The following is a 57,671-nucleotide window of genomic DNA, read 5'->3' on the forward strand; positions in this document are numbered from 1 at the left end:
CAAAAAAATCATATTATATTTAAATCATCAAATAAAAAGATGTTTGGTTGTACCAATAGTTATATCCATAATCAACCAAAGAAAATCTAACTAAATAATTGGAAAAGCAATAATATTATTAATTCATCGAGTACAAGACTATGCCAAAAAAATTTGAAAACTTTGATAACCCAAGACAGAAAGCTATTGAAGGAATGAAGAATAGTATTTCTACAGACGTATGGAACAAGAATCTGAACTTTCTGAACAAATTAAGAGCAGAAATTTCAAATCATCCTGTTTCGAGACATCCTGCCATTCAACTTTTAAATGACGGTGTAATTGACAAAGAGGCATTAAAACATATTCATCTCGAATATCGACATGCCATTGTTCAGGTATTTACTGATGCTTTGCTGATGGCACAATTCCAAACTAAACAATTAGAACCACGCTTATTATCGGGTTCAAAAATGTTTCCACGGTTTTTATTAAACCTGAATATTCTGGATGAATTTGGTTTCCGACCTGGTCTGGATCAGGAAGGCTATTATTCTGGTAACCCTGAATACGCGCATTATCCATTGTTCGAAGAGGTTCTCAATGACTTCGAATTGAGCCAGTCTGAACGCAATGACTATCAACCTTCGCTAATCGCTCAACGTGTGCGTAACTATCTGGAGAACTCGTTTAACAGCTATCAAGCCGTTTCTGCTTTGCTTGCTGTGGCAGAAGAAGAAGTGATTTTATTCAGTCCTGCTTTACGTCAAGCGACCAAAGCGGTTGGTTTTGATGTCGATAGCGGCTACTACTATGTTCATGGTGTTTCACATGATGCGACCGCCGAGGCGGCTGATGATGACCATGAAGATGATTTGTGGTTTGTTCTGGCACAAGCCTGCGTTGAGTCTGAATATGATTCAATCCGTCAAATCTGTCTTGAATACTGTGATTTATGGGAACAGTTCTGGGATGAACAAATTGCATACTACGGAAGCTTCAAAAAACTGGCCTAACTTTCTCAGGAAAAGCCATTTCTAATTCTGGAAATGGCTTCCTTTATTTTTATTCAATTTCAAATATTTATGTTATTAAAGTTCAATCACAAGATAAGAAAAAGCCGTTTTTAAAATAAACCTCGATAAATTACGATATAATTCAACTTTATTTCCCTCTCCATGCCCTGCGATGTTCTCACAATTCGATATCAATTTAGTGGTTCTGCTTGTCTTATTAGGTTGCGGTATCTTTAGCCAAAACACGGCAGTCACGGTGGCAGCCGCTTGCCTGATCTTGGTCAAACTGACACCTTTAAACCAGTTTTTTCCTTATATTCAGAATCATGGTTTAAATATCGGTATCATTATCCTCACTATTGGCGTACTCGCTCCGATTGCAAGTGGCAAGATCAGTGGTGAAAGCATCCTTAAATCATTTATCAGTATTAAATCATTGGCAGCAATTGCCGTTGGCTTATTGGTTGCATGGCTAGGAGGTCGCGGAGTCAAGTTGATGAGTAATCAGCCTGATGTCGTCGCAGGACTTCTGATCGGTACTGTTGCAGGTGTTGCCTTATTGAGAGGTGTTCCCGTCGGCCCACTGATTGCCGCAGGTATTTTATCTCTGCTGATTGGGAAGTCTTAGAACATTTATGATCTGCTTAATCGCCTCATAAAAATAAAGGTAGCCGATTGCTACCTTTATTTTTTAAATCAACTTCAATTAATTTTCGTAATACACGGCACGCATCTTGGAAAACTTTTCAAGCTGCTTGATGAAACCTTCAAAATAGTTCTTCTCTTTATCCTCTACCCGATAGCCCGCATACAAAGTACGTCTTAGGCCTTCTGGTGCTACACAGTCTAGACGACGGCTTACCACCCAGCCTTTTTGCTCATATTCATTCACAACCCAATCTGGTAAAGCTGCAATACCACGCCCACTTGCCACCAGTTGAATCAGCATTTGAGTCAGATCCGTGGTACGAATATGCTTCGGATATACATTCGCAGGAATAAACAGATGCGCCATAATGTCTAAACGATGCTTATCGACAGGATAAGTGATCAGGGTTTCTTCAGCCAAATCCTGAACTGAAACCTGCTCAGCACGAACTAAAGGATGCGTACTAGAAAGCACTAAACGTGATTCATATTTAAAGATTGGAAAATATTCAATTCCCTTCAAGGCAATTGGATCGGCTGTGATCAATAAATCAAACTCGGAATTTTGCAACAGCTCATGTGGATTAGACTCAAAACCAGCGGCAAAATCCAAATCTACATCCGGATATTGATGACGATATTGATTCAACAACGGCATCAGCCAGTCAAAACAGCTATGGCATTCCGAAGAGAAAATAATTCGTCCCGTCTGACCATGCACGATACGGGTAATATCAGTCTGTGCAATCTGAACTTGCGGCAATACATCATCTGCCAGTTTAAGCAAACGCTCTCCGACATTGGAAAAGCTGACAGGGCGACTACGGCGATTCACCACTTCTACCCCATACCAATGATCAAGTTCTTTTAATTGATGAGAAATTGCAGACGGTGTCAGGCATAAATCAGTTGCCGCAGCGACCAATGAACCATGTTCTCTTAACGCAAGTAATGTTTTTAAATGACGGAGTTCTAGCACAGCAACATCCAAAATTGAATTTATTTCATCTTAGCATAAAATTGATTAGTAAGTCTCAACATGAATTTAATTTCAATCATTTCCTATGCAATGAAATTTTCTAATTTAAACAATGTATATTTTTTAACAAAATTAATAATCCTAATCTCAAGGAAAAAATTTATATGAAACCCCTCATCCTAACCTTCTCCCTAAGGGAGAAGGAACTTTGAACAGTAATTTCTTGCCAATTATTGATTATTTTTCGAATTTTGAAAAAACTCTATTCAACCTTAAATAATGAAACAAGGAAATATACTTTTAGGCTTTAAAAATTTTCAGCTTGAACTGAGAATATTTCAGTTAATTCAAACGTTTTACTCATTTAAAACTTTTACAATATAAAATTATTTTTATAGACCATGTCGCCTATGACCCGTCAAAGTCAAAAGACGCTTGAACGCCAAAAACTCAGCTTACCCGAAGGACATGACAAGTTACTGCTGCACTCATGCTGTGCGCCATGTTCGGGGGAAGTCATGGAAACCTTGATTGAGTCAGGTATTGACTTTTCGATCTTTTTTTATAATCCCAATATTCATCCGGTAAAGGAATATCTGATTCGTAAAGAAGAAAATATCCGTTTTGCCGAGAAGCATAATATTCCGTTTATCGACTGTGATTACGATACCGACAACTGGTTTGCACGCGCTAAAGGCATGGAAAATGAACCTGAAAAAGGCATTCGTTGCACCATGTGTTTTGATATGCGTTTTGAACGGACTGCCCTCTACGCCTATGAACATGGTTTTAGTCTGATCAGTAGTTCGCTCGGGATTTCCCGTTGGAAAAACATGCAGCAAATTAATGATTGTGGGCTACGTGCTGCCGCGCATTATCCAGATATTCAATATTGGGATTATAACTGGCGTAAACACGGTGGCGCAGTACGTATGCTGGAAATCAGTAAACGTGAAGAGTTTTATCAACAAGAATATTGTGGTTGTGTCTATTCACTCAGAGATACCAATCGCTGGCGTATGAGCAATGGTCGTGACCGAATTCAACTGGGTGTGAAATTTTATAGCAATGCGATGGATGATGAGTCTAATCAATAAAAATGAAATCGAAATAAAAAGGCTAATTCTCGTGAATTAGCCTTTTCACATCTTAATTTACAGCAACACTGATAATGCTATAGAACTGATTGCTCGGCTTTTGTTTCACATCCACCGTTTCACTCACTTCAATCAAATACTCAGCAGCTTTTGGAAATAACAGCTCAGCACTGCCATCCGCCGCCGTTTTCAAGCTGATTCCTTGCTTATCGGTCGTACCTTTGGCACGAATCACCACCTCGGCATTTGCTAAGGCTTTATTGGCTTTCGATACTTTAATTTTTACTGCCTGATTGGCCTTTAACTCGTTTGGATGCGTTAAAAACTCAACCTGAATCGGTGCTGTACTTGCTTGAACGGGAGTATGTTTTTCTTTACTTACATACGTCAATAACGTCCATTCTCGCGTGATTTCTACTGGGCTAATTTTTTTAGCTTTTAAATCCGCAGGAATCACAAAATCACGCTCAGTTTTTGCAGGTGCTTTATCAGCAGGCATATCAAAGAACATTTTCCATTCTTTTTGATCTTGTACGTATTTCAATGGATAAGATGCCTTAGTTTGGATCAGATAAGTGCCCGCTTCTGGCAATTTCAAATCAAATACTGTCGCTGAACCAAGTTTGGAATCAGCTTGAATGCTGGTTTTGGTCTTATTCGGCGCAGTGATCTCAAACTTTGCATCTTTCAACGCATATTCACTGTTTAAGGCTTCTTCTGCATAACCAGAAATAATCGCCACTTGTGTTTGCTCAGTTGTATAGGCAATTGGTGCAACATACGGTTCATGTGCAGCGCTATAGCCAGAAACAAGTAGCAATGAACTGATTAATAATTTTTTCACTTTTCCACCCTGAAAGTTGTCATCTAAATATGTATGTTTTGCATTATACATAAATGAAAATAATTATCATTACATAATATCTTTTTTGACCTGAACTTATGCAGAGAATGAGATAAAAATTATGTGCTGTTTCACTTTTCTGAATGCGACTCGAATATAATACGGCGGTACTTTTAGACTCGAGATATTATGTCTTCGCCAAGCTCTCCCTTGCACACATCTCCCTCACACAATTATTCCCTATTTCTGGTTATTTTTTCATTGGCTGTCGGTAGTTTCTGTATTGGAACAACTGAATTCGTCGCTATGGGTCTGATTCAGGAAATCGCCACGGACTTAAATGTCAGTGTTCCTCATGCCGGCTATTTCATTAGTGCTTATGCGCTTGGGGTCATGGTTGGTGCACCGATTATTGCCATCCTCGGCGCAAAAGTTCCGCGTAAAACGTTATTGCTATGCCTGATGCTTTTTTATGGGTTAGCCAATGCAGCGACAGCTTTTGCCACAACACCAGAAACCATGCTGGTATCCCGCTTTATTGCAGGTTTTCCACATGGCGCTTACTTTGGTGTAGCGGCGCTGGTTGCTGCTGAACTGGCAGGCAAACAACGTCGTGCTACTGCAATTGCCCAAGTGATGATGGGCTTAACCATTGCGAATGTGATTGGTGTACCCATTGCCACATGGCTCGGTCAGCAATTTGGCTGGAAAGCAGGATTCGAATTTTCTGCAGTAATTGCGTTTATTACCCTGATTGGTGTTGGCTTATTTGTTCCGAATATTCCTCTGCAAAAGAGTGCAAGTATCAAGGCTGAATTGGCAGGTCTAAAAAATATCAATATGTGGCTGACACTTGCGGTTGGCGCAATCGGTTTTGGTGGCATGTTCTCGGTGTATAGCTATGTTTCACCGATTCTGACGGAATATACTCATGCCAATATCAGTGTCGTGCCGATTGCTTTAGCAATTTGGGGCATAGGCATGGTCATTGGTGGTCTGGTTGCAGGTTGGCTGGCCGATAAGAATCTGTTTAAAACCATTATCGGAATTCTGATCAGCTCTGCACTTGCCTTTGTCGCAGCCAGCTTTATGATGTCGAATCTTTATACCGCGATTGCAGCTTTATTCCTGATTGGTTTTACCGTGATTGGTTTAGGCGGTGCCTTACAGACACATCTCATGGATATTGCTGGCGATGCACAAACTCTGGCAGCTTCTCTCAATCATTCAGCATTTAACCTTGCCAATGCTCTGGGTGCATTCTTAGGTGGATGGGTACTCAGTCATAATATGGGCTGGTTAGCACCGATCTGGGTTGGTTTTGTCTTAAGTTTAGGTGGTTTGGCGATTTTATTAATTGCGCTGGCTTATGCCAAATATTCACAGAAAAACGAAACTGCTGCATCTTAACGGCAGTTTCATTTACTCATTTTCATGCATTAAATTTGCAATCTGTCGATCATGCCACTTTGATAACAATAATAAGGCCATGATCGACCCAATCAAGGCAAAAAACATATCTGATTGCGTATCCCACTCATCCCCTTGAGTTCCGAGGAATTCTTCTGCTCCCTGTCCCAATAACAATGCTGCAGCCCATTCGATCAATTCATAGGTCGCACTGATTGCCAACACAATACAAATCACAATAAAGCTCAGCATTTTGCCTTTGGCTAAAATATGATTTCGAATCAATATTTCACGAGCCACTATTGCTGGCACGAAGCCCTGCATAAAATGCCCAATCTTGTCGTAGGGATTACGATCCAAACCAAACCATTGTGCGATTTCGAAACCGAAAGGCACACGCGCATAGCTATACGCCCCACCTACAATCAGCACAATGGCATGACAGAAAATAAGTACGTACAGCAAATGGGTGAGTGGAAAAGTTTTATAAGTGACAAATAATAACGGTATCGCAATCAGCACGGGCGTGACTTCAAGCCACCAAGTGGTACGATCAAAAGGCTGGATCCCTGAAATGACCAATAGAATGGCTAGAATCGCAGTACCCAAGCTTAATAAAGAAATACGCATCATTTTATAAAAGTATTGATCTCATTATTTATATCATCATATAAAAAACCCGCCGAAAGTCCTGCGGGTTTTTGTTATAAAATCGGCAAATTAGATTTTATTTCACGGCATCCGCGACTTCTTTAAGCATGGCTTTCATGCCACCCAAGCCGTTATTCATCAAATACCAGTTACTCGAATCCAGATAGACAATATTGCCATTTTTCGCAGCTTTGGACTCATTAATAATCTTATTATTCAATACGCGCTTTGCACCTTCCTGATTTTCAGTAATTGCTGCACCACGATCAATCACAAATAGATAATCTGGATTTTTCTGGGCAATAAACTCATGCGATACCGCCATACCATGCAATCCCACCTTGATTGAAGGATCGGCTGGTGTAAATCCATACAGGTCATGAATATTACCAAAACGCGAACCTGGGCCATAAGCAGCAATCTTGCTGTTATTCACCAGAATTACCAAAGCCGTTTTACCTTTGGTCTTGTCTTTTAATGCAGCAATATCTTTTTCCAAAGTCTGTAATTGCTGTTCTGCCTCAGGCTTCTTGCCCACCATTTCAGCAATATTCAAGGTTTGCTGTTTAAAAGAATTGAACTGATCGTTGTAATCCACATCGACAAAATAAGTTGGCGCGATCTGCTTGATTTGACCCACCAGATTTTCCATGCGGCCACTCATCAAGATCAGTTCAGGCTGACTGGCTGCAATTTTTTCCAGATTCGGTTCTTTCACTGTCCCTACATCCAGATATTTACCTTCACTGAAATTTTGCAAGACTTTCGGCAACGGCGTTCCTTTTGGCAAGGCAACCACTTTATCGTCCGCGCCCAAAGCATGAATGGTATTTAAAGCACTGGTATCCAGTACAGCAATACGCGATAAATTCGCTGGAATGGTAATCTGCCCTGCCTTGCTGTTAAAACTTAAGGTTTCATGTGTAGCAGTAGTATTACTGTCCTGATTTGCCGAAGGTGTGTTGGAATTACCACATGCAGCCAATGCCACACTCAGCATCATGACTGGCAATGTTTTTTTGAAACGCATAACGAACTCCTAACTAATAAAATACAAACCTAATTTATGTTGCTGAACCTGCTGGATCGGAATATGGAAATCAAAAATATCTTGCAGAATATGTTCATCCATCAACTGTTGTGGATGCCCTTGATACACCAATTCACCTTCTTTCATGGCAATGATGTGATCGGCATAGACGGAAGCAAAGTTAATGTCATGAATCACCACAATGATTGATTTGCCATGATTCTCAGCCAAATCTTTTAAGACCCGCATGATCTGGGAAGAATGCTTCATATCCAGATTATTCAAAGGTTCATCAAGCAAGATATATTCGGTGTCTTGTGCCAGAATCATGGCGATATAAGCGCGTTGTCGCTGCCCACCCGACAATTCACTGATTTGTCGGTGTCTTAAGGCTTCCAGATCCATATAGGCAATTGAGCGATCTATCACCTCACGGTCTTCCTGTGTAAGGCGGCCTTGTGAATAGGGAAAACGACCGAAAGCAACTAGATCCTCAATACTCAGGCGTAACTCGGTGTGGTTAGATTGCTTTAAAATCGCCAGTTTTTTGGCAATGTCGGCACTTTTCATCTGTTGCAAATCTTGCCCATCCAGCAAAACTTGGCCTTGATCTGCTTCAATTAAGCGGCTCATCATCGAAAGTACTGTACTTTTACCTGCACCGTTTGGGCCAATAAACGCCGTAAACTGTCCTTTGGCAATCGTCAGCGAAAGCGCATTTACCACACGCTGCTGTTGATAGCTTTTACTTAAATTCTTAAGCTCTATTGCCATTTTTTATTTTCCTTCAATAAGATCCAGAAGAAATAAATTCCACCGACAAAGTTAATAATCACACTGAGCGTTGTTTTGAAATTCAGTACATGCAGAACCATGAATTGCCCAAGCATCAGACAAAGAATGCTGACCAGAATAATACCAAGCAGTAAGATATGATGTTGATGAGTCTTGAACAGTTCTAAGGTAATGTTGAGAACCAATAATCCGAGGAACATCATTGGTCCAGCTAACGCTGTTGCAGAAGCCAATGCCAATACCACGAGGATCAACAGCAAGCGACTGGTCTTGTCATAATCCAGCCCTAAATTCAGCGCATGATCACGTCCCAGTGCCATCACATCGAGCTTGTGATAATGCTTCAGGCTGTAAAATAAAATCGGTACAATGGTCAGCAAGGACAGCCCCACGGTTTCCATTTTCACGACATTAAAACTGGCAAAACCGGCATAAGCCGCGATCTGAAATTCATCTGGATCTAGCAAAACCTGAAAGAACGTGGTCATATTGTCGAATAAAGTCGAGCAGATCAGACCAACGAGCAGGAGGAAATAGATATTTTGCTGTGCAACTTTCTGGAAAATAAACCGATACAGCAGCAAGGCAAAAGTCACCATTAACAGTAAACTGATCAGATAATCAGTAACAAAGTTCAGTGACAATAACGTACTGGCACCAAAGAAATAGATAATCGCCGTCTTGGAGAGTTCGTATAACTTATCTAATCCTAAAGCCTGTGGTGTCACCACCCGATTATTCACAATAGTATGGAAAACCAAAGTCGAAACACCGACTGCAACACCCGCTACGATAATGGCAGCAACCGTTTTTAAGCGTAAGTTCAAGGCATATTGCCATGCCACACCTAAATTCCAGCCGAGGTACAGTGCAATCGTTGCAATTACCAACACAGCCAAAACAATCAGCTTGGTTTTATGAGGCATAACGATATCTCCTGAGTAGCAACCACAGGAAAATCACGCTTCCTACCACACCCATAATCAGGCTCACAGAGACTTCATAAGGGAAAATCACCACCCTACCAAATACATCACAAATCAGAACCAGCAAAGCACCTAACAATGCTGTATGCGAAAGCGTTCTACGGATATTGTCGCCCAGATACAGACTCACCAGATTCGGTACAATCAATCCAAGAAATGGAATCGCACCCACAGTGACAATCACCACACCGGTAATGACCGAGACCAGTAACAGGCCAATAAAAAGAGTCTGCTTATAATTCAGTCCAAGATTTGTCGCAAAATCCTGCCCTAATCCAGCCAAAACAAAACGATTGGCAAAGATATAAATCAGAATCAGAACGGGCACGCTGAGATAGATCAGCTCATATTGACCATTTAAAATGGTGGAAAAATCCCCTTGCAACCATCCTGCCAAGTTCTGTAATAAATCCAGTTGTAGCGCAATAAAGGTGGTAAATGCAGAAATGATACTGCCAAAAATCATCCCCACTAGTGGAACAAAAACCGTATCACGATGCTTTAAAGTCGCCAGAATACTCATAAATGCCATCGCACCAATGAGCGTTACGACAATCGCAAAACCAGTTTTAATAAAGATCGAAGCACTTGGCAGTAAAATAATCGAAACCAGTACGCCTAAACGTGCACAGTCATATAAACCTGCGGTGGTTGGAGAGACAAATCGGTTACGACTCAGCGACTGCATAATCAAACCACAGACACTCAGACCTGCACCCGCCACAATAATCGCCATCAAACGTGGTAAACGACTGGTCCAGAACAACTGCCAGTCTTGAGGATTGCCAGCCCACAGACCAGCAAGGCTCATCTCTCCCACACCGACAAATAAGGAAATAAATGCCAGCGGAAGTAATAATAAAATCAGGTAACGCCGCTTAATCATGTTGGGAGAACTTCATAGGATGCGTAAACTTAAAATAAGCTTAAAAAATACAAAATAGATAATAAGAAACTATCACAAACGAGAAAGATTATTGTTAACTTTTTTAAATGGATTTTAATCTCTGTTAAGCACAACTTAATATTTAAAGAGTTTTACTTTTGGTTATAAAAAAGCGCTAAGCGCTAACACACCTAAGTTATAGCGCTCTAAAATTATTCAGCCTTAGAAATGATTAAGAACTTGAACTTAACCCTGCTCTACATTTTTATAATAAATCTTTGAATTATTCAGATAATTTCTCACCGCAATGTGGACAGAAGCGATAATTCTTTTTTTCCTGTTCTTGATCTTCAAGTACTTTTTCTCGAACAAGTTGAATGATAATTTCATGGGTTTGTTCCTTGGGCAAACCGACTTTCTTGCGGATCCGTTCAATTTCCACGTGGTCATGTAATAGATCTAGTCCCTTAGCTTGTAAAACTTCACGAAACTCCTGTTCAAGACGCTGATTTCGCATATTCAATTCATTGGCTAGACCTGAGGCCAAAATACCTGCTGGCAAAGCAGCGATCCCCACCCCGAGAATGGTAATAAATGCCCCTAATATCCGCCCCAAATTAGTTACAGGTGTCACATCACCATAACCCACTGTGGTCAGCGTTACTACCGCCCACCACATCGCTTGAGGGATTGAACTAAAGGCGTCGGGCTGCGCTTTATTCTCAACCACATAGATTGCAGAAGCTGTCATCACGATCATAATCACCAAGATAAAAATAACAGCTTGGAACGAGCCTTTTTCTCGCTGAATGACCCGTAAAAGAATTTGTAGTGACACAAAATAGCGTGTCAGCTTCAATAAACGGAATAGTCGTAATACACGCAAGAAACGTAGATCGAGATGTACGAAGAAGTTTAGATAGGCAGGTAAAATTGCCATTAAATCAATAATTGCACCGCCACTTCTCATCCAGCGGAGACGCTGTTTCCAAGCGCTCTCTTGTGGGTTTTTTTCAACAACACTCCACAGCCGTAATAGATATTCGCTACTAAAAATTATGATCGAGAGATTTTCAAAAAAATCAAAATAGACACGATATAGCTTATAAAACTCATTCACCGACTCAAGCAATACCGCTGCAACATTGCCAATGATCAATGCGATTAAGAGATAATTCACACAGGTACTGACGCTACTTTTATAGTCATCGTTATGTAGGTTGTTATAAACAAATCGTCTTAATTGTTGCCATGAAAATTGAGTCATACCGTATTTATTGTTCGATCAAGCAGTTTAAAAATGTAGCACGTTGACTGTGTTTTTAATAAGAAATTTTGGTGGGAACCTCGCTTTTACTATTTAAAACAAAATCATTTGCCAATTCATTGATCTATCTCACGCTGATTCAACAAAACTCTCTTTGAATTTTGTGGCCTCATTCACCGATAATAAAAGCTTAGTGGTTATTTCTTTAACGATTCATTCATAAAGAACTATAAATTTTATTAAGCCCGTGACAACAAGGGGAATTTACATGGGATTTAAAGCTCTCCCTACGCTTATCTCTTTATTTATTGCATTGATCATCTGGTTCGTGATTCCTGTACCTGCTGGAGTCGACCCTGATGCATGGCATTTATTGGCAATGTTTGTCGGTGTCATTGCCGCCATTATTGGTAAAGCCATGCCGATTGGTGCAATTGCAATTATTGCCATTACCTTAGTCGCCGTGACAGGTGTCACCAACGACACACCAAGTGGCGCAATTCAAGATGCCCTCAGCAGCTTCGCCAATCCGTTGATCTGGTTGATTGGTATTTCGATCATGATCTCGAAAGGTTTGCAAAAAACTGGATTGGGTGCACGCTTAGGCTATTTATTTATCGCAGTGTGGGGCAAGAAGACCATTGGTATCGGTTATAGCATGGTGCTTTCCGAGCTGATTCTTGCACCTGTGACCCCAAGTAATACGGCTCGTGGTGGCGGGATTATTCACCCGATTGTCCGCGCCATTTCCACGAGCTATGACTCTGACCCAGCCAAAGGTACCGAAGGTCGTATGGGGAAATATTTAGCGTTGGTGAACTATCAAGCTAACCCGATTACCTCTGCCATGTTTATTACCGCGACCGCTCCTAACCCATTGGTGGTTGATCTAGTGGCGAAGGCGACCAATAGCCAGATTTCATTGAGTTGGAGTACTTGGGCACTGGCGATGTTATTACCGGGTTTGATCGCCTTGATCATCATGCCACTGATTATGTACTGGATGTACCCGCCTGAAGTCAAAGAAACCCCGAATGCAGCTCAGTTTGCCAAAACTAAGTTGCAAGAAATGGGGCCTGTCAGTAAAAATGAAATCATAATGCTTGGGGTATTTGGGATTTTACTGCTGTTATGGGCAGGCATCCCTGCCATGATCTTTGGTTCAGCTTGGGCGGTTGATCCAACCACAACAGCCTTTATTGGTTTAGGATTACTACTCATTACTGGCGTACTGACTTGGGAAGATATCCTGACACAAAAAAGTGCGTGGGATACCATTACTTGGTTCGCAGCTTTGGTGATGATGGCGACTTATTTAAATAAACTCGGTTTAATCACATGGTTCTCAGGTGTGCTTGAAACTGGGATTGGTCATTTGGGTCTCAGCTGGATGCCTGCCTGTTTATTATTGATGCTTGCCTATCTGTATGCACATTATATGTTTGCCAGTACTACGGCACATATCACTGCCATGTTCGCGGCCTTTTATACGGCTGGACTTGCACTTGGTGCCCCACCGATGTTATTTGCCTTAATGATGGCAGCGGCTTCTAGCATCATGATGACCTTGACTCATTATGCAACGGGTACATCGCCTGTTGTGTTTGGCTCAGGCTACACCACACTCGGTGAATGGTGGAAAGCTGGCTTTGTCATGAGCGTGGTTAATATCATCATCTTTGTGGTGATCGGCGGACTTTGGTGGAAAGTGTTGGGTTATTGGTGATTTAAAATTGAGGAACATTCTGCGCGAATAGGAATGTTCCTCTAACCTTAAACACCAAAATGTAAGACATACAAAGTATTATTAGAATCAATAACCTTCCGCATAAGCTCTGCTAATATCTCAAATTGTTGTATCACTTTACTTTTGTAAAGCATGATTTTTTCATAACCAGCAGTTTCTTTCAAAATACGATCAACCTTTTCATTAGGGTCAATCATATCGTCATCAGCATACATAAAAGTATAAGCGCCTGTTAACTTTAAGATATTTGGCGCTAACTTTAAAATATTAACTAGACTAGAAAATAAAATGAATGCCTCAGTAGCCCCCTCTATATCGATAATAGTCATCGCATGATAATCGAGCCCATGCATTCTTATTTTCAATAAAGGACTGTAGGTTGGTAGCCACTTTAAGTAATCCATAAAATACAGGATTAAATCGTCATCAATTGAAACATCATAAGAAATCTTACCTGCAAGCTCACAGCAATCCTCGTAAGAAAATTCATTTTTATTCAATAAAACAAAGTCATGTATAAGTGCCATAAATAGAATCTTAGTTTAAATGGTAGTTTTCTCTATCAATCAAAGCTTTCCACTCTTCATGACTATAAAGTTTAAGATTATTCACTTGAGTACCAACTAATAAAAAGCGATCGTCCCATGTCAATACTTCTCTACTGTCTTCTAACTCTTTGTTTGAAAAATTGGGAAATAAAATCGTATTAAAATGCATTATTCCAACTTCAAGTAAGTGTTTAATCTCTCTAGGATTCTCAGGAATAGAGTGAAATACGGGTATATTTTCTATTAATTTACGAGCAATTTCATGAGGTTCAGAATCTAAATCATCCAAATACCATTTTTGGTCATCACATCTCCATAAATAAGCAGTAAAACCATTTTGCTCAATCATTAAGGTTTCTGTAATTGCATTTGGTTCCTGATACCAAACAGAAAATGCTAAGGTTTTTGTCGGAATAATTGAAAATTTTGGCGGTTTTAAATAAGGATAATCCTTTAACATTAGAGAAACTAAATCTTTAATTGCTGTTTCTAGATCCTCAACTTTCTGTTTTTTATTGATAATGTTAACTAGTGCAGAAATATTATCGCATATCTTCAAAATACTTTTCATTTTATAAAAAATAAGGGCCGATTACTCAGCCCTTATTCTAGCTTTTTGCTCAAACAAATCATAGATTTGCTCTTGCGCTAGGGAAAAGCCTTTCGGCTTTTCTTGATCCTAGCTCATTAAGTCAATTGAGCAGCTTGGATTTTCTTGGTATCAACTTGATCAGCTTCTTTTGTATATTCACTCATCTTGTCGAAGTTCAAGTATTTGTAGATGTCAGCAGAAGCGCTGTCGATTTGCGACGCGTACTGTTGATATTCTTCTGGGCTTGGTAATTTACCAAGAACCGCAGCTACAGATGCAAGCTCAGCAGAAGCTAAGTAAACGTTTGCACCTTGACCTAAACGGTTCGGGAAGTTACGAGTAGAAGTCGATACACATGTTGTGTTCGGTGCTACACGTGCTTGGTTACCCATACACAATGAACAGCCTGGCATCTCAGTACGTGCACCAGCACGACCGTAGATGTTGTACATGCCTTCTTCCATCAATTGATGCTCGTCCATACGCGTTGGTGGAGCCAACCATAAACGAGTAGACAATGAACCACCAGGTACTTTGTCAAGTAACTGACCAGCTGCACGGAAGTGACCGATGTTGGTCATACAAGAACCGATGAATACTTCATCAATCTTGTCGCCTTGAACGTCAGAAAGAAGTTTCGCGTCATCTGGATCGTTCGGGCAGCAAAGAATTGGTTCTTTGATGTCAGCAAGATCGATTTCGTAAACTTTTAAGTATTCTGCATCAGCATCAGCTTTTAACAAGCTTGGGTTGTCTAACCACTTCTGCATGTTTTCAGCACGGCGCGCCATAGTACGAGCATCGCCATAACCTTCTGCGATCATCCACTTCAACATGGTGATGTTAGAACGTAAGTATTCAGCAACTTTCTCTTCAGAAAGTGTGATTGAACAGCCAGCAGCAGAACGTTCAGCAGATGCATCAGAAAGTTCGAATGCTTGCTCAACAGTCAAGTCATTTTCCATTTCTGACAAGTCAATCTCAAGGATACGACCAGAGAAGATGTTTTTCTTACCTTTCTTCTCTACAGTTAAGTCACCCGCTTGAATTGCGTAGTAAGGAATTGCATGTACAAGGTCACGTAAAGTGATACCAGGTTGCATTTTACCTTTGAACTTAACAAGTACAGATTCAGGCATATCAAGTGGCATAACGCCTGTTGCTGCTGCGAACGCAACAAGACCTGAACCCGCTGGGAATGAGATACCAATTGGGAAACGAGTATGTGAGTCACCACCAGTACCAACTGTATCTGGAAGTAACATACGGTTTAACCAAGAGTGGATAATACCGTCACCTGGACGTAAAGATACACCACCACGGTTCATGATGAAGTCAGGTAATGTATGGTGAGTTGTTACGTCAACTGGTTTTGGATACGCAGCAGTGTGACAGAAAGACTGCATGACCAAGTCAGCTGAGAAGCCCAAGCACGCCAAGTCTTTTAACTCGTCACGAGTCATTGGACCAGTTGTATCTTGAGAACCAACAGTTGTCATCTTAGGTTCACAGTAAGTTCCTGGACGGATACCTTGACCTTCTGCTAAACCACATGCACGACCAACCATCTTCTGAGCTTGTGTAAAGCCTTTGCCAGTGTCAGCAGGTTGTACAGGTGTACGGAACAATGTAGAAGGTGCAAGACCTAATTCTTCACGTGCTTTCGCAGTTAAACCACGACCAATGATCAGGTTAATACGACCACCCGCACGTACTTCGTCTAAAAGTACAGGCGTTTTAAGGTCAGCTTCTGAAATTTGAGTGCCGTCTTTAAATGCAGTTACTTTTGCAGCAGCGTGGTCAATTTTCAATACAACTTCGTCGCCCATGTTCATGTTGGCAACGTCGATTTCTACAGGTAATGCACCTGCATCTTCCATTGTATTGAAGAAAATTGGCGCGATTTTAGAACCTAAGCACACACCACCATCTTTTTTGTTTGGAATGTGTGGAAGTTCGTCACCGAAGAACCAAAGAACAGAGTTAGTTGCAGACTTACGAGAAGAACCTGTACCAACAACGTCACCTACATAAGCAACTTGGTTGCCTTTCGCGATGAGTTCTTTAATTTGGCTTAATGGACCAACTTCACCTGGTTTTTCAGGGTTGATACCATCACGTTCGTTTTTCAACATTGCATTTGCATGTAATGGAATGTCTGGACGGCTCCAAGCGTCTTGTGCAGGAGACAAGTCATCAGTGTTGGTTTCACCTGTTACTTTGAACACAGTGATTTTGATTTCTTCTGGAACGTCTGGACGGCTAGTGAACCATTCAGCATCAGCCCAAGATTGTAAAACAGCTTTAGCTGCAGCATTACCTGCTTTAGCTTTATCTGCTACGTCATGGAATGCATCAAATACAAGAAGTGTTTTCTTTAATGCTTCAGCAGCTAGCTCAGCAAGTTCAGCATTATCAAGAAGCTCAACAAGCGGTGCTACGTTATAACCACCAAGCATAGTACCCAGTAAGTATACTGCGCGTTCTTTGGTTACGAGTGGAGAGGTTGCTTCGCCTTTTGCAACGGCAGCTAAGAAAGCAGCTTTTACATATGCAGCTTGGTCAACACCTGCTGGAACACGGTTTTCTAGCAAATCGACGAGATATGCTTCTTCACCTGCTGGTGGATTTTTTAATAAGGCTACAAGTTCAGCAGTTTGAGCATCATCAAGCGGCTTCGGTGGGACTCCGAGTGCGGCACGTTCTTCAACGTGTTGGCGGTAAGCTTCTAGCACAGTGTTATTCCTCTTTTTTAAAAAATTACTTGTAAGTTCCAGCTTTGTACAAGCTTTACAAGCAATGTGGACAGCAAAATTTTACTAGACTTCGCGTCAAATGTTAATGCAACTACCGTATTTCTACGTGATGTCCATTATTTTATAGCGAAATGATCCCCTCTTTTAAATACCGCTTTGGTCTAAGGTTAAAGTCTAATAAAACAATAAATTACATCTATAAAAAAAGACAAACGATGTTGTCTTTTTTATGAACACATTAAAAAAGTTTATAGTTCGGTAGCTTGTCATGTGGTGTAGCCAAGCATTCTTCCATAAATTTTTTCTTTAAATTTTCACGTAATGCTTCTGGATCTTTTTTCAGTTCATCGACTGGAATTGCATAAACCGTATCCAAAATATTAAAGATAAACTTACGTGTCATTTCATCTTCAATTTTACCCGCATGTTCCGTTGCCTGCTTTTGGTCAATTCCATTTTGACGATCTAAAGTGATTGAGCGCGCAGCATTCCCTACACTGACACAGTAACCATGCCATTGTTCTTCGGGAGTTAACGGCTTTTTCTCAGCACAACCAGCCAAAACTAAACCTATTGCAATCAACAAAACTTTTTTCATCTTCATACTGCGGCTAATTTGATGCCCACCATCATACTCAAACTTGTTTGTTTTGCAAAAAGGAAGCGGCTAAAACCTTGCTTTCCGTAATAAAAACATACAAATCATTTATTACAATGCATCTGATTGGCGATCTTTTGACACTTCCCGCCCTTTGCTGAAAGATAAGTTGTTCCTGCGACTAGATGATAAGACTGTCCTTTCATGTCCCAGCAGCGCACCCCGTTACAGCTTTTGATTGAAAAAAGCATATCCGATGATGCTTTAAGCGTGTTATTTCCTTCAGTCGTGGCAGCTATAGGCTTAGTTTGAATAGATGCTGTTGCCTTGGAGTTGACCGCAACATTCTGTCCCGATGCTGAAATGGAAGGATTTGTCGTCGTAGGGTTTATGGTCTTTTTTGCAGGATCTAATTGAGGCTCATGTCTTTGAACGGGTTGTGGTGTCGCTGAATAGGTCGTCACACCTTTTGCATCCACCCACTTATAGTATTCTTTTGCATGAATCTGAAAGCCAAAACTGAATACGCCTAAGCTCAGCATTGCCAAAAGCTGACCTAAAGTGACAGATTTCATTCAACTTCTCCCAATTTTCTCACAAATATTAATATTTTCAATATCTTATAATTATTCTACAACGATCTAGTCACAAAATAAACTGAAATAAAAAAACCTGCTTTACTTTCGTAAAACAGGTTTTGATTAATTTTGCTAGAAACGCCAATTGTAGAAAATATCAATGGCTCGTTCTAAGGACTGACTTGCCTCCAAATATAAACGGCGGTTCATTTGATAACGCAAGGTTAACTTGTTCACTGGGGTAAATACCCCAATACCGTAACGAATGAACAGGTCTGGCGTAATATAGCCTGTTAGACTCACTTGGGTATCATCACCCGTCCCTTGTGCATCAAGTGCCAAACCACTCAGGCCAAAGGTTCGGCCAATTTGATTGGTCAAGGCACGTGTACCGCCTAAGCCCATACTGATCCCTGCGGCAGCAATGGTGTTATTGACATCAGACTTAAAGCCTTCTGTATTACTTAAACCACTGTTACCTTCATTAATACGACCCGTCAGTAAGGCATTCAGTGCTTCTTGTTCAGATAAGCCAGCATCATTATAAACCTGAATATTCGGCACGGTTGCTGTACCTGTTACCCGCACACCAACCATACTGCCCTGAACCGGTTTATTGGCATCAATATCCAATGTTGGGTTCGCCAATGGACCATTGAAACGCGCAATCGCACGGTTCAGGTCAAGACTTTGACCATAGGCTTCAATCTTCACTTTCTGGCTCACACCAATTGCACCATTGGCACGCATTGCTGTTTCCAGACCACGTTGAGATAAATGCAAACGTCCGACCAGCGGAATGGTACTCTCGAAGCCTTGGAAGATGACCTGATTACCCAGTGTCACGGTCATATCGGCACGAATATCCCACGGTTTAGCTGCTTTTAAGGTCGCTAATAAATCTTGGCCTTGCTGAACAACGCGCACATCTGGTGACAGATTCACAACCGTAGCAGAGCTTTCTGGCATCGAAATACGAGCACGCGGAACATCAATCTTACCTTTTAAGCTGAGGCGCTGATTAAATGGATAAACATCCAGCGTCAGGTCAGGTTCTACAATTGCCGTAATCATTGGCGCCTGACGAATCAGTAGGTTATCGCCTTTTAATGTCAGATTTAAATGTGGATCATTCTTCCAGTCAAAGTTCCCTTTTAAGCGCCCTACACCTTGTCCGCTGTTGAATGCCCCATCAATCGTGGCATAGTCTTGGCGAATAGATGAATAAAGCTGGATATTACTTAAATTGACTGGCAGCGAAATCATGCTGATTGCGCCATTTTTTAAACGCATTTCACCCGTGATCTGCGGTTGCGTTAAGGTCCCATTTACTTTTCCAGCCAGTGACAATGTGCCAGCCATTGAACGCACATCTTTGATAAATGGCTTAAAGACTTTTAACTGCACATCATCAAAGGCCACTTCGCCGCGCATTGGCATATTATTCTGGAATGGATCAATAATCACATTGGCATAGCCCGTCCCAATATCAGGGGTCTTCATATCCACACGGAATAACATTCCCTCACTGATACTTTTGGCAATCAGGCTCAATTCATCGTAGGTCACAGTTGTAGCTGGATCTTGTGGATCATCTGCTGCCAGACCGATTTCACCTTTACGTGTCACTAAACGGGCATCCAGTTTTGGATGACTGCCATTCGCCCAAGAAGCTTTCGCATAACCATTGAGCTGACCTGTCACCGCCAGACCTTCTGGCATAAATGCAGTAAAGTCTTTTAAGTCCAGATTCTTGGTAATCAGTGAGAAGTTACCTTTTGCCTTACTGATGCGTGCAGGCTGATCCAGACATAACTGACTATTTGCACTCTGCCAGCAATGTTGTCCAACATAGAGTTCCTGTTTCGCAGCGGTATAGATAATCGGTGCATTCTGGTTTTGCACTAGGCTGATATTACGTGAAGTAAAGTTACCTTTCTGCACCAGTCCTAACCAGTCATTATTTGGATTAAAGCCACCTGCCAGTTGCACATAGAAATTAGACTGACGGTTTTTACTCTCTACTTTCAAGACATGAGCTTTACGTGTTCCTGCCAGATTGACAGTGGCATTCTGGATTTCGCGATTACCATTGCGGAGCTGAGTCAACGTCGCAGTTAATTGAGTTGGTGTAGTCTCAGATGTCGGCAGTTCACCTTGTACACGTAATGACTTGATACTTACCAGATCATTAAATCCAAAGTCATCGACCGCCATGTTTGCCGTTGCTCTTAATCGCGGTTGTGACTGAACGTTTAAGCTACCATACGCACGTCCACGTAAACCGGGATATAACTCGTACAACGCAGGTGCATTCAGTTTGATTCTTAAGCTTTGTGCATTGCCTGAGGCTTGCAACTGGTTCTGTGCATAGGCAAGGAACAGGTCATTGGCCTCAAATTGCTGCGGTAAAAAACCTTCCTGATTTGAATCAAGCAATAAGCTGAGATTACCACGACCACGAATCGGTTTATTGTTCAAGAAGCCTGCTGCATTGAGCTGACGAATATCAATCCGTTTCAGTTTATCGGACCAGACACCTTGTGTTTTAACATGCCCCGACACTTCACCTTTGACACTGGAAACAAAATATTGTGGTTTAAAACGTACCAGCGAAGCATCGATATCCCAACCGAGCTTATCTTTAAGATTCACGGCACCCGTCGCAAAGACCTTACCCGCAACGCCATCATGCTTCAGTTCATTAATCTTAATATAATCAGGTGTTCCTGCGACATTGATTTTTAATAGACCATCACCTTGATTCAAAGCATTTAAAGAGCCGTTATAGTCCACAGCAAAACTCTTGAATCCGCCACCCGCTTTTTCGTCATGGAAAATTAAAGCTGCTGTACTTTTTCCTTTTAAGGCAATGGTTTCCTGTTGATTGGCTTGAGCAAGCTGGCCTTTCAGATCAATTTGTTCAAGCTGAATCACTTGCTGATTTGGCTTGGCAAAACCACTTGCTTTAATATCACCATTTAACAAATTAACAGGTGCAGCCTCAGCAACAGTTTGCGGATTAAAATCTTGAGCTTTAAGCTGAGCTTGCCATGACAGTTGCTGCTTTTCAGTTGGCAATTTAACTTTTGCCAGACCAGACAAACTGCCTTTTTCAGCTTGGTAACGGAAATTTTCGACATTTAACAGATTGTCTTTTAAATCGAGTCGCGCTTCATATTTACCTGTTGGTAATAAAGCCTGTTCATGCGGACGCACAGTGGTTGCAACATAAATATCCTGTTGTCCCTCTTTGAGTGCCACATTGGTATGACCTTCCTCACTACTCAACCAGCCAATATAAGGCATGGCGCGATCAATGCCTTTCCATGAAATATCCAGCAGCATAGGCTGAGCTTTATTATTTTTTTCTTCAGCCTGATCAAGTTTAAGTGCCCAAGTCTCATATTTATCAAAGTCCACTTGAGCCGTTAGCGCCAAACCTTTTTCCAATGAACCAGCAGAGCTAATATTTGCATCAAGTTTTGGTGGTAAAAAGTCTTGTGCGATCTGCGGTACTGTGGTGTTTTCAGGATCCAGATGGTCAAGACGACCTTTAACATCCCAAGAGACATGCTCATGCCAGTTAACTATACCCTTCAGGCTGACAGCACCTTTCATTAACTGACCATTAAAATCACGGATATTTAACTGATGGGTTAAATCAGTATCCATCAGTGCGGTATATTTCCCTTCAGGAATTTGCTCACCTTTTAAATCCGTATCGAGATTTAAGGCCAGCTTTTGTATATCACCGTTAAATCTGACCACGCCATCTTTAGCAACGAGTTTCTGGTCTTTTAGTAATGGCAAATGATAATTTTTTAAAAATAACTCACCTTGCATTGGCACATGTTCACGCACAGGATGAAGCGTTGCCCGACCTGTGAGCAAATCAGGTGTGGTTGTTGCAACGCCTACTCTCAAGGTATCTAAAGAACCACGCGCTGCAACCTTAATCGTTTCAATATCCAGACTTTTTAACGACGGAATAATTAAATCAGCATTGGCATTTAAAGGATATTTACCACTAAAATCCATCTGACCTGAAGCATTCTGGACAGCTAAATAGCCCATATCCATACGCGAGTCTTCAAATTCCAGCTTGGTCTCAGACCACAACGCATCTTTTAGATAAACATCATTAAAATCAACCTTTGAGGTTGCGGTCTGGATTTCCAGATGATCCAGACTGGCTTCATTGATACGCAAGACAAATGGCAGCTTGATCGGATCAAATCCAAACGGTTCATCTGATGGTGGTTTTTTATTAATAATTTTCAGGTTACGAACATCGGCATGACTCAAATGTACTTCTTTACTTAGAATCGCTCTCCAGCCCAAAGAGACATCGGCACGATCTAAAGAAACATCAACGGCCTGTAACTGCACCAGAATATTTTTCAGGACAATGCCCGATAGCAGATTACCGCCTTCATATTCGTATTTAATAATTTTCTGGCTTTGCAGCACGCGATCTAATAGAAAACGGCTACCTTTATCCGTAGACATCATTACAACTAAAGAGCTGACCAATAATAAAAGAATGATCAGCACGATCAGCACAATATTTCGAACAATGTGCCGATTTTTTCTTGGTCCAGCTGGAGGTGTCAGTTGCTGTTCTACTTCCGTCATAATCAACCTGAAATTGTTTTCCCTTTATAGAAGGGTTATAAAAAAGTTTTAAAGTTGTGGACCAATAAAGAAATGCAATCGGATCGGATTATTCTCATTCGAAATACCAGAGGCAATATCGAGACGAATCGGTCCAATTGGTGATCTCCAGCGAATACCGACACCCACACTATATTCTGTTGGATTGCTAAACTGTTTGTCGTAAGCATTACCAAAATCCGAGAATACGGCCGCACGCCAGCCATCTTTAAATTGGTAATTATATTCTAATGAACCAACCCCTAAAGCTTGTCCACCCAACTTATAGCCATTTTCTTCTGGAGATAAGCTCTTATAGTCAAAACCACGTAAAGACTGATCGCCACCGGTAAAGAAACGTAAGTTATAAGGCACGTTATTAAAATCATCGGTAAAAATATAGCTTGCATCGCCACGACCAACAAACTGGTGATTGTCATTTTCACCCAGTGAATAAATAAAGCGCCAGCCTGCGCTCACAATTGCCATATTGGCATCAGACAATAATGATTCTGTACCCAGTTCAACTTTATAGGTTTGTTTAAACCCTTTGGTTGGATTCAAACGAGTATTGCTATTGGTTTTAGAAGCTTCATAGCTCAAGAGCAAAGATTCTTGCTCAGGTTGCGAAACTTTAAAGGCATCTGGAATTTCATCAATATCCACAATTCCTTTTTCAGTTAAACGGTCTAAACGATAACGCAAGCCAAAAGTATGTTGCCAGTCGCCGAGTGGATTTTTGATGACACGCTCACCACCCACGACCGCAGACTCGATCAGCAAGTTAACATCTGGCCCAATATCATCACGCGTTTCACGCTCATAACCACCCACAAGGTTGAAATAGTCATTTAACGGATGCTTATAAGGAATGCTGTAACGACCATCAATCGACTGACGGATTTCAGAAACCTCGACGTTGGCATCAAAAGAATGACCATATTTATTGACAATCGCTCGGCGATATTGGGTACGAATACGCGCCCCAGTATCGGTCCCATAACCAATACCCGTCTCTAGACTATTTAAACGGTCCGCATTCAGAGTCACGACCACAGGAATTTTCTGATCGATACGTGCTTGCTCTTCTTGTTTTTGACGCGTTTCATCATCTTCATCATGCGTTGGCATCGGCATTGAACGGGCTAAAGAATAGGTCTGTGCCTGTTCACCGCCTGAGAATTGCGACTCATCTACAACATCTTGAGTGACTTCTTCCGCCGAGGTAATTTTTGCGCGTGCAAGATCAGCCTTTTGCTGACTATTTAACAACTGTGACTGTTGAATACGTTGCTGATCCACCAGAGCTTGCAAATCTGGTGGTAACTCAAGTGGCGGCTGAATGGCATCCGGTTTGATCGTATCCACCAGCGTATAGTTAAAATAACGGGTATTGGTTAAGTTATTGGCCAGAGCATTGACACGCCAGAAGGCATAGTCATCATCTTCATTCCAGGGCGCCAGACTATCCAGCACTTTTTGGGTTAAAGGTAATGGCTTGCTCGGATCACTCATCCGATATTCAACTTTCTTCAGTTTGTAACGATCACCTGTTTCATATTTCAGGTTAATGTCTGCGGTTTTCTCAGGCTGGCTAATCTTCACATCGTGCAAGCGCCAGAACGCATCAAAATAACCATTATCTGTCGCAACGGTCGTGATCTTGTTTTTTGTCTCTTCATATTTTCCATGGTTAAAAATATCGCCTTCATCCTGCTCTGGAATCAAACGAATCACCTGGAATTGAGGAATATTTGCACCCGCACCCGTAAATTCAATATTTTGTTCTTTAATTTTGACGGGTTCATTTGGCACCACAATAACCTTAACTTTACTCTCGCTTTCTTTCACAAAAGTATAAGTAGCATTGTAATAACCCACTGCTTGTGCTGCCTGATTGGTCAAAGCACGTAATTGCGGCAAGGCAACATTAAACTCTTCAAAAGATTCCTGAGTAAAACTGGATAACTTGGCTTTGATATTTGCAGCCAGAATTGGCGGTGCGCCCGTAACATCTGCGGTAATACGAGGTACTTTATCTGTATTTAGCAGATTCTCTGGACGCAAGCGATGCCAGATTCTTTTAAAGAAACCTTCTTTTTCAGCACTCTGCTCTGTTTGAGTCTGAAATTCAGGTAAGGTTCGTCCCGCCTCATTGGCTTCTACTACAATCTTGCTGTCAGTCTGGATATCACGCATCAACTGATCAATGTTGACAGGCGCACTTTTAATTTCAGTCAGTTCAGATTGAGAAACATCGCTTACCGAGACTTCAGGGGTTTTAGCAGTATTTTCGCGATAGTTCTTTGCTTCATTCTTTGCATCTTCCGCGACGCGAAAGATTTCATTTGCCATCGATTGATCCACAGGAATCACTGGCAAATTCTCTAAATTATCATCCAACTGAATCGGTTTTAACTCGTCAATCTGATTTACAGACTGTTCTTGCTGCTTTAAAGCCGTCAAACTGTCCTGCACAGACAACGAATTTTCTTGATCATTCAGAAGCGCTTGTTGCTGCTTCATCAAAGCAGTTGCCGCATTGGCCTGTTGTTCGGCCTGATCTGCTGTCTGATTTTCAGTCGGGTTTAAAATTTGCTCTTGCGCATAAGCAACTGATATGCAAGAAGTAATTAAAAAACCGCTACAAATAAGTTTAGGAAAACCCTGCATTTTAAAAATTAAATGCATAGAATGAACCAGTGTTGACTGTTTAAACTTCGATTTAGATGGCATGTAGAACTCTAAACTTATTTTTTAATTTATCATTTTTGATGGCTGAAACAACTTCAAATCTTTGATTTTTCATCCAATCAGACAGGGATATCATACATGCATTTCATCACATTTTTACAGTTCGTCACATTTTTTTATAAATCACAATGAAGTGAACACACGATGAAACAAGATGAGCGCTTAATGACATCACGTCGGTTTGCCCCGATGTTTTTCACGCAATTTTTTGGAGCACTGAATGATAATGTTTATAAACAAGCGCTTCTGTTAGTCATCACTTATGGTTGGATTCAACAACAAAGTGCGCCCGTCAGTACTTTAAATAATTTAGCGGCGTTACTGTTTATTCTTCCTTACTTTTTCTTTTCAGCTACAGCTGGGCAAATTGCGGATAAATACGAACGCTCACAGCTTATTCGCTTCATTAAAATATTAGAAATTGTCATCATGTTGATTGGTACGGCAGGTTTTTTGCTAGGCAATCTTTGGCTGCTATTATTTGCCCTATTTTTAATGGGAACGCATTCCACCTGTTTCGGGCCGATCAAATATGCCATTCTGCCTGAAATTTTAAAGCCACAAGAGCTGATGTCTGGTAATGCCTTATTCCAGTCAGGTACATCGATTGCGATTTTACTAGGGATGATTCTCGGCGGCGCGGTAATTGCTTCATCTGAAGGCAATCTGCTCTGGATCAGTGTAACTGTGGTGACTATTGCTTGCTTAGGCTATTTGTGTAGTCGTTTTATCCTGCCACAAAAAGTCGCTGCACCCGATCTTAAAATTGACTGGAATTTTTTCCGTACCAGTTTTCAGACCATTCGATATGCAAAAAGTATCCCGATTGTTTTTGTGATCCTGTTAGGCAACTCTTGGTACTGGTTTTATGGTGCAACCTACCTGACCCAGATTCCACAACTCACACAGCAAAACTTACATGCTTCTGAAAATGTGGTGAGTCTGCTTCTGACCTTTTTCTCGGTTGGTATTGGCGTTGGTTCATTATTATGCAGACGTATTGGCGGCACTGAAATCAATATTAAAATGGTACCCTATGGTGCGATTGGCTTAACAGTTTTTGCACTGTATCTTGCAGCAAGTCTGGCGTTTGTACCGGAACGTACTGGCGACCTGCTCACGTTAAAAGATATGTTTACGCAAGGTACAGTCTATTATCATGTCATGCTTGCCGTTACTTTACTCGGAATCAGCGGCGGTTTTTATATCGTGCCCCTTTATGCCATGATGCAGGCCTACTCACCACGCTCGCACCGTGCGCGTGTTGTTGCAGCAAACAATATCTTAAATGCTGTATTTATGGTCTCTTCGGCAGTTTTTTCAATTTTAATCTTAAGCATTTTAAAAATTGATATTAAAATCTTATTCACCATTACTGCTGTTTTAAGTGCAATTTTCTCATTCTGGTTATTAAAACGACTCAAACCATTATTGGAAAATGCGCCCAATACTTTAGAGGATTAATATATGCGTCAATACACAGGTCTCGATAAAATTATTAATTCTTTTGATCAGGCTTTACGTAGTCTGGTACCTGGAGCAACCAGTGCTCAACGCTCAAATCCAGCCAGTGATGAACCTTCACAACTCTGTGTGAGTGATGCTCGCCATGTTGCAGGCTTGATGCGTGTAAACCACAGTGGTGAAGTGTGTGCTCAAGCGCTTTATCATGGACAGGCATTGACGGCAAAGCTGCCACACGTTCGTGAAGAAATGCAGCATGCTGCAATCGAAGAACAGGACCATTTGGCGTGGTGTGAAGATCGTTTAAAAGAACTGGATAGCCACACCAGTGTATTGAATCCAATCTGGTATGGATTGTCTTACGGCATGGGTGCAATTGCAGGCATTGCAGGCGACAAATACAGCTTAGGTTTTGTCGCTGAAACTGAACGTCAGGTGAGCCAGCACTTACAGGAACATCTCCAGCAATTGCCTGCACATGATGATCGTTCACGTAAAATTCTTGAACAGATGAATGAAGACGAATTGCATCATCGGGATACCGCATTGAATGCAGGCGGAGTTGATTTACCCGTGCCTGTACGCATTACCATGACCGCAATTTCAAAATTAATGACAAAAACCAGTTATTATTTATAAACTCGTCTAGGGAATTATGACTTCATAATTCCCTTTTTTCTGCTCAATTCTTCATAAAACTCTTATAAAAGATCAGCGAAATACAATTTTCCCTTTATCTGTCGAATAACGGTCAGACCAGAAACTTTGTGGTTGCTTTTCAAGATCAGTAAAAATCGTATAGTTAATTTTGCCTTGTCTAAACTCAAACTGACCATTTTTTTGAGTGGCTGCTACTCTGGTATCATTCACCCAGACACGTTGTTGTTGGTCAATTCGAATGGTTGCCAAGGCTGTTCCATCTGATCTTTCAGCAATCCATTGAGGCTGATTGACACCATTCTCAGGCGCCGCAACTGCATCTGGCGCTGTAGATCCAGCCTTCATATTTTCTTCTGCTGTTTTATGAATATCACAACCTTGCGCTTCACTCAGTTGCGTACAGCCTGAACGTTCGAGCTGTTCTCTATATTTGGCATCAATGGCATAAGCAGAGTTCATGACAACACATGCCATCAGTCCGACAGTAATAAATTTGATTTGCATGATGCATCCCTTGCGATTGATCAGTTAAATATTTAAACATTGATCTCGGCATGGGTCTGTAATTTAAATGTTTAATCCCAAAAGCAAACAGCCTGTGACCGAAATCACAGGCTGTTTAAAACCATATTTTCAACTTAATTTAGACCATGTTCTGCTTTGAAACGTTCCATATTTCGTACGGCGTCATGATAACGCGATTGTACGCTGCTGCTATTGATCCGTAGATCATATAAACGCTTCTTATAATCATCCCGAACTTTAGAAGAAAGATCAGTACGTTCCAGCTCTTTTAAATACCGATTCATCTCATTCTGTGAACGGCTGAACTCCGAATCGGCCTGATAATATTCGTTGGCAGCCTGATAATAAGGTCGTAATGATTGGCGTTTTTCAACAGGACAAACTCGGAAATCCCCGCGGCCTTCTAACGCTTCACTGAAAATATTCTCAGGCTGACAATAATAGCCTAGACCTTGTTGATAGCCTTTTTCATAGAGACTCTGATTAGGAACAACATTGGCTTTCTGACAAGACGAATAATACTTATCTAAACGTGATTCATGCCCAGCCGAACCATCTTTTTCACCCACGCTTAACCAGTTGGCAGTTTTACATTGCTCAACACTCATGGCTGCACAACCAGAAAGTAAAACCATCAAAGTCGATAAAATTAAAATATTTTTCATGAAAATGTTCCTAATTATTATACGATTACATTCAAACACATTACATTGTAATGACAGGATAGTTCACCTTTTGATCATAGCTTAGATCAGCATGTCGCCATAAATCAAATAGAGGAATTTTCACATCCAACGCTAAAGGTAATTTTTTAGGATTAAACTGCATATGTTCTAAGGTATGCCCCCAAGCAATCACATCAATATCCAGCGTGATCTGATGCGAAGGACGAGTACGCCCTGATTGTTGTTCCAGCCTTTTTAACAGTTCAGTGATTTCATCAATACTAAGTTGACTTGTTAATAGACAGGCCGAGTTCCAGTAATCAGCCCCGATCCCATCTCGACATGGAATTTCATAAATCGGAGAAAACACCACTCTACCGAGTTGAGCAATCTGCTCATAAGCAAAAGTGAAATTTTGTTGCTGCTGGAGATTACTCGCCAGTGCGAGCGCAAAAATTGTTTCTGTTGCGTTCAAGGCGAATTCCTACTGCATTAGCTTGAGCAATAATTGCGGGTTTACGAATCGTGATCGTGATCGACTCAATAGAAGGAAAAGTCGTAAATAGACACTCAAGAACCAACTGAGCAGCATGCTCAATCAGTTTCGGTTTTGCTGTTTGAATCACTTGTGCTGCAAGCTCACAGATTTGAGCATAGTTGAGCGTATCTTCCAGCTCATCCGAGTTCGCAGCCTGACTAAGATCATTATGAATGGTGAGATCTAGCATTAAAGGTTGAATAATCTGGCGTTCCCAGTTGAAACAGCCGATCACAGTATCAACTTTTAACCCTTCAATAATAATGGCATCCATAATGACCTATTGAACCGATAAATAAATTAATGCTTTAAAAAAGAAGCAGGTTCAATATTGTGAACCATTTTCAAACGTTGGTCAGCATAAATATCGGTATATGGTGCAAGAACACGCATGAAACGATCAAAATATAACATTTGCTTGAATAATAACGCGAAGTCACGCGGGAATTTGATGCCATGACGTTCACCCACAGCCACCATATCCATCATGATGTCATTCAGATCTGCTGGATTCGAACTTAGAATTTCTTGTGGATCTGCCAGCAATACACCACTAAACAGACGCTCTAAATCATCAGCCAATACTTGCGTATCAATTTTTTGATGCGTCATGCCCATCTTGAGCATATTCTCAGCCATCGCGACGTAGTTGGTGTGCTGCAATGCATCCATAAATGCCATACATGCTGTCCAGACTTCTGGTTTTAACTGACCGACAATACCAAAATCGATAAAGCCAATACGACCATCTTCAAGCAACATCAAATTGCCTGCATGTAAGTCTGCATGGAAACTCTTACACAACATCAAGCTACCAAACCAAGTATTCATAGCCGTAATCAAAACTTGTGTCGGGTCTTTAGCATATTGTTTAACTACGTCAAAGTCCGTCAATGGCACACCATATAAACGCTGCATGGTCAGTACACGGCGGGTTGAAAACTGGTGATACACCTTTGGCGCTGTCGCAGCCTGATTGCCTGAGATATTCAAGTACTGGATAAAATCATCCAGATTTTGTGCTTCTTCAATAAAATCAACTTCACGTACCATGCGTGTCTTAATTTCATCGACAATTTCAGACAGTGAAGCAAATTTGATTTTAGGCACTGCTTTTTCGAGTAACTTGGTTGCCCAATGCACCACATTCAAATCGGTATAAAGAATCGTTTCAACGCCAGGTTTCTGAACTTTTAAAACGACATCTTCACCCGTCACCAATCTTGCTGGATGGACTTGTGCAATCGAAGCAGAAGCCAATGGTTTTTCATCAATAAAACTAAAAATTTCATTGAGATTTCGACCTTCAAACTCTTCCGCCAAAACCTTTTGGATATAACTAAAGGGCAAAGTCGGCGTTTGATCTAGACAACCCTGAAATTCCTGAACGTATTCTCGTGGGAATAGAGACGGCGTGCTGGCAATAAACTGGCCCAGCTTAATATAAGTCGAACCAAGCGACTCAAAGGTCTCACGCATGAGTTTGGCATTGCTTGGTTTCTCAGTTGCATATTTCACACCTGCTTGTGCTGCAACCACCACTGTTTCACCAATACGTGCAACAGAGCGTAATCCATCGAATAAAATATTTCTTTTCATAATCTTTCTTGCCTCACAGATGGCATTAGTTTAGCAAATTTTGCTCATTTTACCGATCAAGTTGCCTGACAAACTGGACAATTTACATCTTTTTCAAATTTAAGAATGCGTTGCGATAGATTTAAGCCATTCCAGAGCAACAGTTTTTGTTTAAGCGGTGTCAAACCTAGCCCTAAAAACAGCAAAGTGTGATGTGCTTGTAATGACGCGATCATTACAGGTGTCGTTGCCAATACACCTGACTCAGCACAGCGTAAGCCTTCATTGGCATGCTCTTCTCTAGGAAATAAGCATTCATAACAAGCTGAATCAGACTCAACCATAAACATCTGTCCTTCAAAACCAATCGCTGAAGCACTGATAAGTGGCACTTGGTGTGTTTTACAGACATGATTCACCAGATAGCGCGTGGTAAAATTATCGCAACCATCTAACACTACATCCTGATGTTGTACGAAGTCTTCAGCATTCGTTTCATCGAAACGTATATTTTGATAGCGGACTTGTATATGTGGATTAATGGCTTGTAGATGTTTTGCCAATATTTCGGCTTTATATCGGCCTAAATCATTTGAGGTAAATGCAATTTGGCGTTGTAAATTACTCATCTCAATGATGTCGGCATCGACAATGGTAATTTTGCCCACTCCAGCACGAGCCAGCAGCTCAGCACTGGTACAGCCGATTCCACCTGCGCCGATAATCAGTACATTGGCAAGTTTTAGTTTTTCTTGTGCTTCAATATCCCAACCATCTAATAAAATCTGACGACTATAGAGATGCATTTCCTCATTACTAAGCTCAAATTCGTTTTCAAAATGGTCTGACACGTGGCTACTTCTTTATTTTCAAGATAGTGCTGATTCTAAGTCGATGCAGGACTTGAGGAAAGTAATAAATTTTATCTAAACGCATTTTCTTTCGACCAAGTTTTATTTTTATCCCAACAATTCGATCGCTCTTTAATAGCCGAATAAAATCAAAAACTTATAAGATTGGTTGAAAACTTTAGCTATTTATCCTTTTTTAGTTATAACTTTATGTTTTAACGTAAGTTATCTATTATATTTTATAGTTGACTACCGTATAGGTAGTTTAGAAGTTTTTCTAATTGTTGGATAAGGGCTTGGGTTTGTTGACTACCGTATAGGTAGATTATGTTCACCCATATAAAAATGACCTTAATTTTTTTGAACGATTAAGGCCATCATTGCTATGGTCAGGTCAGGCAACAAGATTTCAAAAATACCTTAGCCATAAATTTATCTATCGTCCATTATTTTCTAAAATTCAAATACGCTTAAAAACACTATTTCCGATCATGCATCATTTCATAAGATTGCGCTCTTAACACATCCTCTTTAGTTCCAAAAGATTGATTACGCAATTGATTAATCGACTGTTGTTTACTGGCATCACTCTCATCACTTTTTAAAATCTGGTCGCGCTCAGCCAAATAACCATTGACCTGTGTTTGCCAGCCTGCCTCTTCCTGATCCACCTTTTCGAGACGATCCGCAGCTTCTGGCCCTAACAGACTTTCACGCATATTCCGAAGGTCTTGTGCAGAACCACCTTTCTCACGTATCTCCTGCGTCAATTGCTGTAACTCAGCAAATTGCATAGAAACCCGAACGCCATCCGACATCGTACTAGGAAGCTGATCAATCAGTTTTGCCAATTCAGTCGCTTTTTGCTGTGCAGTTAAAGTCTTATTGGCATGAATACGCATCTGTTCAATATTAAACTGATTTAACTTACGTTCATTGCCAAACAAGGCATTGATCTCAGCCGCATTAAAAAACTGTTGCTGGACTTTGTACATCTGATCAAGGACTTTCTGAAAACCTTCAATATCACCCGTTTTAAAATTACCATTGGGTTTTAAATTTTTGAGGGTATGACTGTACGCCACATATTGATCTAACAAATAAATTGCATAACTTGAAGCCGTATCAGGTAGCGTCGCTGTCAGATATTGACGAATATCCGCGATCAATTCCGTTTCGGTTTTTTCGCCCAAACTTGAAAAGAAATAATCAAAACAGCTACGGATTCCAACTGTCAGTACAAGTTTACCGTTGGCATCTACCTGAATAGGACAATCAATTTCAGTTCCTTGTAATGAAGCCGCCAGAACAGGTAATTTTCCCTTTTGATGATCTTGCGTAGCGCCAGCAAAATTATATTCTGAGGACTGGGCTTGAGCCTTCTGGTTCAATGGATGCGATGTCATTTGTGCATCGGGCTTAAATATCCAGTAAATCAAAGCCAATATCAGCAATAAACCGATAATCACACACAAACTGATGGTTTTATTATTTAAAAATTTACCGTTCATCATCCCTTGCTCTATTGATCCTTTATTTTTCAATCCGTTTTAGCTAAAGGAGCAAATGCTGCCCCTTTAGCTTATTTATTATAACCCCTGATTTTTTAAACGATTGGCTTGTGCACGGTACGGCGTGACTGGATTTTGCAAAAACCCTACCAAACCTAATACCTGATTTACCTCATCCAAATGGTTAAATGCATAGTTATCACGAATGACCGTGCCTAAATGGCTCGAACAACGTGGTACTAAACCGTCATTTTCACCTGAGATCAGTAAAGAGGTCGCTGTTAAAGCATAGTCCATCGGATCAGCTGCATTGGTAAATGGGCTGGTTCCACTCCATGAATAATAACGAACACCATTCACCAGTTCAGCACCAGATCCACAGGCTGTGGTTGGTACGCCTGCTGGGAAGCGTTTATTAAAGTCTGCTGAACCGCTGGTCGTGAGTGAGTTTAATCCTGCAATTGCATCTTGATCATAGTAATGACCAGAACCAATGCCGACCAATGAGAAGAAGGCATTTACGCCTGCCGCAATAATAGGTGCAAGTGCTGGGCCAGCAGGTGATTTAACAACTGAATCGACCACATCTGCAACATCTGAACCTTTAGTTGGACCTCCTACTGCTGTCACTGAAGCAATTTTATCCGGCAATAAGCTTGCAACATAACGAACCGATTGTGAGCCATGACTATGGCCAATTAAATTGATTTTTTCAGCACCTGTAATTGCCAGCACCTGTTTTGCCTGTAGCAGTAGTTGTTCACCGCGTACTTCCGATGAATTAAAAGAAGCTTGCTGTGCAACAAATACATTGGCCCCGTTTCCAACCAGATCTTCAGTAATCCCGTTCCAGTATTGCAATGGGCCAACCGCTGAGAATCCAGCCATACCGTGAGCCAATAGAATAGGATACTTGGTTTTTGCATAACTGGAGGTGACGTTGGTACTACCACCGACTGAGCAACCGTTCACATTACAGTTTTGCCATGAGGCTTTAGGTGATAGAAAATCAAACAAACCTGCATGAACAACGGTTCCACTACTAACAAACATGCCTGCCATTAACGCCATAGCATTTAAATATTTCTTTTTCACGTTTTTGCTCCGAGCATTTTTCATTTTTATTACAAAGTGTTAGTCCTATAATTTTGTACGTGGAATCATTCCGACCATACAAAAGGGATATCAAATCACCCTCCTTTAATATTGTTTGATTTTTAGACTAAAGCAAACTGCGCCAAAATCATAACAATTCAGGCCAAAATTACGACTGATTGATAAAATTCCGATGAATGTACATACCCAAAGCAAATGGAATGGATTTCTACTTTAGGCGTTGTTAAAAAGGTTCCACGCGATACACAATGAAAATATAAGCATCGATGTATATGAGAACTTAATATCTGCTTTGAATTTTCACGCAAAAAAAAACACTGAATCATGCTGCCTTTTTTGCTGTAGTGAACATGTTAAATGCAGAAAAATTGAATCTTATTTTTCGAGAGATTATGTAACAATAACCAGTCTTATCATCCAGCTGGATCGCATATGAGTGCTCAAGACATTACAGCCGTTGAACTTTCCAAAGCCTATCGTCTATTAAATCATGGCCCTACTGTTCTGGTATCTGCTCAGCATGAACAAGACACTGATGTGATGGCTGCTGCTTGGGCTTGTGCACTGGAACTTACGCCAGCCAAAGTCACTGTTGTTCTGGACAAAAGCACCAAGACTCGTCAACTGGTTGAGCAAAGTGGTTATTTTGCGCTACAGGTGCCCTGCTATGCGCAAATTGATATGGTGCACCAACTCGGTACGATTAGTAAATTTGATCAGCCAACCAAACTGGCAGATTGCAAAACGGAATTGTTTTATCAGGATCCCTATCCAGTCCCGCTGGTCACAGGCAGTCTGGCATGGTTGATTTGCAAAGTGATTCCAGAGCCACATAACCAGCAAACACACGATTTATTTATTGGATCTGTGGTTGCAGCATGGGCCGATTCTCGCGTATTCCGAGATGGACACTGGCATTTTCAGGACGCTGTAAAAGAATTGCGAAGCTTGCACTATATTGCGGGTGGAACCTTTTATTTGATCGGTGATGAAGTCAAAGCCAGATAATCAGCGAAAGCTCAGGCAATGATTTTCAGCATTGCCTGTTTTGTTTATTCAGCTTTCATCATTTCACGATACAAGGTATCTAGGAACTGCTGCTGTCTCTGATTGTCTTTAAAATAACGCTGATAATTGACACTGCAGCTTTCTACATCGGCGATATTGGCTTTATTAAAAGACCAGTCCGTGGTGTCTTTGACTGTAATACCTAGATCATCATCACAACTCTGCCACAATTGAGCAAATCGACTGCGCTGCTTTGCATCAAGTTGTTTAAAGTCGGCATACACAGAAAAACCATGCATTTCTGAATTAAAAAATTTCGAAATCATGCTCACAGGCACGCCACCCCACATCATCGGTTGATCTTGAGGAAAACGAATATCTTTGAGTTTATCCTCAGACATTATTTTATCTTGCTCGCCTTCCTTTAAAAACTGGGTCTCATAAACCAAGGTTGTGCCTACGGGTACCTGAATTTTTTTAACGAGGCGCGCTTCGCGAGTTTTATAATAGGGATAATTCGGCGATGAATTCCCACCCGTTGGATTCATATTACCGACACAACCCGTTAGACTCAGGCCAAATAATGCAGCAATCATCAGTCTATATTTCATATCTAAATCCTTTCGGTATCGTTATTCTTATCAAGAAGCTGTTTCTTACCTTAGAATCAAACCCGTCAACACACAATATAAAATTTGAGAACGAAGATAAAAAAAACAGTTGCAAGCGCCAAGCTCGCAACTGTTCTGTAGATTGATTCAATTTTTTTAAAAGCTTATTTTGGTGCCATACGAATCGCACCATCCAGACGAATCACTTCACCATTTAAATATGAGTTTTCTGCGATATGTGCCACTAATCGAGCAAATTCTTCTGGGCGCCCCAAACGTGAAGGATAAGGGACCATTTGTCCTAAAGCATCCTGTACGTTCTGCGGTAAACCTTTTAACATCGGGGTTTCCATAATACCTGGTGCAATGGTCATCACGCGTATTGCATGACGAGCAAGTTCTCGTGCAATCGGCAAAGTCATCGCCACAACAGCTCCTTTCGATGCAGAATATGCTGCTTGCCCAATTTGTCCATCAAAGGCTGCAACCGAAGCTGTATTGACGATCACACCTCGATCTTCATCACCTTCCGCAACGGTATTCTTGCTCATGGCATCCGCCGCAAAGCGCAACATATTAAATGTGCCTGTAACATTGATGTGTAACGTTTTCGAGAACATTGCCAAATCATGTACGCCCTCTTTGCCCACAACTTTTGCCGAGGGGCCAATGCCCGCACAATTGATCAGACCATATACACTGCCATGTTTGGTCAGCACATCCTTAAAAAACTGTTCCGCAGCTGCTTCATCGGTCACATCCAGTTTTACAAATTCTGCCTGTGCTCCCAATGCTTGTGCTTGTTGTTGTCCTGCTTCAACATTCATGTCGACCAAAGTGACTGAAGCACCTTTTTCAACCAAATATTCAGCTGTTGCTGCACCTAGACCAGAGCCACCGCCTGTAATAACAAAATGTTTTCCCTGAATTTTCATTTACGTTTCCTATCAAATTAAAGATATAAATTTTTATAACTAAGCCTAAAGGCAACTTTTTTCCGATACAATTTCAAAAAGTAGCAAAGTTAATGCGACTTTTGAGCAGTCGATCTATTTATTCTCCTGTATTTCATGCTGATATGACCAAAAACCACACTCACGATCTTAATGCGGCCAAGGATACAATTTCAAATGCTTTAATTCGGGAAGCATTAAGCGTTGCTGCAAGTCGCGGTTTAAATATTGTCAGTATTGCCAATCGGGCTGGCATTTCTGCTGAGTTGTTAACCTCAAGCAAAGCTCGCGTTCCTGTCGCGCAGTGTGCCCAATTATGGGTAGAGCTGGCGGAGAGTATGAATGATGAGTTTCTCGGTATGGATACCCATCCCATGCGCCGTGGTAGCTATCAATTACTGGCAAAGCTTGCCTTTAATACCGAAACGCTGGAACAGGCAATTAAAGAAATTTTAAAGTTTTTAGCGCTGGTTCTAGATGATATTCGCGGTGAACTGGTTCAGAAAGGTGCGAAAGCTTATCTGATTCTGCATGATCGTGAACAGCCGAAGCGGATGTTTACTTACTCGACCTTTCTGATGCTGGTTCACAGCTTAATGTGCTGGCTCAGCGATCAGCGCATTCACTTTCATAAAATGACGTTTAGATGCCATCCGCCTGTCGAAATACAGGATTATCGTGTCCGTTTTTGTGAAAATATTCACTTTCATGCTGAGCAAAACAGCATCGAATTTGATGCACATTATCTGAAACATAAAATCAAAAAAGACAAACAGGCACTCAATGATTTTCTTAAACATACGCCTTACAACCTGATTGTACGTTTCAAGAATGAAAATTCGCTGAGTCTACAAATACGTCGGCAATTATTACTACAACCACCTTCGGAATGGGCCGAACTGAAAGATATTGCGCAGCAGCTCAATATGTCGACAGCCACTATCCAGCGTCGTTTAAAACAGGAAGGTGTCAGCTACCAGCAGCTGAAGAATGACATTCGCTGTGATATTGCAATTGAAAGGCTGAGCAAAACGGATGATTCAATTCAAAGTATTAGCGATGGCCTCAACTTTCATGATCCAAGTGCTTTTCACCGTGCCTTTAAAAAATGGAGTGGTGTCAGCCCGGGCAGTTATCGTAAAACCTCTCCCTTAAAGAAAAATAAACTGAACTTATTTGATGAGTAAAAGGAATTAAGCCATGTACTTACCTGAAATTTTTGAAGAGAAAAACCCTCAAAAATTGTATCAACTGATTCAGGATTATCCTTTTGCGACCCTTATCAGCCACAGTTCAGAAGGCTTGGATGCCCATCATCTGCCTTTTAAACTGATACTCGATGAAGAAAATCAAACAGCGACACTGATTGCACACATTGCCAGAAATAATGCATTGCATACGCAAATCCCAAATGGCACAGAAGTCCTGATTATCTTTCAAGGTGAGCAAGGTTATATTTCACCGAATTGGTATCCAAGCAAACAACAGCATCATCAACATGTACCGACATGGAACTATCAGGTGGTGCATGTTAAAGGCAAAATTAATTTCTTATCTGATGAAAAAGCATTACGCGGCATTTTGGCAAAACTGACACGAACACATGAAGCGAAACAGCCTGTTCCATGGAAAATGTCAGATGCACCTACCGAATACATTACTCAGCAATTGCAAGGAATTGTGGGCATTGAAATTCAGATCACCGAGATCACAGGCAAATTTAAATTGAGTCAAAATCGGGAAAAAGTAGATGCTTTATGCGTGGTTGATGGGCTTGAAAAACACGGCAATCACAATTTAGCAAAAGCCGTACAGCAATATATTAAAGATTAAGCAGACTTTTGACCTAAACTGACCCGATCATTGCCGCCATAATCCTTAATGGTCTGGATTTGCTCAAAACCTTGCTGCTCGAAGACCTGACGAACAGCTTCACCTTGGTCATAACCATGTTCAAGTACAATCCAGCCTTCTGGTTTGAGCCAGTTTTTACCTTGCTGGATAATGATTTCGATATCTGCCATCCCCTGACGATCCGCAATCAGGGCACGCTCAGGTTCAGACTTGAGCTTCTGCATATGCACGTCTTCTGGATCAATATACGGTGGATTCGACACAATTAAATCAAACTGCTGCTCATCCAGTGCTTCAAACCAAGCACCACAAGCAAATTTCACCTGCATCAGACCATGCCGAACCGCATTTTCCTGAGCAACCGCTAAAGTTGGCTCATAAATATCAGTCGCCATGACTTGCCATTGCGGACGTTCACTCGCAAGTGCCAAAGCAATTGCACCCGTTCCCGTACCCAAATCAACAATCTTGGCTTGCTGATCCAGTGGCAGCTTCAACACTGTTTCCACAAGAATTTCAGTATCTGGACGTGGTACCAAAGTGTCATGGGTAACTTTTAGGTCTAAGGTCCAAAATGGCTGTGAACCCGTGACATAGGCCAATGGCTCACCCTGCTCAATACGAGCCAGACCATCCAGATAAGCTTGTTCCTGCATGTCTGTTAACTCTTGCTCAAGGCGTAGTTTGAGTTCCAGCGCATTAATACCGAGAAGATGTTCAAGTAGCCATGCCGCCTCCTGACGTTCATAGCTATCAATTTCACCTTTAATCTCTAACGCTTGAGCAATATTCATTAGCCGCCATTTTCCTGTGCAAGCATTGCCAGCTGATCGGCCTGATATTCACGATGCAAGCTATCCAGTAATTCGGTTAAATCACCTTCCATAATTGCATCTAACTTATATAAAGTCAGGTTAATACGGTGATCGGTCATACGACCTTGTGGATAGTTATAAGTACGAATACGCTCTGAACGGTCACCTGAACCGACCAAATCACGGCGCATTTCTGATGTTGCTGCATCTGCTGCTGCACGTTTGGCATTTTCCAGACGTGACACCAACAACGCCATCGCTTTGGCTTTATTCTTATGCTGTGAACGTTCTTCCTGACATTCCACCACAACCCCAGACGGAATATGGGTAATACGGACCGCAGAATCAGTTTTGTTAATATGCTGACCACCCGCACCTGACGCACGATAAGTATCAATACGCAAATCAGCAGGATTGATTTCAACTGTGGTATCTACATCGACTTCTGGAAGAATAGCAACTGTACATGCCGAGGTATGAACACGTCCTTGCGATTCAGTTGCAGGGACACGTTGTACACGGTGTGCGCCACTTTCAAACTTCAAACGGCCATACACACCTTCACCATCGATACGGCAAATGATCTCTTTATAACCGCCATGCTCACCTTCATTTTCAGAAAGCACTTCAATACGCCAGCCTTGGGTTTCAGCGTATTTACTATACATACGGAATAAATCGCCCGAGAAGATCGCAGCCTCATCACCGCCCGTTCCCGCACGCACTTCAAGATAAGCCGCATTGGCATCGTTTGGATCTTTAGGAATCATCAACACATTAAGTTGATCTTCAAGCTCGACCAGAAGCGCTTTATTTTCTTTGATTTCTTCTTCGGCCATATCTTTGAAATCAGGATCTGATTTCATCATTTCGGCAGTTTCAATATCTTCTTCCGCTTGACGATACTTACTCCAAACTTCGGTGATTTCAGTTAAATCATTATGTTCACGGGACAATTTACGGAAACGTTTATTGTCCGAAATTACTTCTACATCAGCGAGTAATGCAGTCAGCTCTTCGTGACGATCACAAAGTTGATCGAGTCTTAAACGGAGTGATGCTTTCATGGGCGGAATATCTCAAAATCTAAAGACTCAGTGCGATCAAAATAGGGTTTGTTGACCTTACAGCCATGCATTGCGTTATCGGCTAAAACAACAGAAATAAGGCATGAAAAGACAATGGTGCCCCTACGAAGCACGAGTAAAATCAAAAAATTGCGCATAGTTTACAGACTCTGCCGCTTAAAAGACATAGTGAAACTGTGGAACTTACTATTCCACCCTCATTTCATCACAAATTGTTCAGTTTTAGTTTTTACAGCTTGTTCTCTGCCGAGTGCTTAGCTATAAATAATGGAGGATAAATAGAATGATAAAACAACAGGATAAACTATGAATAATTTTATTAATCGCCCCACCTCGGCCTTTATTGCAGCAAGTTGGGTTGCCTTAATTGCAGGTGCCGTTGGCTTTATGATTGGATTGTGGAATGCCAATATGCCACTTCATGAAAAAGGCTATTATCTGGTCATTTTACTGTATGGTCTTTTCTCGGCAGCATCCCTGCAAAAAACGGTACGAGATCAACTTGAAGAAATTCCTGTGACTGCCATTTACTACGGACTGTGCTGGGCCTCAATGGCAGTGTGTATCGTGCTTTTATTGATTAGTTTATGGAACGCCGAACTGACAATGAGTGAGAAAGGCTTTTATATTATGTCCTTCCTGTTAAGTCTATTTGGTGTCGTCGCCACACAAAAGAATATTCGTGATCTAAATTATTTACGTCTCCAAACAGAATTTAACCCGCGTCAACTCAAGTTAGAAGACAATTCTGTAAAAGATGAACAACAAGACTAAGTTTTATTTTGAAATAAAGGCTTAAAAATATTTAAGCCTTACCCCTAACAATAAAAGGCTAACCATTTGTTTTTAAACCATTATATATTTTATAAAAACCTAATATAAAACAAAAGATTACAATCCAGACACCAAAGAGTAATAATTTAGGCCAGCTTCTCCACACTTTCATTCTCAAACTTTGTTACATTTGCTGCCATTAGAAAGACGTCCGATTTATTGCGGACACGGAGTCAAAAAATGAAATTAAACGCTTGGTTATGTGGTGCAATCTTTGCAACTTCATCACTTGTTACTGTCGCTCATGCTGATAACGCAACTCGTGTTGCAGCAACATCTGCACTCGGTAGTGTCGTTGGTACTGCACTTGGTAAAGAAATCGGTGGCAATAACGGCGCAATGATTGGCTCTGCACTTGGTGGCGCTGGTGGTGCAGCGGCTGCAAGTAGCAAACGTACACGTACTGAAGCTGCCATTGGTGGTGGTTTAGGTGGTGTGGGTGGTTATACTGTAGGTAAAAACCTCGGTGGTACAACAGGCGGTTATATTGGTGCTGCTGCAGGTGCCGCAGGTGGTTCTGCTTTAGGCCGTAAAGTCGGTCAAGACCGTTATTATGACAATCACCAGTCAAAAAAATACAAGAAAAAAAGAAAGCATCGTCATCACTAATTTCTTAGAAAAAGCACCTTCGGGTGCTTTTTTTATGCCCGCAACCTTTCCCGCTTATCGATAAAATCCTGAGCAAAATGCTAGGTTGAATCATTGTTTCGAACTTTTTAGAATAATTCCCTATTTTTTTATATGCCTTTTATTGCATGATGAATACCGAATTACTCTCTCCTGCTGGTTCCCTCAAAAACATGCGCTATGCCTTTGCTTATGGCGCAGATGCGGTCTACGCAGGTCAACCTCGTTATAGCTTACGTGTGCGTAATAATGAGTTTGACCACGACAATTTAAAAATGGGTATTGATGAGGCGCATGCCTTAGGCAAAAAGTTTTATGTGGTGGTCAATATCCAGCCTCATAACAGTAAGCTTAAAAATTTTATCCGAGATATCGAACCGATTATTGCCATGCAACCAGATGCATTGATTATGTCTGATTCAGGCTTGATCATGATGGTACGCGAACATTTCCCTGAGATGCAGATTCATCTCTCGGTACAAGCCAATGCCATTAACTGGGCAACGGTTAAATTCTGGAAGGATTATGGTCTAAGCCGCATTATTCTGTCTCGTGAATTGTCGATCGAAGAAATCGAGGAAATTCAGACACAGGTCCCAGACATTGAGCTGGAAGTTTTTGTACATGGCGCACTGTGCATGGCCTATTCCGGACGTTGTCTATTGTCTGGCTATATGAATAAACGCGATGCCAATCAAGGGGCTTGTACCAATGCCTGTCGCTGGGATTACAAAATTCATGTCGCACAAGAAGATGCCAATGGTGATGTGATCCCTGTTCAACAGATCCATTCAGAAAAAACCTGTTGTTCTCAAGCCTCAGCATCTCATTCATCAGCACATACTGTTTTAGTACAACGCAACGATGAAGATATGTTTGCGGCTGAAGAAGATCAACATGGTACTTATTTTATGAACTCAAAAGATTTACGTGCCGTGCAGCATGTTGATCGACTTACTAAAATTGGAGTGGCTTCACTGAAAATTGAAGGTCGCACTAAATCCTATTTTTATTGTGCACGCACAGCACAGATTTACCGTAAGGCCATAGATGACGCACTTGCTGGGAAAGCATTTGATACCAGCTTAATGTCCCAACTGGAAGGTCTGGCCAATAGAGGCTATACCGAAGGCTTCTTACGCCGTCATGTGCATCGCGATTATCAGAATTATACGGATGGTTCATCTCACTTTGACTATCAACAATTTTGTGGTGAAGTGATGGAGCGCAATGGCGACTATATTCGTATCGAAGTCAAAAATCGCTTCCTGGTTGGCGATTCACTGGAACTGATGACACCGAAAGGTAATATCAGCTTTATCTTGGAACAGATGCGAGACCTTAAAGGTAATCCGATTGAGAATGCCAAAGGCTCAGGCCACATTGTCGAAATTCCCCTCTCTCCAGAGATTGATATTGCTTATGCACTGCTGATCCGTAATTTACCTGATGCTGCTGAGCAATTGCATTCAGCAGCTTTAGCCTATTCTGCTGACTAAAATGGCTTTGCTGATTACAAATGCATGTATCAATTGTGATATGTGTTTGCCTGAATGTCCCAATCAAGCGATCGATGAAGGTGCAAAAGTCTATGAAATCGACCCACACCGCTGTACCGAATGTGTCGGTTTTTATGAAGTACCCACCTGTGTGGCAGTGTGTCCGATTGACTGTATCAAACCCGATCCGCAGCACCCTGAAACTCAAGCTGAACTTTTACAAAAGTTTAATCATCTGCAAATTGTATAAAAGACAGCGATAAAAAAAGCGCCTGACGGCGCTTTTTTTAGCTATACAAATTAGTTTGCATATACTGGGAATTTTGCACAAACTGATTCAACTTTTGCTTTCACATCAGCGATAACTTTCTCATCACCTTTGCTATCGATCACGTCAGCGATCCAGCCAGCAAGCTCACGAACTTCAGCTTCACCAAAACCACGTGTAGTCACTGCTGGCGTACCGATACGGATACCAGAAGTCACAAACGGAGAACGTGGATCATTTGGAACCGCGTTTTTGTTTACAGTGATATGTGCAGCACCTAACCATGCATCAGCATCTTTACCCGTTACGTCTTGTTTGATTAAAGACAATAAGAATAAATGGTTTTCTGTACCACCAGACACAACATCATAACCACGTGCGATTAATACCTCAGCCATTGCTTGAGCATTCTTCACAACTTGTTGTTGGTAAGTTTTGAATTCATCAGACATTGCTTCTTTGAAGCAGATTGCTTTTGCCGCAATCGCATGCATCAACGGACCACCCTGGTTGCCAGGGAATACAGCTGATTGAAGTTTTTTCTCGATTTCTTCGTTTGCTTTAGCAAGGATCAAACCAGAACGTGGACCACGAAGTGTTTTATGCGTCGTTGTGGTTGTTACGTCTGCAATTTGTACTGGGTTTGGATATACGCCAGCAGCAACAAGACCTGCAACGTGAGCCATATCAACAAAAAGGTATGCACCTACTTTGTCTGCAATGTCACGGAAACGCTGCCAGTCAACAACTTGGCTATACGCAGAGAAACCAGCAACGATCATGCGTGGCTTATGTTCTAAAGCTAAACGTTCAACTTCTTCATAATCGATTTCACCCGTTTCTGGGTTCAAACCGTACTGGATCGCATTGTATGTTTTACCAGAGAAGCTTACTTTTGCACCGTGCGTCAAGTGACCACCGTGCGCCAAGCTCATACCCAATACGGTATCGCCTGGGTTAAGAAGCGCTAGGTAAACAGCTGAGTTCGCTTGAGAACCTGCGTGTGGTTGAACGTTTGCGTAATCAGCGCCGAATAATTCTTTTGCGCGATCAATTGCAAGTTGCTCGATCACGTCAACATATTCACAACCGCCGTAGTAGCGTTTGCCAGGATAGCCTTCTGCATATTTGTTAGTAAGTTTTGATCCCTGTGCTTCCATCACAGCTGGTGAACAATAGTTTTCAGATGCAATTAACTCAATATGTGCTTCTTGGCGTACACCTTCAGAAGCAATCGCTTGAGCTAATTCTGGATCAAATTCAGCAATAGAAATATTGGCAAACATTAGCGGAGGGTCCTATAAATTAGGGCTTTTAAGCCGTGCTAAAGATTGGTGCGTATTGTAGCACGAAGTTTAGGGTTTCACAGATTGATATTTATTTAATTATTCGTAAATTTTATTCATTTTTACAGGTGATTGAATCTATCAAAAGCAATAAGTTATTTTTTATACATTTTTATGAGTCAATAGAGGAATCAAAAGCCCAATGGCCTAAATAGGTAAATTGGGCTTATTCAGATTCGGACTTAATTATTCGCAGGCATCGCCGCTTTTACATCCCCGACAATGTTGCCGATATTCAAGACATAAGCTGTACCATGATCCCACTGTGCATTCGTAATATACTGGATGTTTGACCCTTTATTCTGAGCCAGCGCTACAAGTGCATCCGTTGCCGCTTTAGGAACGGTCGTGTCTTGTGCACCTTGATAAATCGTGACAGGCTGATTCAACTTCACTTGAGCGGGTTGTGAATCCTTTTCCAGGAATGTTTTTACCAATGGAACCGTCATAAAATTGGCTTGTGTGCGAGGATAATTCGCTAAACTATTATTGTTTTTACTCGCATAATCTTTCATTTTGTCAGTAAATTTATTCTCAAGCGCATCATAACAATCTGATTCAGCTTGACTCGCTATGGTATCCGTTGGCGTTTTAAAAACATTAGAATAACTAAAACTTGGGTTAAGATTTCTTAATCCTGCCGTGATCAATGCAGTAAAAGTATCTAGCTGTGCATACATCCCTATCTGTTGTTCAATTGGTGCATTTTCAACAGATGTATTACCATTGACCAAAATGGCTGCCAAATTAGATGCAGGAGCAACAGCAATTGTTCCTTTATAATCTAGCTTGGCACGACTTTGATATTGCGCTGCGCCCAATGCTGCTTGCCCACCTTGTGAATGCCCTACTGTCATCCATTGACGAGATACAACTTTACCTTGTCCAGCTAAATAATATCGTGCAGCAACCACCGCATCGGTAATAGAGAATGCCTCACTCTTAACATTCAAGAATGGATGCAATTCTCGGCCACTCGGTTCTCCCAAGCCTTCATAATCAGGCGCGACCACCACATAACCTGCTGCAAGTAACTGCGTAATCATATTTTGAATGTAAGGGTTTGTTGCATTACGACTCGGCGCACATTGATCTGCTACCCCTGTTGTACCATGTGCCCATGCAACAATTTTCCATCCTCCTTGAGGTGTTGGCCCGCCTGGTACAAACAACAGGCTGGTTGCCATCGTTTCCTTACCATTCTGTCCCAACATTTTATAAGTCAGTACCGAGCTTTCCGTAGCCACCGCGCTAAAATCTGTTTTGGTATATGCTACTGGAATCCCCACAACTGGATTCTTAATATTATTTTCTGGAATGTCTGGCTTAGGTACAAACGAAATATCGTTATCATCGTCATTACACGCGCTAAGCAACACGCTTGAACTGATGAGCGCAACCGTTAACAATTTCATATTCATGTCATGTTTCCCTGTTTTTTTATCTTTTTCATTTTAATCCCTAGCACATCTTTTACTAAGGCAATTACTTCCATAAGAATGCGCTTAATATCAAATTGTTCAAGTATTTTTTCAATTTTCGATGTTAATTTATCCAAACTCAATTTTATGTTTAAAAAAAATAAAGTGACCTTGACTGATTCAATCCTGTTTCAAATAAATTTCTTGTAAGATATTGGCATTCTCAACTCAGATCAGGTCGACTTTCATGCAAGCCATCATCCTAGATACAGAAACGCATACTTTGAATGGTTTGCCAATTGAAATCGCCTACGCTCCAATTGAAATCGAAAATGGAAAACTCAGTCTGGATAAAAAGCAGATCTTTGACCAACTTTATCAGGTTGGACAACCGATTTCTTATGCGGCCATGGCAGTACACCATATTTTAGAATCTGATCTGGTGGGACAACCTTTTTATAATGAGTTTCAGCTTCCTGCTCAAACCACCTATATTATTGGTCATAACGTTGACTACGATATTGCTGCTATTGCACGTTGCGGGGTCGATGTATCTCAATTAAAGCCCATTTGTACTTTGGCACTGGCACGCCATGTCTGGGAAAATGCTGAAGCACATAATATCTCTGCCCTCATCTATCTCATTTCTAAAGGCAGTGATAAAGCACGCGAAATGCTTAAAGGTGCGCATCGTGCAGACGCTGACATTATCTTAACTGCCAATATCTTGATGCACATCGTCCATCAACTCAACATTCAAGATATTGAACAACTCTATATTGCCTCAGAAGAAGCCCGTATTCCAAAAAGTATCACTTTTGGCAAACATAAAGGCACTGCCATTCAGGATCTTCCTGCTGACTATATTCAATGGCTAATGCGTCAGGATGATCTAGATCCTTATTTGCGCAAAGCTTTAGAAGCAAAATTAGTTAAATAAGCTTAAAGGGAAAGTCTTTTCGTAACTTTCCCTCTTTATCAAAAAAGGCAGTGATATTTAATAAATTGTTAATATTACTGTCATTTTTCAACTCTATCTTAATCCCCGTCTTATCTTGATTAGGGGGGAATTAAGAGATGTCACATTTTTTTAAAACCGAACTTGGGCAAAGTGCGTTACAGGAACGTCATATACCTTTAACTGCCCGTCAACGTCGTTTATTGCTTTTAATTGATCACGAAGATTTTAAAGAACTGGATCAAGATTATAAGGATCGCATTGCACCCACGGAACTGGTGCAACAACTGATTGAGATGGGGCTATTGGCACAACACACATCTCCACCAATAAATAAGGAAGCAACAAAAACAGTTTTAACGACAGAAATTCTTGAAGAAGCGGCACCCATTCAATCGTTACGAGTTCAAGAACAAGACATAATTCAACCCACATTAGAGGTTGAAGAAACAGTTGAACTGGAAAAACTTCCTTTTGTTGAAATCCAGCAAGTCATGATTCAAACATTGACCAGCTATTGTGGTCTGATGGCTCGCCCGTTAATCCAGAAAATTCAGTCGATTCATTCTTTACAGCAACTGAAAGCCTGCCAGATGCAATGGATTACTTCATTACAAGAATCGCGGATTCCACCAAGTCAATTGAATCAAACTTTAAAATTAATCAATTATTCAGTACAGCATTTATAGTTTTATTCCAGAATTTGACTAAGTCGAGAATAAAATTGATGTTTTAATAAACAAGAAATCGCTTTATTCAAAGGTATATATTTACCTGCCTGTGTTTTTTGCCTATGATGTGGCACGCATGCGCTCATAGCTCAACTGGATAGAGTACAGGTCTCCGAAGCCTGTGGCGTGGGTTCGAGTCCCGCTGAGCGCACCATTGCTTCTTTTTTTTACTCAAATTCTCATATTTCTATAATCGTTCTGTTTTTAACACGCCATAAACCTATTTTTCTACTTGGTTTATTTATTCATATCGCTCAAAATACCCGTTCTATTTAACAACGTGAGACGTTTATGACTGATGCTTTGGTGTTGAGCGATTTGTCCAAAACTTATCGTAATGGTTTTCAGGCGTTAAAAGGTATTAATTTAACCGTCCCTGAAGGTGAGTTTTATGCATTATTAGGCCCTAATGGTGCAGGAAAATCGACGACGATCAGTATCATTAGCTCTTTAGCCAAAAAAACATCTGGTTCAGTTGAGATTTTTGGACATAACTTAGATACCCATCCTTCTCAAGCAAAACAATGTCTTGGTGTTGTTCCTCAAGAATTTAACTTTGGTCAATTCGAAAAAACTTTCGATATTTTAGTGACCCAAGCTGGTTATTACGGCATTCCTAAAAAATTGGCAGAACAACGTGCCGAACATTATCTAGAAAAGTTGGGTTTATGGGAAAAACGTAATATTCAATCACGTATGCTTTCAGGCGGTATGAAACGCCGTTTGATGATTGCACGTGCCATGATGCATGAGCCAAAGCTACTGATTCTGGATGAGCCAACCGCTGGTGTTGATATTGAACTTCGTCGTTCGATGTGGGACTTTCTCACCGAAATGAATGAGAATGGTACGTCAATCATTCTGACCACGCACTATTTAGAAGAAGCCGAAATGCTGTGTCGTCGCATTGCGATTATCGATCGTGGCGTGATTAAAGAAGACACCACCATGAAAGGCTTCCTCAACCAGCTGAATGAAGAATCATTCATTTGTGATTTGGCTGAACCGATTAGTGGTTTTGATCTCAATATCATTGGTTTCAAATTTAATCTGATTGATCCAGTGACACTAGAAGTGACTATGGACAAAGCCCATAGTATGAATGACCTGTTCCTTATATTGCAGTCACAAAACATTCAAGTGAACAGTATGCGGAATAAATCGAATCGTCTGGAAGAGTTATTCGTGAAAATGGTCGAGAAGAATCTTGCAGGAGCGAATGAATGAACTTCAGTCAATTAAAAACTGCGCTTTGGACTTTAGTTGTTAAAGAAATTCGTCGCTTTATGCGAATCTGGCCACAAACCTTGCTTCCACCTGCGATCACGATGAGTTTGTACTTTGTGATCTTCGGGAATCTGGTCGGTTCACGTATTGGTGAAATGGGTGGCTTTAGCTATATGCAATTCATCGTGCCCGGTTTGATCATGATGGCTGTCATTACCAATAGTTATGCCAACGTTTCTTCGAGTTTCTTTAGTGCCAAATTCCAGAAAAGCATTGAAGAACTGATTATGAGTCCTGTGCCATTACATTTAATCCTGTGGGGTTATGTGATTGGTGGGGTCAGCCGTGGTGTTCTGGTTGGCTTGATTGTGACCATCATGAGCCTATTCTTTACTCATTTAGAAATTTATAATTTATTTGTGACGATATATACCGTCATTATTACGTCATTATTGTTTTCTCTGGGCGGCTTTATTAATGCCGTATATGCAAAGTCTTTCGATGATATTTCGATTATCCCGACTTTCGTATTGACCCCGCTCACCTATTTAGGTGGTGTATTCTATGCCATCAGTGCATTAAGCCCTTTTTGGCAAAACGTCTCTTTAGTTAATCCAATTGTATATATGGTCAATGCCTTCCGTTACGGCATTTTAGGGCACAGTGACGTCAATGTTGCCTTCTCTTTAGGTGTTGTGACCCTCTGTTGTGTTGTCCTCTATGCAATTGCATATCATTTATTAGCTCGTGGTTCAGGAATGCGTGAATGAGTGTTGAACTTTCTTTATTGGGTAAAGACACCCAATACCCGACTCAATATCAGCCAGAAGTTTTATTTCCAATTGCCCGTGCTGAGTCTCGTCAACAATATGCGCATATTGAAGGCATTACTCAAGGCAAAGACTGGTGGCATGTTTTTGAAATTTCATGGTTGAATCAGCTGGGTTTACCTCAGGTGGCAATTGGTCGTTTAACGCTGCCAGCAAGCTCACCCAACTTAATTGAATCGAAGTCACTTAAGCTTTATTTCAACAGCATGAACTTCACTCAATTTGAGTCGAAAGAAGCCTTTATTGCAACAGTTGAACAGGATTTGTCAAAAGCGGCAGGTGCAAAAGTTGAACTCCACCTGTTTCAAGTCGATGATTTAGAGATTTCAAAACCTCAAGGCATTTGCATTGATGATTTGATTCCAGAACGTCTTTCCGAGCATCCTGATTCGACGTTGTTGCAATTAGATACGTCTGCTGAAGAAAATGTAGAAATTGAGCTTTACTCTCATCTTTTAAGAAGTAATTGTCCTGTTACAGGTCAACCAGATTGGGGGACGGTTTTTATTCGTTTGCAAGGTAAAAAGCCTTGTTATCGCAGCGTTTTAGCTTATATTATCTCGTACCGTCAGCATAATGGCTTCCATGAACAATGTGTTGAGCAAATATTTGCCGACATTTGGCAACTTTTGAAGCCAGAAAAACTGATGGTCTATGCAACTTATACTCGCCGCGGGGGCTTGGATATTAACCCATGTCGAGTATCAGATTTGTCATGGATGCCCGAGCCAATTCGCTTGGCACGACAATAAAACGAATAAATTTGATATATAGAGGACGTTCTTCAATGACCAGTTATTTCGGTATTCTTCCGTCAGCAAGTTTGAGTCAGGATATTCAACTTGCACAAGCCAATCGTGACAGTAAAGAGCCTCAATACCCTTTACGTGACAAAATTTCTCTACAGCTTACTGATGAGTTAATTGACACCATGTTGGTTCACCTGGTTCAGCAGTTTCCACCAAGTGACAAACGAGATACTACCGAAGGTCTTGCGATTAAAATTCGCGGCATTGTTGAAACCCTCATGAAACAGCTTCTAGGCAAAGCTTCAAATGAACAGGTGCTTGAATCTTTAGCCTTTATGGAAAAGAGCCTATTCATTGATAATGACGGTAAACAACGTATCGGTACAGCATTACCAGATAGCCTTGTTGCAGACATGAAAAAAAGCTTTGCTGAAGTGGCTGCTGGAAATGGCAAAGAGCAACGCGATGCTTTAACAAAACAGTTTAAAACATTTGCCGATGCGCTGATCCACCACTTTATGACTGAATATAACAAGACACTTGGTCTTGGTATGGTAAAACGTGGCGTTGCCAGCGTTGCAACAAGTGGTGTTGAAACCGCAGTTCATATCGTGATTAAGAAATTGATTCCTAGCTTAAGCCAAGTTGAACTCGAAGTGTTTACCAAGCATTTCGATCAGTTACTGGTTCAAAAATAAGCTGAAATTCAGCAGAAAGCGGCGATTGTAAAATCGTCGCTTTTTTTATGCCGATTTTATGCAAAATTAACCGCTTATAAATGTCACAATTTCTAAATTTGCATTGTCTAAATCGGCGATTATGTTAGCATGCGCGAAGCGTTGATTTACTTGATTTAGAATCGCATGTCTCCAAGCTCACAATACAAATTTTTGCGTCAAGCACCACGTGATGGCTTGAGCACAGCCAATCAACTTTCCCGTTGGCAACAACTTCACCTTGATCCTTGGCTTTGTCTGTTTTTAATCCTCAATGCCATACTCGGCCTGACTGTTTTATATAGCGCATCTGCACAAGATGTAGGACTGGTTACCAAACAGGCGATGAGTTTCGGAATCGGCTTTGCGGTGATGTTTGGTTTGGCCCAGATTCCACCAAAAGTCTATCAGGCATTTTCACCTTACTTTTATGTGTTCGGTGTGTTGTGCCTGATTGCAGTGATGGTCTTTGGTGAAGTACGTATGGGGGCTCAACGCTGGATTGATATTCCTGGCTTCGGGAGTGTGCAGCCAAGTGAGTTTATGAAGATTGGCATGCCGATGATGGTTGCATGGTTCTTGTCTCGCAAAGCCCTTCCTCCTAGCTTCTCTCAGGTCATTCTGTCTTTGATGCTGATTGTGGTGCCTTTTCTCCTCATTGCAGAACAACCCGACTTAGGCACTTCTTTACTGGTACTCGCCAGCGGTATTTTTGTACTTTTCCTCAGCGGCTTATCGTGGAAGTTGATTGCGGCGGCGGCAGGTGCTGCTGGTATCATTATTCCGATTGCATGGGAATTTTTATTACATGACTATCAACGTCAACGGGTATTAACACTTTTTAATCCGGAAGCGGATGCCTTGGGTACAGGCTGGAACATTATCCAGTCCAAAACGGCGATTGGTTCAGGTGGTTTTTCGGGTAAAGGCTTTCTCGAAGGTACTCAGTCACATTTACACTTTTTACCTGAAGGCCATACAGACTTTATTATTGCAGCTTATTCAGAAGAGTTTGGTCTGATCGGTGTTACCCTGCTGATTCTTCTTTATTGTGCAATTATTTTCAGGACTTTCCAGATTGGCCTACAAAGCTTCCATAACTATGGTCGTTTAGTGGCTGGCGCCTTTGGTTTGTCATTTTTTGTTTATGTATTTGTAAACGCAGGCATGGTCAGTGGTATTTTACCTGTAGTAGGTGTGCCTTTGCCGTTCATGAGTTATGGCGGAACTGCAATTATTACCCTTATGTCAACTTTTGGACTGGTTATGTCTATTCATACACATCGATAATGAGGAATTTTATAAACTTATGTTTCTTCCTACTTTGAATAAAACTTTTAAATTTTTAACTTTAAGCGCTGGTTTATTCTTGAGCAGTAATTGGGCACAAGCAAATGAATTTTATAATCACCCGAATTACTTTGCTTTTAAACAAAAAGCAATGACAACTTACGGCTTAAGCAGCGAACAAATTGACGCTGCTATGAGCGGCGCACGTAATTTACCTAATATTTTAAATATCATGACACGCCCAGGTGAAAGCAAACCCTGGTATCAATATCGCTCAATGTTTCTGGTTGAAGGCACCATTCAACGTGGTGTTCGCTTTAAAAATGAGTATGAAGATGTCCTCAATCGCGCAGAACAGCAGTATGGCGTCCCTAAAGCAGTCATTTTAGGCATTCTGGGCGTAGAAACTGGCTACGGCGCAAATAAGGGCTCTTTCATCACACGTGATGCCCTAGCCACGCTCGCTTTCGGCTATCCACGTCGTGCAGACTATTTTAGTGATGAACTTGCTGCCCTGATTTCGTGGACGTATAAAGAAGGTTATCCAACCAACAGTATCGTTGGCTCTTATGCAGGTGCGATTGGTTATCCACAATTTATGCCAAGTAACATCCAGAAACTTGGTGTGGACTACGATGGTAACGGACATATTGATCTCAGAAATTCTGCTGCTGATGCGATTGGTTCAATAGCAAACTATTTAGCTCAGTATGGCTGGGAGCGTGATCGTCCAATTGGCTTCCCTGCACGTTACTCAGGCAACAACCCTGATAGCGTTATTGCTAAGGATCTAACCCAGCCAACACCTTATGGCGAGCTGAAAAGACTAGGAATTACACCTGTTAACCCTTTGGTAAAAATTGATGATCTTGATCTAGTGAATGTCATTCAATTACAAGATCAATTTGGTCCGATCTACTATATTACCTATCCAAATTTTCAGGTGATTACCACCTACAATAAGAGCCGTATGTATGCGACAGCAGTATGGTTATTGGGTACAGAAGTGGCTAGCCGATAGGCTAGCTTTTTTACAAGATTATGAAAAGTCAATAATTTTTTAATAAAAAACGAACACAGAATCAGCAAAATTCATTTTTTGTTACAATATCGATTATTATTTAACCAGAAACTGTAAGTTTTTGCCCTTTTTGTAACTATTTATCGTTAAAGACTAGACACACTTCGTAAGCGATGAATATTATCGCCGCAAGTTAAAAGTAATTGCAAAAGTGAATAATTAGACATGTGCACTATATTTCAGGCAGTTTTTACTGAAATAGAAAAGCATGTTCTCTAGGAGTTTATACAATGCAGTTTTCGCTAAAATATATTCTAGCGCTGACGGCAGGCTTAAGTTTAAGCCCGTTACATGCTGAAATGGTACAGTCTTCATCATTATCAAATGATGTGGATGGTTCTAATTTGGCTGCCCGCGTTCTAAGCAAAGATTCTCAAAATTTTAATTCTCGTTTCTCTAACGTTAATAGTCTTTCAATCACTGAGAGTTCAGGTGACAAAGTACGTCGCCAGACGATTGCTGCAAAGATCGATATCCCTGAAGAAGAGCCTTCAGTGATTGAAAAACTGAATACTGTTGCTTCGAACACCGTTCGTAAATTCAGCCAAAGTGGCGTTGCTTCATGGTACGGCCGTCAATTCCATGGTCGTAAAACAGCAAGTGGTGAAACATTCGATATGAATGCCATGACTGCTGCACACCGTAGCCTTCCTTTGAACTGTTACATCCGCGTAACAAACAAAGACAATGGTAAAAGTGTTGTTGTGAAAGTAAACGACCGTGGCCCATTCCATGGTAACCGAGTATTAGACTTATCTTACGGTGCTGCAAAGCAATTGGGTATGTCTAGCGCTGGTACTGGTAATGTAAGCATCGAACGTGTTGATGGCCCTAACTCTTAAGCGTTAAACCACAGCATTCAAAAAAAGCCGCCTCATGCGGCTTTTTTTATTTTTTATCGATTCTCTTTTTTAGGACTTTACGCCCTCTTCGCTTGTTGGTTATATTGAAGCAATAAAAATGAATACAGCGAGGAGCGCATTGTGAAATCGATAGACGAATGGTTTGATGAATATAGTGATAGCCACCAAAACCAGACCAACAAGAAAATTCACTGGGTCTGTGTACCTGCAATCTTATTTTCGATTATTGGAATCCTTGCGCACTTTAGCACCTTACTCACCGCGTTATTGCTGGTTTTAACTTTAGTTTTTTATGCGCGTCTGGATATTATGCTGGCGATTGCGATGGCAGCCTTATTGGCAGTAATGGCATGGCTGATTGTGATCTTGCCAGTCGGTGTAGGATTCTATATTGGGATATTTGTGATCGCATGGATCGGTCAATTTTATGGCCATAAAGTTGAAGGTAAGAAACCTTCTTTCTTTAAAGACTTACAATTCCTTCTGATTGGCCCTGTATGGTGCATGGACGCTTATTTAGCTAAAGTCCTACCTAAATGGAAAATTCGTCAAAAATTGGCGCTTACAAGCTAATTTAGCGCCTATCTTGCAAGTAACCGATCAAGGAAAAATGCTATTGATACATTTTTCCTTGATATTTTAGCCATCCATCAATGTGTTTTCCGCGTGGATCATGATGCGTCCAGTGAATGACACCACCTTTCTGGCTATATTCATATTCACCATAAAACTCAACGATATCACCCTTTTTCAGCCCGTCAATTCTTGGTGCCAAATCGATATTATGGGCAATCAGAACGGTTAAACCGTTATCCAATTTAAGAATCATTTTTTGGTGTCTTGAGCCTTCATTGTCATCAGGCAAAATGGCTTTCACCGTTCCTTGAGCCTGTACTTGAACATTACTGCGTTGCTGCTGATAAGCTTGCATGATCTTCTGTTGATCATCGACAGAAACCGTATTTCCCGTATTGGAATTCTGAACGCCAGCACCAGTATTTTGTTTTTGCTTAAGATCCAGACCGAAATAAGCCGCGACCAATAAGACGATGGCAATAATGATTAGATTATTTTTTTGATTTTTCATATTTCCCTTTTATTTAACACAAGATAGAAAAATGCCAATCAAAGTGATTGGCATTTGGATCATACAATGTCTGACTGGCTTAGAACAAACGATTCATACCATTCAACGCCGCAACACGATAGGCTTCAGCCATAGTTGGATAGTTGAATGTGGTCTCAACAAAGTACTTCAAAGTATTGTTTGGACTATGCATTACGACTTGTCCAATGTGGATAATCTCTGCGGCATTGTTACCAAAGCAGTGAATGCCCAATACCTCTAAAGTATCACGGTGGAATAGAATCTTTAATTCACCAACTGTATCGCCTGTAATCTGCGCACGCGCCAGATGACGGAAAGAGGCTTGTCCCACTTCGTATGGCACTTTCTCTTCTGTTAATTCTTGCTCAGTCTTACCGATCGATGAAATTTCTGGAATAGTATAAATACCCGTTGGAACGTCACGGATTGGCTTCACATTTTTCTCGCCCACCATGTTCGCACCTGCGCAACGACCTTGGTCATACGCCGCTGATGCCAATGACGGCCAGCCAATCACATCACCTGCGGCAAAAATATTTTCTGCTTCAGTCTGATATTGATCATTCACCATCAACTGACCACGACCATTTGGCACTAAGCCCACATTTTCAAGGCCTAAACCATCGGTATTGCCTGAACGGCCATTACACCACAAGATTGCATCTGCCTTGATCTTCTTGCCACTGAGCAAATGTAAAACCACGTGATCATCAAAAGTCTCTAAGCGGTCAATCTGCTCATTGTGACGGATCAACACACCTTGTTCGCGCAAGTGGTATGATAATGCATCGGCAATTTCATCATCCAGATAGCTTAAAAGCTTTTGCTGCGTATTGATCAAGTCAACCTTATGATCTAATCCAATGAAAATCGATGCATATTCACAACCGATCACGCCTGCACCATAAATGATGATTTTCTGAATGGCATAATCGAGATCAAGAATCTTGTCTGAATCAAATACACGCGGGTGATTGAAGTCTAAACCTTTTGGTTGATATGGACGACTACCCGTTGCAATCACAATCTGCTTGCAAATAATGGTGTCTTTGATGCCATCCTGACCAAA

At 41.1% G+C, this 57,671-nt stretch carries 55 protein-coding genes and 1 tRNA gene (1 of these 56 running past the window's edge); 25 read left to right on the forward strand and 31 right to left on the reverse strand.

What is annotated here, in order from left to right; genetic code table 11:
• Positions 1-140: 140 nt before the first annotated feature.
• Both A9Z07_RS10040 and A9Z07_RS10045 read left to right on the forward strand, forming a co-directional pair.
• Positions 141-995, forward strand: a complete 855-nt coding sequence (locus A9Z07_RS10040; protein WP_004772586.1) for a hypothetical protein — start codon at positions 141-143, stop codon at positions 993-995.
• Between the two features lie 172 nt (positions 996-1,167).
• Positions 1,168-1,623, forward strand: a complete 456-nt coding sequence (locus tag A9Z07_RS10045) for a DUF441 domain-containing protein (RefSeq protein WP_004772587.1) — start codon at positions 1,168-1,170, stop codon at positions 1,621-1,623.
• 78 nt (positions 1,624-1,701) lie between these two features.
• Here A9Z07_RS10045 and A9Z07_RS10050 read toward each other — a convergent pair whose 3' ends face one another.
• Positions 1,702-2,622, reverse strand: coding sequence for a LysR family transcriptional regulator (locus A9Z07_RS10050; RefSeq protein ID WP_004772588.1), 921 nt, complete (start codon positions 2,620-2,622; stop codon positions 1,702-1,704).
• A 401-nt stretch (positions 2,623-3,023) separates the two neighbouring features.
• Here A9Z07_RS10050 and A9Z07_RS10055 point away from each other — a divergent pair, with 401 nt between their 5' ends.
• Complete coding sequence (locus A9Z07_RS10055; RefSeq protein WP_069578325.1) at positions 3,024-3,719, forward strand: epoxyqueuosine reductase QueH; 696 nt, start codon at positions 3,024-3,026, stop codon at positions 3,717-3,719.
• 52 nt (positions 3,720-3,771) lie between these two features.
• Here A9Z07_RS10055 and A9Z07_RS10060 read toward each other — a convergent pair whose 3' ends face one another.
• Complete coding sequence (locus tag A9Z07_RS10060; protein ID WP_069578414.1) at positions 3,772-4,563, reverse strand: DUF4198 domain-containing protein; 792 nt, start codon at positions 4,561-4,563, stop codon at positions 3,772-3,774.
• A gap of 189 nt (positions 4,564-4,752) precedes the next feature.
• Between A9Z07_RS10060 and A9Z07_RS10065 the strand changes: the two genes are divergently transcribed.
• A complete protein-coding gene (locus A9Z07_RS10065; RefSeq protein ID WP_069578327.1) occupies positions 4,753-5,973 on the forward strand; it encodes an MFS transporter in 1,221 nt (406 codons plus the stop codon).
• Between the two features lie 12 nt (positions 5,974-5,985).
• Here A9Z07_RS10065 and A9Z07_RS10070 read toward each other — a convergent pair whose 3' ends face one another.
• The 6 genes from A9Z07_RS10070 to A9Z07_RS10095 form a co-directional block, all read right to left on the reverse strand.
• Positions 5,986-6,603 carry a DUF2238 domain-containing protein gene (locus tag A9Z07_RS10070; protein WP_069578416.1) on the reverse strand — a complete coding sequence of 206 codons (618 nt, stop codon included), beginning with the start codon at positions 6,601-6,603 and terminating at the stop codon, positions 5,986-5,988.
• A gap of 97 nt (positions 6,604-6,700) precedes the next feature.
• Positions 6,701-7,654 (reverse strand): siderophore ABC transporter substrate-binding protein, encoded by a 954-nt coding sequence (locus A9Z07_RS10075; RefSeq protein ID WP_069578329.1) that lies wholly within the window; start codon positions 7,652-7,654, stop codon positions 6,701-6,703.
• A 9-nt stretch (positions 7,655-7,663) separates the two neighbouring features.
• Complete coding sequence (locus tag A9Z07_RS10080; RefSeq protein WP_004772594.1) at positions 7,664-8,428, reverse strand: ABC transporter ATP-binding protein; 765 nt, start codon at positions 8,426-8,428, stop codon at positions 7,664-7,666.
• Positions 8,419-9,375 (reverse strand): iron chelate uptake ABC transporter family permease subunit, encoded by a 957-nt coding sequence (locus tag A9Z07_RS10085; RefSeq protein WP_069578332.1) that lies wholly within the window; start codon positions 9,373-9,375, stop codon positions 8,419-8,421. The genes A9Z07_RS10080 and A9Z07_RS10085 overlap by 10 nt, the downstream gene beginning before the upstream one ends.
• Complete coding sequence (locus A9Z07_RS10090; protein WP_069578334.1) at positions 9,365-10,321, reverse strand: ABC transporter permease; 957 nt, start codon at positions 10,319-10,321, stop codon at positions 9,365-9,367. Before A9Z07_RS10090 ends, A9Z07_RS10085 begins: the two co-directional genes overlap by 11 nt.
• Before the next feature lie 283 nt (positions 10,322-10,604).
• Positions 10,605-11,588: an ion transporter gene (locus A9Z07_RS10095; RefSeq protein WP_069578336.1), complete on the reverse strand. Its 984-nt coding sequence runs from the start codon at positions 11,586-11,588 to the stop codon at positions 10,605-10,607.
• A gap of 268 nt (positions 11,589-11,856) precedes the next feature.
• Here A9Z07_RS10095 and A9Z07_RS10100 point away from each other — a divergent pair, with 268 nt between their 5' ends.
• Entirely contained in the window at positions 11,857-13,314 is a 1,458-nt protein-coding gene (locus tag A9Z07_RS10100; protein WP_062846199.1) for a DASS family sodium-coupled anion symporter, read from the forward strand.
• 47 nt (positions 13,315-13,361) lie between these two features.
• Here the strand turns inward: A9Z07_RS10100 and A9Z07_RS10105 are convergent, their stop codons facing one another.
• From A9Z07_RS10105 to A9Z07_RS10135, 7 genes are all read right to left on the reverse strand, one after another.
• Positions 13,362-13,862 (reverse strand): hypothetical protein, encoded by a 501-nt coding sequence (locus tag A9Z07_RS10105; RefSeq protein WP_069578338.1) that lies wholly within the window; start codon positions 13,860-13,862, stop codon positions 13,362-13,364.
• Positions 13,863-13,872: 10 nt separating this feature from the next.
• Positions 13,873-14,454, reverse strand: a complete 582-nt coding sequence (locus A9Z07_RS10110) for a hypothetical protein (RefSeq protein ID WP_047428062.1) — start codon at positions 14,452-14,454, stop codon at positions 13,873-13,875.
• 116 nt (positions 14,455-14,570) lie between these two features.
• Complete coding sequence (locus A9Z07_RS10115) at positions 14,571-17,210, reverse strand: bifunctional aconitate hydratase 2/2-methylisocitrate dehydratase (protein WP_069578340.1); 2,640 nt, start codon at positions 17,208-17,210, stop codon at positions 14,571-14,573.
• Positions 17,211-17,469: 259 nt separating this feature from the next.
• Positions 17,470-17,829: a hypothetical protein gene (locus A9Z07_RS10120; protein ID WP_004772604.1), complete on the reverse strand. Its 360-nt coding sequence runs from the start codon at positions 17,827-17,829 to the stop codon at positions 17,470-17,472.
• 104 nt (positions 17,830-17,933) lie between these two features.
• Positions 17,934-18,404, reverse strand: a complete 471-nt coding sequence (locus A9Z07_RS10125; protein ID WP_069578343.1) for a DUF4124 domain-containing protein — start codon at positions 18,402-18,404, stop codon at positions 17,934-17,936.
• Between the two features lie 135 nt (positions 18,405-18,539).
• The gene (locus A9Z07_RS10130) at positions 18,540-23,045 is read right to left on the reverse strand and encodes a translocation/assembly module TamB domain-containing protein (protein ID WP_069578346.1); all 4,506 of its coding nucleotides are present in this window, start codon (positions 23,043-23,045) and stop codon (positions 18,540-18,542) included.
• A gap of 48 nt (positions 23,046-23,093) precedes the next feature.
• Positions 23,094-25,799 carry an autotransporter assembly complex protein TamA gene (locus A9Z07_RS10135; RefSeq protein WP_069578350.1) on the reverse strand — a complete coding sequence of 902 codons (2,706 nt, stop codon included), beginning with the start codon at positions 25,797-25,799 and terminating at the stop codon, positions 23,094-23,096.
• Positions 25,800-25,961: 162 nt separating this feature from the next.
• Here A9Z07_RS10135 and A9Z07_RS10140 point away from each other — a divergent pair, with 162 nt between their 5' ends.
• Together A9Z07_RS10140 and coq7 are read left to right on the forward strand one after the other, a co-directional pair.
• Positions 25,962-27,281, forward strand: coding sequence for an MFS transporter (locus A9Z07_RS10140; protein WP_047428072.1), 1,320 nt, complete (start codon positions 25,962-25,964; stop codon positions 27,279-27,281).
• A gap of 3 nt (positions 27,282-27,284) precedes the next feature.
• Positions 27,285-27,920 (forward strand): 2-polyprenyl-3-methyl-6-methoxy-1,4-benzoquinone monooxygenase, encoded by a 636-nt coding sequence (coq7, locus tag A9Z07_RS10145; RefSeq protein WP_069578356.1) that lies wholly within the window; start codon positions 27,285-27,287, stop codon positions 27,918-27,920.
• A gap of 72 nt (positions 27,921-27,992) precedes the next feature.
• On the opposite strand, the gene A9Z07_RS10150 is transcribed toward coq7, so the two are convergent.
• The 8 genes from A9Z07_RS10150 to A9Z07_RS10185 all read right to left on the reverse strand — a co-directional run bounded on the left by A9Z07_RS10150 (position 27,993) and on the right by A9Z07_RS10185 (position 34,704).
• Entirely contained in the window at positions 27,993-28,445 is a 453-nt protein-coding gene (locus A9Z07_RS10150) for a hypothetical protein (RefSeq protein ID WP_062846204.1), read from the reverse strand.
• A 134-nt stretch (positions 28,446-28,579) separates the two neighbouring features.
• Positions 28,580-29,131 (reverse strand): DUF2799 domain-containing protein, encoded by a 552-nt coding sequence (locus A9Z07_RS10155; protein ID WP_004772614.1) that lies wholly within the window; start codon positions 29,129-29,131, stop codon positions 28,580-28,582.
• Between the two features lie 40 nt (positions 29,132-29,171).
• Positions 29,172-29,606 (reverse strand): 2-amino-4-hydroxy-6-hydroxymethyldihydropteridine diphosphokinase, encoded by a 435-nt coding sequence (locus tag A9Z07_RS10160; RefSeq protein WP_069578361.1) that lies wholly within the window; start codon positions 29,604-29,606, stop codon positions 29,172-29,174.
• Positions 29,563-29,943, reverse strand: a complete 381-nt coding sequence (gene folB / locus A9Z07_RS10165) for a dihydroneopterin aldolase (protein WP_004772616.1) — start codon at positions 29,941-29,943, stop codon at positions 29,563-29,565. Before folB ends, A9Z07_RS10160 begins: the two co-directional genes overlap by 44 nt.
• 26 nt (positions 29,944-29,969) lie before the next feature.
• A complete protein-coding gene (locus A9Z07_RS10170) occupies positions 29,970-31,268 on the reverse strand; it encodes an ABC1 kinase family protein (RefSeq protein WP_004772617.1) in 1,299 nt (432 codons plus the stop codon).
• Positions 31,269-31,324: 56 nt separating this feature from the next.
• On the reverse strand, positions 31,325-32,053 hold the full coding sequence (locus A9Z07_RS10175; protein ID WP_413772629.1) for a HesA/MoeB/ThiF family protein: 729 nt from the start codon (positions 32,051-32,053) through the stop codon (positions 31,325-31,327).
• Positions 32,054-32,577: 524 nt separating this feature from the next.
• A complete protein-coding gene (locus A9Z07_RS10180) occupies positions 32,578-33,609 on the reverse strand; it encodes a lipase secretion chaperone (RefSeq protein ID WP_069578419.1) in 1,032 nt (343 codons plus the stop codon).
• Between the two features lie 78 nt (positions 33,610-33,687).
• A complete protein-coding gene (locus tag A9Z07_RS10185) occupies positions 33,688-34,704 on the reverse strand; it encodes a lipase family alpha/beta hydrolase (protein WP_069578423.1) in 1,017 nt (338 codons plus the stop codon).
• A 453-nt stretch (positions 34,705-35,157) separates the two neighbouring features.
• Between A9Z07_RS10185 and A9Z07_RS10190 the strand changes: the two genes are divergently transcribed.
• Positions 35,158-35,733, forward strand: a complete 576-nt coding sequence (locus A9Z07_RS10190) for a flavin reductase family protein (protein WP_069578368.1) — start codon at positions 35,158-35,160, stop codon at positions 35,731-35,733.
• A gap of 44 nt (positions 35,734-35,777) precedes the next feature.
• Here the strand turns inward: A9Z07_RS10190 and A9Z07_RS10195 are convergent, their stop codons facing one another.
• Positions 35,778-36,344 carry a hypothetical protein gene (locus A9Z07_RS10195; RefSeq protein WP_069578370.1) on the reverse strand — a complete coding sequence of 189 codons (567 nt, stop codon included), beginning with the start codon at positions 36,342-36,344 and terminating at the stop codon, positions 35,778-35,780.
• 164 nt (positions 36,345-36,508) lie between these two features.
• Positions 36,509-37,279 (reverse strand): SDR family NAD(P)-dependent oxidoreductase, encoded by a 771-nt coding sequence (locus tag A9Z07_RS10200; protein WP_069578372.1) that lies wholly within the window; start codon positions 37,277-37,279, stop codon positions 36,509-36,511.
• 143 nt (positions 37,280-37,422) lie between these two features.
• Between A9Z07_RS10200 and A9Z07_RS10205 the strand changes: the two genes are divergently transcribed.
• A complete protein-coding gene (locus A9Z07_RS10205) occupies positions 37,423-38,484 on the forward strand; it encodes an AraC family transcriptional regulator (RefSeq protein WP_069578374.1) in 1,062 nt (353 codons plus the stop codon).
• A gap of 13 nt (positions 38,485-38,497) precedes the next feature.
• Positions 38,498-39,130 carry an FMN-binding negative transcriptional regulator gene (locus A9Z07_RS10210; protein WP_069578376.1) on the forward strand — a complete coding sequence of 211 codons (633 nt, stop codon included), beginning with the start codon at positions 38,498-38,500 and terminating at the stop codon, positions 39,128-39,130.
• On the opposite strand, the gene prmC is transcribed toward A9Z07_RS10210, so the two are convergent.
• Both prmC and prfA read right to left on the reverse strand, forming a co-directional pair.
• On the reverse strand, positions 39,127-39,945 hold the full coding sequence (prmC, locus tag A9Z07_RS10215) for a peptide chain release factor N(5)-glutamine methyltransferase (protein ID WP_069578378.1): 819 nt from the start codon (positions 39,943-39,945) through the stop codon (positions 39,127-39,129). The two genes, A9Z07_RS10210 and prmC, sit on opposite strands and share 4 nt — an antisense overlap.
• A complete protein-coding gene (gene prfA, locus A9Z07_RS10220) occupies positions 39,945-41,033 on the reverse strand; it encodes a peptide chain release factor 1 (RefSeq protein WP_004772635.1) in 1,089 nt (362 codons plus the stop codon). The genes prmC and prfA overlap by 1 nt, the downstream gene beginning before the upstream one ends.
• A gap of 327 nt (positions 41,034-41,360) precedes the next feature.
• On the opposite strand from prfA, the gene yiaA reads away from it, so the two are divergent.
• The 4 genes from yiaA (at position 41,361) to A9Z07_RS10240 (ending at position 44,264) form a co-directional block, all read left to right on the forward strand.
• Positions 41,361-41,828: an inner membrane protein YiaA gene (gene yiaA / locus A9Z07_RS10225; protein ID WP_047428096.1), complete on the forward strand. Its 468-nt coding sequence runs from the start codon at positions 41,361-41,363 to the stop codon at positions 41,826-41,828.
• A gap of 240 nt (positions 41,829-42,068) precedes the next feature.
• On the forward strand, positions 42,069-42,497 hold the full coding sequence (locus tag A9Z07_RS10230; RefSeq protein ID WP_004772639.1) for a hypothetical protein: 429 nt from the start codon (positions 42,069-42,071) through the stop codon (positions 42,495-42,497).
• 149 nt (positions 42,498-42,646) lie between these two features.
• A complete protein-coding gene (gene yegQ, locus A9Z07_RS10235) occupies positions 42,647-44,014 on the forward strand; it encodes a tRNA 5-hydroxyuridine modification protein YegQ (RefSeq protein ID WP_069578425.1) in 1,368 nt (455 codons plus the stop codon).
• A gap of 1 nt (position 44,015) precedes the next feature.
• Positions 44,016-44,264, forward strand: coding sequence for a YfhL family 4Fe-4S dicluster ferredoxin (locus tag A9Z07_RS10240; RefSeq protein WP_069578380.1), 249 nt, complete (start codon positions 44,016-44,018; stop codon positions 44,262-44,264).
• 50 nt (positions 44,265-44,314) lie between these two features.
• Here A9Z07_RS10240 and glyA read toward each other — a convergent pair whose 3' ends face one another.
• Together glyA and A9Z07_RS10250 are read right to left on the reverse strand one after the other, a co-directional pair.
• Positions 44,315-45,568, reverse strand: coding sequence for a serine hydroxymethyltransferase (gene glyA, locus A9Z07_RS10245; RefSeq protein ID WP_069578382.1), 1,254 nt, complete (start codon positions 45,566-45,568; stop codon positions 44,315-44,317).
• A gap of 242 nt (positions 45,569-45,810) precedes the next feature.
• The gene (locus A9Z07_RS10250; RefSeq protein WP_069578384.1) at positions 45,811-47,049 is read right to left on the reverse strand and encodes an alpha/beta hydrolase; all 1,239 of its coding nucleotides are present in this window, start codon (positions 47,047-47,049) and stop codon (positions 45,811-45,813) included.
• Positions 47,050-47,296: 247 nt separating this feature from the next.
• Between A9Z07_RS10250 and A9Z07_RS10255 the strand changes: the two genes are divergently transcribed.
• The 11 genes from A9Z07_RS10255 (at position 47,297) to A9Z07_RS10305 (ending at position 56,067) form a co-directional block, all read left to right on the forward strand.
• Positions 47,297-47,989, forward strand: coding sequence for a putative quorum-sensing-regulated virulence factor (locus A9Z07_RS10255; protein WP_069578387.1), 693 nt, complete (start codon positions 47,297-47,299; stop codon positions 47,987-47,989).
• Positions 47,990-48,126: 137 nt separating this feature from the next.
• The gene (locus tag A9Z07_RS10260) at positions 48,127-48,696 is read left to right on the forward strand and encodes a hypothetical protein (protein ID WP_069578388.1); all 570 of its coding nucleotides are present in this window, start codon (positions 48,127-48,129) and stop codon (positions 48,694-48,696) included.
• A gap of 120 nt (positions 48,697-48,816) precedes the next feature.
• Positions 48,817-48,892, forward strand: a tRNA-Arg gene (locus A9Z07_RS10265).
• Between the two features lie 137 nt (positions 48,893-49,029).
• Positions 49,030-49,965, forward strand: a complete 936-nt coding sequence (locus tag A9Z07_RS10270; RefSeq protein ID WP_004772655.1) for an ABC transporter ATP-binding protein — start codon at positions 49,030-49,032, stop codon at positions 49,963-49,965.
• Entirely contained in the window at positions 49,962-50,735 is a 774-nt protein-coding gene (locus A9Z07_RS10275; protein WP_004772656.1) for an ABC transporter permease, read from the forward strand. The genes A9Z07_RS10270 and A9Z07_RS10275 overlap by 4 nt, the downstream gene beginning before the upstream one ends.
• Positions 50,732-51,547: an NADPH-dependent 7-cyano-7-deazaguanine reductase QueF gene (gene queF, locus A9Z07_RS10280; RefSeq protein WP_069578390.1), complete on the forward strand. Its 816-nt coding sequence runs from the start codon at positions 50,732-50,734 to the stop codon at positions 51,545-51,547. The genes A9Z07_RS10275 and queF overlap by 4 nt, the downstream gene beginning before the upstream one ends.
• A 35-nt stretch (positions 51,548-51,582) precedes the next feature.
• Positions 51,583-52,242 carry a hypothetical protein gene (locus tag A9Z07_RS10285; protein ID WP_004772661.1) on the forward strand — a complete coding sequence of 220 codons (660 nt, stop codon included), beginning with the start codon at positions 51,583-51,585 and terminating at the stop codon, positions 52,240-52,242.
• 165 nt (positions 52,243-52,407) lie between these two features.
• The gene (gene rodA / locus A9Z07_RS10290) at positions 52,408-53,550 is read left to right on the forward strand and encodes a rod shape-determining protein RodA (RefSeq protein ID WP_004772663.1); all 1,143 of its coding nucleotides are present in this window, start codon (positions 52,408-52,410) and stop codon (positions 53,548-53,550) included.
• Positions 53,551-53,569: 19 nt separating this feature from the next.
• Positions 53,570-54,571 carry a lytic murein transglycosylase B gene (gene mltB / locus A9Z07_RS10295; RefSeq protein WP_069578397.1) on the forward strand — a complete coding sequence of 334 codons (1,002 nt, stop codon included), beginning with the start codon at positions 53,570-53,572 and terminating at the stop codon, positions 54,569-54,571.
• A 290-nt stretch (positions 54,572-54,861) separates the two neighbouring features.
• Positions 54,862-55,473 (forward strand): septal ring lytic transglycosylase RlpA family protein, encoded by a 612-nt coding sequence (locus A9Z07_RS10300; RefSeq protein ID WP_004772666.1) that lies wholly within the window; start codon positions 54,862-54,864, stop codon positions 55,471-55,473.
• Between the two features lie 141 nt (positions 55,474-55,614).
• Entirely contained in the window at positions 55,615-56,067 is a 453-nt protein-coding gene (locus A9Z07_RS10305; RefSeq protein WP_069578399.1) for a DUF962 domain-containing protein, read from the forward strand.
• A 40-nt stretch (positions 56,068-56,107) separates the two neighbouring features.
• Here the strand turns inward: A9Z07_RS10305 and A9Z07_RS10310 are convergent, their stop codons facing one another.
• Together A9Z07_RS10310 and sthA are read right to left on the reverse strand one after the other, a co-directional pair.
• Complete coding sequence (locus A9Z07_RS10310; RefSeq protein ID WP_069578401.1) at positions 56,108-56,581, reverse strand: DUF3465 domain-containing protein; 474 nt, start codon at positions 56,579-56,581, stop codon at positions 56,108-56,110.
• Between the two features lie 79 nt (positions 56,582-56,660).
• Positions 56,661-57,671: the 3' portion of a Si-specific NAD(P)(+) transhydrogenase gene (sthA, locus tag A9Z07_RS10315; protein ID WP_004772670.1), read on the reverse strand. It continues 405 nt past the right edge of the window; only the last 1,011 of its 1,416 coding nucleotides appear in the window; its start codon lies beyond the right edge, outside the window; it ends in the stop codon at positions 56,661-56,663.

Source organism: Acinetobacter sp. YK3, from assembly GCF_001729365.1.
Lineage (GTDB): Bacteria > Pseudomonadota > Gammaproteobacteria > Pseudomonadales > Moraxellaceae > Acinetobacter > Acinetobacter vivianii.

Excerpts from the sequence above, each read along its gene's own strand:
- mltB (WP_069578397.1), top strand. The coding sequence starts at position 53,570 with ATGTTTCTTCCTACTTTGAATAAAACTTTTAAATTTTTAACTTTAAGC.
- A9Z07_RS10250 (WP_069578384.1), bottom strand. The coding sequence starts at position 47,049 with ATGAATATGAAATTGTTAACGGTTGCGCTCATCAGTTCAAGCGTGTTG.
- A9Z07_RS10065 (WP_069578327.1), top strand. The coding sequence starts at position 4,753 with ATGTCTTCGCCAAGCTCTCCCTTGCACACATCTCCCTCACACAATTAT.
- A9Z07_RS10270 (WP_004772655.1), top strand. The coding sequence starts at position 49,030 with ATGACTGATGCTTTGGTGTTGAGCGATTTGTCCAAAACTTATCGTAAT.
- A9Z07_RS10140 (WP_047428072.1), top strand. The coding sequence starts at position 25,962 with ATGAAACAAGATGAGCGCTTAATGACATCACGTCGGTTTGCCCCGATG.
- A9Z07_RS10150 (WP_062846204.1), bottom strand. The coding sequence starts at position 28,445 with ATGCAAATCAAATTTATTACTGTCGGACTGATGGCATGTGTTGTCATG.
- A9Z07_RS10110 (WP_047428062.1), bottom strand. The coding sequence starts at position 14,454 with ATGAAAAGTATTTTGAAGATATGCGATAATATTTCTGCACTAGTTAAC.
- A9Z07_RS10190 (WP_069578368.1), top strand. The coding sequence starts at position 35,158 with ATGAGTGCTCAAGACATTACAGCCGTTGAACTTTCCAAAGCCTATCGT.
- queF (WP_069578390.1), top strand. The coding sequence starts at position 50,732 with ATGAGTGTTGAACTTTCTTTATTGGGTAAAGACACCCAATACCCGACT.
- A9Z07_RS10055 (WP_069578325.1), top strand. The coding sequence starts at position 3,024 with ATGTCGCCTATGACCCGTCAAAGTCAAAAGACGCTTGAACGCCAAAAA.
- A9Z07_RS10260 (WP_069578388.1), top strand. The coding sequence starts at position 48,127 with ATGTCACATTTTTTTAAAACCGAACTTGGGCAAAGTGCGTTACAGGAA.
- A9Z07_RS10105 (WP_069578338.1), bottom strand. The coding sequence starts at position 13,862 with ATGGCACTTATACATGACTTTGTTTTATTGAATAAAAATGAATTTTCT.
- A9Z07_RS10180 (WP_069578419.1), bottom strand. The coding sequence starts at position 33,609 with ATGAACGGTAAATTTTTAAATAATAAAACCATCAGTTTGTGTGTGATT.
- A9Z07_RS10170 (WP_004772617.1), bottom strand. The coding sequence starts at position 31,268 with ATGAAAAGAAATATTTTATTCGATGGATTACGCTCTGTTGCACGTATT.
- A9Z07_RS10300 (WP_004772666.1), top strand. The coding sequence starts at position 54,862 with ATGCAGTTTTCGCTAAAATATATTCTAGCGCTGACGGCAGGCTTAAGT.
- A9Z07_RS10090 (WP_069578334.1), bottom strand. The coding sequence starts at position 10,321 with ATGATTAAGCGGCGTTACCTGATTTTATTATTACTTCCGCTGGCATTT.
- A9Z07_RS10100 (WP_062846199.1), top strand. The coding sequence starts at position 11,857 with ATGGGATTTAAAGCTCTCCCTACGCTTATCTCTTTATTTATTGCATTG.
- folB (WP_004772616.1), bottom strand. The coding sequence starts at position 29,943 with ATGGATGCCATTATTATTGAAGGGTTAAAAGTTGATACTGTGATCGGC.
- A9Z07_RS10275 (WP_004772656.1), top strand. The coding sequence starts at position 49,962 with ATGAACTTCAGTCAATTAAAAACTGCGCTTTGGACTTTAGTTGTTAAA.
- glyA (WP_069578382.1), bottom strand. The coding sequence starts at position 45,568 with ATGTTTGCCAATATTTCTATTGCTGAATTTGATCCAGAATTAGCTCAA.
- A9Z07_RS10070 (WP_069578416.1), bottom strand. The coding sequence starts at position 6,603 with ATGCGTATTTCTTTATTAAGCTTGGGTACTGCGATTCTAGCCATTCTA.
- A9Z07_RS10085 (WP_069578332.1), bottom strand. The coding sequence starts at position 9,375 with ATGCCTCATAAAACCAAGCTGATTGTTTTGGCTGTGTTGGTAATTGCA.
- yegQ (WP_069578425.1), top strand. The coding sequence starts at position 42,647 with ATGAATACCGAATTACTCTCTCCTGCTGGTTCCCTCAAAAACATGCGC.
- A9Z07_RS10195 (WP_069578370.1), bottom strand. The coding sequence starts at position 36,344 with ATGAAATATAGACTGATGATTGCTGCATTATTTGGCCTGAGTCTAACG.
- A9Z07_RS10120 (WP_004772604.1), bottom strand. The coding sequence starts at position 17,829 with ATGAAAAAAGTTTTGTTGATTGCAATAGGTTTAGTTTTGGCTGGTTGT.
- A9Z07_RS10095 (WP_069578336.1), bottom strand. The coding sequence starts at position 11,588 with ATGACTCAATTTTCATGGCAACAATTAAGACGATTTGTTTATAACAAC.
- A9Z07_RS10075 (WP_069578329.1), bottom strand. The coding sequence starts at position 7,654 with ATGCGTTTCAAAAAAACATTGCCAGTCATGATGCTGAGTGTGGCATTG.
- A9Z07_RS10200 (WP_069578372.1), bottom strand. The coding sequence starts at position 37,279 with ATGAAAATTCAGGGAAAACATTTTGTTATTACAGGCGGTGGCTCTGGT.
- A9Z07_RS10155 (WP_004772614.1), bottom strand. The coding sequence starts at position 29,131 with ATGAAAAATATTTTAATTTTATCGACTTTGATGGTTTTACTTTCTGGT.
- A9Z07_RS10240 (WP_069578380.1), top strand. The coding sequence starts at position 44,016 with ATGGCTTTGCTGATTACAAATGCATGTATCAATTGTGATATGTGTTTG.
- A9Z07_RS10045 (WP_004772587.1), top strand. The coding sequence starts at position 1,168 with ATGTTCTCACAATTCGATATCAATTTAGTGGTTCTGCTTGTCTTATTA.
- A9Z07_RS10175 (WP_413772629.1), bottom strand. The coding sequence starts at position 32,053 with ATGCATCTCTATAGTCGTCAGATTTTATTAGATGGTTGGGATATTGAA.
- rodA (WP_004772663.1), top strand. The coding sequence starts at position 52,408 with ATGTCTCCAAGCTCACAATACAAATTTTTGCGTCAAGCACCACGTGAT.
- prmC (WP_069578378.1), bottom strand. The coding sequence starts at position 39,945 with ATGAATATTGCTCAAGCGTTAGAGATTAAAGGTGAAATTGATAGCTAT.
- A9Z07_RS10285 (WP_004772661.1), top strand. The coding sequence starts at position 51,583 with ATGACCAGTTATTTCGGTATTCTTCCGTCAGCAAGTTTGAGTCAGGAT.
- A9Z07_RS10125 (WP_069578343.1), bottom strand. The coding sequence starts at position 18,404 with ATGAAATCTGTCACTTTAGGTCAGCTTTTGGCAATGCTGAGCTTAGGC.
- A9Z07_RS10080 (WP_004772594.1), bottom strand. The coding sequence starts at position 8,428 with ATGGCAATAGAGCTTAAGAATTTAAGTAAAAGCTATCAACAGCAGCGT.
- A9Z07_RS10230 (WP_004772639.1), top strand. The coding sequence starts at position 42,069 with ATGAAATTAAACGCTTGGTTATGTGGTGCAATCTTTGCAACTTCATCA.
- A9Z07_RS10255 (WP_069578387.1), top strand. The coding sequence starts at position 47,297 with ATGCAAGCCATCATCCTAGATACAGAAACGCATACTTTGAATGGTTTG.
- prfA (WP_004772635.1), bottom strand. The coding sequence starts at position 41,033 with ATGAAAGCATCACTCCGTTTAAGACTCGATCAACTTTGTGATCGTCAC.
- coq7 (WP_069578356.1), top strand. The coding sequence starts at position 27,285 with ATGCGTCAATACACAGGTCTCGATAAAATTATTAATTCTTTTGATCAG.
- yiaA (WP_047428096.1), top strand. The coding sequence starts at position 41,361 with ATGAATAATTTTATTAATCGCCCCACCTCGGCCTTTATTGCAGCAAGT.
- A9Z07_RS10210 (WP_069578376.1), top strand. The coding sequence starts at position 38,498 with ATGTACTTACCTGAAATTTTTGAAGAGAAAAACCCTCAAAAATTGTAT.
- A9Z07_RS10040 (WP_004772586.1), top strand. The coding sequence starts at position 141 with ATGCCAAAAAAATTTGAAAACTTTGATAACCCAAGACAGAAAGCTATT.
- A9Z07_RS10205 (WP_069578374.1), top strand. The coding sequence starts at position 37,423 with ATGACCAAAAACCACACTCACGATCTTAATGCGGCCAAGGATACAATT.
- A9Z07_RS10135 (WP_069578350.1), bottom strand. The coding sequence starts at position 25,799 with ATGCCATCTAAATCGAAGTTTAAACAGTCAACACTGGTTCATTCTATG.
- A9Z07_RS10130 (WP_069578346.1), bottom strand. The coding sequence starts at position 23,045 with ATGACGGAAGTAGAACAGCAACTGACACCTCCAGCTGGACCAAGAAAA.
- A9Z07_RS10310 (WP_069578401.1), bottom strand. The coding sequence starts at position 56,581 with ATGAAAAATCAAAAAAATAATCTAATCATTATTGCCATCGTCTTATTG.